The organism is Arthrobacter sp. PvP023 (genome assembly GCF_017832975.1).
Lineage (GTDB): Bacteria > Actinomycetota > Actinomycetes > Actinomycetales > Micrococcaceae > Arthrobacter.
Genome location: NZ_JAFIBI010000001.1, coordinates 3,830,639 through 3,887,685, shown reverse-complemented (window position 1 = coordinate 3,887,685; position 57,047 = coordinate 3,830,639). Strand labels below are relative to the sequence as shown.

At 65.9% G+C, this 57,047-nt stretch carries 50 protein-coding genes and 3 rRNA genes (2 of these 53 running past the window's edge); 26 read left to right on the top strand and 27 right to left on the bottom strand.

The window, feature by feature from the left end:
• The 5 genes from JOE31_RS17665 to pdxA all read right to left on the bottom strand — a co-directional run.
• Positions 1-571, bottom strand: partial view of a DUF4194 domain-containing protein gene (locus JOE31_RS17665; RefSeq protein ID WP_209746818.1) — the 5' portion only. It extends 98 nt beyond the left edge of the window; the window shows 571 of its 669 coding nt (coding positions 1-571); the start codon lies at positions 569-571; its stop codon lies off the left edge, out of view.
• On the bottom strand, positions 568-2,010 hold the full coding sequence (locus JOE31_RS17660) for a DUF3375 domain-containing protein (RefSeq protein ID WP_209746816.1): 1,443 nt from the start codon (positions 2,008-2,010) through the stop codon (positions 568-570). The genes JOE31_RS17665 and JOE31_RS17660 overlap by 4 nt, the downstream gene beginning before the upstream one ends.
• Positions 2,011-2,118: 108 nt before the next feature.
• On the bottom strand, positions 2,119-2,343 hold the full coding sequence (locus JOE31_RS21970; RefSeq protein WP_209746814.1) for a toxin-antitoxin system HicB family antitoxin: 225 nt from the start codon (positions 2,341-2,343) through the stop codon (positions 2,119-2,121).
• 89 nt (positions 2,344-2,432) lie between these two features.
• Positions 2,433-3,212, bottom strand: a complete 780-nt coding sequence (locus JOE31_RS17650; RefSeq protein WP_209746812.1) for a DeoR/GlpR family DNA-binding transcription regulator — start codon at positions 3,210-3,212, stop codon at positions 2,433-2,435.
• A gap of 64 nt (positions 3,213-3,276) precedes the next feature.
• Positions 3,277-5,661: a 4-hydroxythreonine-4-phosphate dehydrogenase PdxA gene (gene pdxA, locus JOE31_RS17645; RefSeq protein WP_209746810.1), complete on the bottom strand. Its 2,385-nt coding sequence runs from the start codon at positions 5,659-5,661 to the stop codon at positions 3,277-3,279.
• A gap of 184 nt (positions 5,662-5,845) precedes the next feature.
• Here pdxA and JOE31_RS17640 point away from each other — a divergent pair, with 184 nt between their 5' ends.
• From JOE31_RS17640 to JOE31_RS17595, 10 genes are all read left to right on the top strand, one after another.
• On the top strand, positions 5,846-7,420 hold the full coding sequence (locus JOE31_RS17640; RefSeq protein ID WP_209746808.1) for an ABC transporter substrate-binding protein: 1,575 nt from the start codon (positions 5,846-5,848) through the stop codon (positions 7,418-7,420).
• 3 nt (positions 7,421-7,423) lie between these two features.
• Positions 7,424-8,359: an ABC transporter permease gene (locus JOE31_RS17635; protein ID WP_209746806.1), complete on the top strand. Its 936-nt coding sequence runs from the start codon at positions 7,424-7,426 to the stop codon at positions 8,357-8,359.
• Entirely contained in the window at positions 8,356-9,282 is a 927-nt protein-coding gene (locus tag JOE31_RS17630; protein ID WP_209746804.1) for an ABC transporter permease, read from the top strand. Before JOE31_RS17635 ends, JOE31_RS17630 begins: the two co-directional genes overlap by 4 nt.
• Position 9,283: 1 nt before the next feature.
• Entirely contained in the window at positions 9,284-10,159 is an 876-nt protein-coding gene (locus JOE31_RS17625; protein WP_209746802.1) for an ABC transporter ATP-binding protein, read from the top strand.
• Positions 10,152-10,985: an ATP-binding cassette domain-containing protein gene (locus JOE31_RS17620; RefSeq protein WP_209746801.1), complete on the top strand. Its 834-nt coding sequence runs from the start codon at positions 10,152-10,154 to the stop codon at positions 10,983-10,985. Before JOE31_RS17625 ends, JOE31_RS17620 begins: the two co-directional genes overlap by 8 nt.
• 44 nt (positions 10,986-11,029) lie before the next feature.
• Positions 11,030-12,019, top strand: coding sequence for an aldo/keto reductase (locus JOE31_RS17615; RefSeq protein ID WP_209746799.1), 990 nt, complete (start codon positions 11,030-11,032; stop codon positions 12,017-12,019).
• Positions 12,020-12,064: 45 nt separating this feature from the next.
• Positions 12,065-12,856 carry an HpcH/HpaI aldolase/citrate lyase family protein gene (locus JOE31_RS17610; protein WP_209746797.1) on the top strand — a complete coding sequence of 264 codons (792 nt, stop codon included), beginning with the start codon at positions 12,065-12,067 and terminating at the stop codon, positions 12,854-12,856.
• Positions 12,857-12,861: 5 nt separating this feature from the next.
• Entirely contained in the window at positions 12,862-14,106 is a 1,245-nt protein-coding gene (locus JOE31_RS17605; protein ID WP_209746795.1) for an exo-alpha-sialidase, read from the top strand.
• Positions 14,103-14,777, top strand: coding sequence for an SDR family NAD(P)-dependent oxidoreductase (locus JOE31_RS17600; RefSeq protein WP_209746793.1), 675 nt, complete (start codon positions 14,103-14,105; stop codon positions 14,775-14,777). Before JOE31_RS17605 ends, JOE31_RS17600 begins: the two co-directional genes overlap by 4 nt.
• Positions 14,778-15,065: 288 nt before the next feature.
• Positions 15,066-15,398, top strand: coding sequence for a hypothetical protein (locus JOE31_RS17595; RefSeq protein WP_209746791.1), 333 nt, complete (start codon positions 15,066-15,068; stop codon positions 15,396-15,398).
• 71 nt (positions 15,399-15,469) lie between these two features.
• Here JOE31_RS17595 and JOE31_RS17590 read toward each other — a convergent pair whose 3' ends face one another.
• Positions 15,470-15,796: a hypothetical protein gene (locus tag JOE31_RS17590; RefSeq protein WP_209746789.1), complete on the bottom strand. Its 327-nt coding sequence runs from the start codon at positions 15,794-15,796 to the stop codon at positions 15,470-15,472.
• A 16-nt stretch (positions 15,797-15,812) separates the two neighbouring features.
• On the opposite strand from JOE31_RS17590, the gene JOE31_RS17585 reads away from it, so the two are divergent.
• From JOE31_RS17585 to JOE31_RS17565, 5 genes are all read left to right on the top strand, one after another.
• Positions 15,813-16,217 (top strand): hypothetical protein, encoded by a 405-nt coding sequence (locus JOE31_RS17585; protein ID WP_209746787.1) that lies wholly within the window; start codon positions 15,813-15,815, stop codon positions 16,215-16,217.
• 128 nt (positions 16,218-16,345) lie between these two features.
• Positions 16,346-17,251 (top strand): alpha/beta fold hydrolase, encoded by a 906-nt coding sequence (locus tag JOE31_RS17580; protein ID WP_245199242.1) that lies wholly within the window; start codon positions 16,346-16,348, stop codon positions 17,249-17,251.
• A gap of 124 nt (positions 17,252-17,375) precedes the next feature.
• Entirely contained in the window at positions 17,376-18,617 is a 1,242-nt protein-coding gene (locus JOE31_RS17575) for a S8 family serine peptidase (RefSeq protein WP_209746785.1), read from the top strand.
• 293 nt (positions 18,618-18,910) lie between these two features.
• Positions 18,911-20,158, top strand: a complete 1,248-nt coding sequence (locus JOE31_RS17570) for an FHA domain-containing protein (protein ID WP_209746783.1) — start codon at positions 18,911-18,913, stop codon at positions 20,156-20,158.
• Positions 20,159-20,321: 163 nt separating this feature from the next.
• A complete protein-coding gene (locus JOE31_RS17565; RefSeq protein ID WP_011690916.1) occupies positions 20,322-20,525 on the top strand; it encodes a cold-shock protein in 204 nt (67 codons plus the stop codon).
• A 108-nt stretch (positions 20,526-20,633) separates the two neighbouring features.
• Here JOE31_RS17565 and JOE31_RS17560 read toward each other — a convergent pair whose 3' ends face one another.
• Positions 20,634-22,439 carry an SARP family transcriptional regulator gene (locus JOE31_RS17560; RefSeq protein ID WP_245199241.1) on the bottom strand — a complete coding sequence of 602 codons (1,806 nt, stop codon included), beginning with the start codon at positions 22,437-22,439 and terminating at the stop codon, positions 20,634-20,636.
• A 117-nt stretch (positions 22,440-22,556) separates the two neighbouring features.
• Between JOE31_RS17560 and JOE31_RS17555 the strand changes: the two genes are divergently transcribed.
• Complete coding sequence (locus JOE31_RS17555; RefSeq protein WP_209746779.1) at positions 22,557-22,718, top strand: hypothetical protein; 162 nt, start codon at positions 22,557-22,559, stop codon at positions 22,716-22,718.
• A 74-nt stretch (positions 22,719-22,792) separates the two neighbouring features.
• Here JOE31_RS17555 and JOE31_RS17550 read toward each other — a convergent pair whose 3' ends face one another.
• Positions 22,793-23,095, bottom strand: coding sequence for a DUF1905 domain-containing protein (locus JOE31_RS17550; RefSeq protein ID WP_209746777.1), 303 nt, complete (start codon positions 23,093-23,095; stop codon positions 22,793-22,795).
• A 91-nt stretch (positions 23,096-23,186) separates the two neighbouring features.
• Between JOE31_RS17550 and JOE31_RS17545 the strand changes: the two genes are divergently transcribed.
• Positions 23,187-24,827, top strand: coding sequence for an alkaline phosphatase (locus JOE31_RS17545; protein ID WP_209746775.1), 1,641 nt, complete (start codon positions 23,187-23,189; stop codon positions 24,825-24,827).
• Between the two features lie 19 nt (positions 24,828-24,846).
• Here JOE31_RS17545 and JOE31_RS17540 read toward each other — a convergent pair whose 3' ends face one another.
• Entirely contained in the window at positions 24,847-25,875 is a 1,029-nt protein-coding gene (locus JOE31_RS17540) for a Gfo/Idh/MocA family oxidoreductase (protein ID WP_209746773.1), read from the bottom strand.
• Positions 25,876-25,997: 122 nt separating this feature from the next.
• Positions 25,998-26,858, bottom strand: coding sequence for a class I SAM-dependent methyltransferase (locus JOE31_RS17535; protein ID WP_209746771.1), 861 nt, complete (start codon positions 26,856-26,858; stop codon positions 25,998-26,000).
• 307 nt (positions 26,859-27,165) lie between these two features.
• Between JOE31_RS17535 and JOE31_RS17530 the strand changes: the two genes are divergently transcribed.
• Positions 27,166-27,660, top strand: a complete 495-nt coding sequence (locus tag JOE31_RS17530; RefSeq protein WP_209746770.1) for a hypothetical protein — start codon at positions 27,166-27,168, stop codon at positions 27,658-27,660.
• 85 nt (positions 27,661-27,745) lie between these two features.
• Here the strand turns inward: JOE31_RS17530 and JOE31_RS17525 are convergent, their stop codons facing one another.
• A complete protein-coding gene (locus JOE31_RS17525; protein WP_209746768.1) occupies positions 27,746-28,126 on the bottom strand; it encodes a VOC family protein in 381 nt (126 codons plus the stop codon).
• Entirely contained in the window at positions 28,111-29,565 is a 1,455-nt protein-coding gene (locus tag JOE31_RS17520; protein ID WP_245199240.1) for an MFS transporter, read from the bottom strand. The genes JOE31_RS17525 and JOE31_RS17520 overlap by 16 nt, the downstream gene beginning before the upstream one ends.
• A gap of 139 nt (positions 29,566-29,704) precedes the next feature.
• On the opposite strand from JOE31_RS17520, the gene JOE31_RS17515 reads away from it, so the two are divergent.
• Positions 29,705-30,574, top strand: a complete 870-nt coding sequence (locus JOE31_RS17515; RefSeq protein ID WP_209746767.1) for a helix-turn-helix transcriptional regulator — start codon at positions 29,705-29,707, stop codon at positions 30,572-30,574.
• A gap of 92 nt (positions 30,575-30,666) precedes the next feature.
• Positions 30,667-30,933 (top strand): hypothetical protein, encoded by a 267-nt coding sequence (locus tag JOE31_RS17510; RefSeq protein ID WP_209746765.1) that lies wholly within the window; start codon positions 30,667-30,669, stop codon positions 30,931-30,933.
• A gap of 90 nt (positions 30,934-31,023) precedes the next feature.
• Here the strand turns inward: JOE31_RS17510 and JOE31_RS17505 are convergent, their stop codons facing one another.
• Complete coding sequence (locus JOE31_RS17505; RefSeq protein ID WP_209746763.1) at positions 31,024-32,268, bottom strand: NAD(P)/FAD-dependent oxidoreductase; 1,245 nt, start codon at positions 32,266-32,268, stop codon at positions 31,024-31,026.
• A gap of 238 nt (positions 32,269-32,506) precedes the next feature.
• Here JOE31_RS17505 and JOE31_RS17500 point away from each other — a divergent pair, with 238 nt between their 5' ends.
• Entirely contained in the window at positions 32,507-33,262 is a 756-nt protein-coding gene (locus JOE31_RS17500; RefSeq protein ID WP_209746761.1) for a ZIP family metal transporter, read from the top strand.
• Between the two features lie 102 nt (positions 33,263-33,364).
• Here JOE31_RS17500 and JOE31_RS17495 read toward each other — a convergent pair whose 3' ends face one another.
• The gene (locus tag JOE31_RS17495; protein ID WP_209746759.1) at positions 33,365-34,258 is read right to left on the bottom strand and encodes an SDR family oxidoreductase; all 894 of its coding nucleotides are present in this window, start codon (positions 34,256-34,258) and stop codon (positions 33,365-33,367) included.
• A 735-nt stretch (positions 34,259-34,993) separates the two neighbouring features.
• Here JOE31_RS17495 and JOE31_RS17490 point away from each other — a divergent pair.
• From JOE31_RS17490 to JOE31_RS17475, 4 genes are all read left to right on the top strand, one after another.
• Positions 34,994-36,517 (top strand): 16S ribosomal RNA (locus JOE31_RS17490).
• 496 nt (positions 36,518-37,013) lie between these two features.
• Positions 37,014-40,151, top strand: a 23S ribosomal RNA gene (locus JOE31_RS17485).
• A gap of 228 nt (positions 40,152-40,379) precedes the next feature.
• A 5S ribosomal RNA gene (gene rrf / locus JOE31_RS17480) occupies positions 40,380-40,496 on the top strand.
• The 16S, 23S and 5S rRNA genes sit together here, the layout of an rRNA operon.
• 539 nt (positions 40,497-41,035) lie before the next feature.
• Positions 41,036-41,875 (top strand): SDR family NAD(P)-dependent oxidoreductase, encoded by an 840-nt coding sequence (locus tag JOE31_RS17475; RefSeq protein WP_209746757.1) that lies wholly within the window; start codon positions 41,036-41,038, stop codon positions 41,873-41,875.
• Between the two features lie 118 nt (positions 41,876-41,993).
• On the opposite strand, the gene JOE31_RS17470 is transcribed toward JOE31_RS17475, so the two are convergent.
• From JOE31_RS17470 to JOE31_RS17440, 7 genes are all read right to left on the bottom strand, one after another.
• On the bottom strand, positions 41,994-44,135 hold the full coding sequence (locus tag JOE31_RS17470) for a bifunctional diguanylate cyclase/phosphodiesterase (protein WP_209746755.1): 2,142 nt from the start codon (positions 44,133-44,135) through the stop codon (positions 41,994-41,996).
• Between the two features lie 92 nt (positions 44,136-44,227).
• A complete protein-coding gene (locus JOE31_RS17465) occupies positions 44,228-45,592 on the bottom strand; it encodes a UDP-glucose/GDP-mannose dehydrogenase family protein (RefSeq protein WP_209746753.1) in 1,365 nt (454 codons plus the stop codon).
• A complete protein-coding gene (locus JOE31_RS17460; RefSeq protein WP_307864442.1) occupies positions 45,589-46,773 on the bottom strand; it encodes a glycosyltransferase family 1 protein in 1,185 nt (394 codons plus the stop codon). Before JOE31_RS17460 ends, JOE31_RS17465 begins: the two co-directional genes overlap by 4 nt.
• Before the next feature lie 225 nt (positions 46,774-46,998).
• Positions 46,999-47,151, bottom strand: a complete 153-nt coding sequence (locus JOE31_RS17455; RefSeq protein ID WP_209746751.1) for a hypothetical protein — start codon at positions 47,149-47,151, stop codon at positions 46,999-47,001.
• Between the two features lie 85 nt (positions 47,152-47,236).
• Entirely contained in the window at positions 47,237-48,190 is a 954-nt protein-coding gene (locus tag JOE31_RS17450) for a hypothetical protein (protein WP_209746749.1), read from the bottom strand.
• A gap of 190 nt (positions 48,191-48,380) precedes the next feature.
• A complete protein-coding gene (locus JOE31_RS17445; RefSeq protein ID WP_209746747.1) occupies positions 48,381-48,629 on the bottom strand; it encodes a hypothetical protein in 249 nt (82 codons plus the stop codon).
• The gene (locus JOE31_RS17440; protein WP_209746745.1) at positions 48,622-50,055 is read right to left on the bottom strand and encodes a flotillin family protein; all 1,434 of its coding nucleotides are present in this window, start codon (positions 50,053-50,055) and stop codon (positions 48,622-48,624) included. Before JOE31_RS17440 ends, JOE31_RS17445 begins: the two co-directional genes overlap by 8 nt.
• Before the next feature lie 251 nt (positions 50,056-50,306).
• Between JOE31_RS17440 and JOE31_RS17435 the strand changes: the two genes are divergently transcribed.
• The gene (locus JOE31_RS17435; RefSeq protein WP_209746743.1) at positions 50,307-51,692 is read left to right on the top strand and encodes a phenylacetate--CoA ligase family protein; all 1,386 of its coding nucleotides are present in this window, start codon (positions 50,307-50,309) and stop codon (positions 51,690-51,692) included.
• A gap of 13 nt (positions 51,693-51,705) precedes the next feature.
• Here the strand turns inward: JOE31_RS17435 and fdxA are convergent, their stop codons facing one another.
• The 6 genes in view from fdxA to JOE31_RS17405 are tightly spaced (at most 38 nt apart) and all read right to left on the bottom strand, a layout consistent with a single transcriptional unit that may run on beyond the window.
• Positions 51,706-52,032, bottom strand: a complete 327-nt coding sequence (fdxA, locus tag JOE31_RS17430; protein ID WP_209746741.1) for a ferredoxin — start codon at positions 52,030-52,032, stop codon at positions 51,706-51,708.
• Between the two features lie 6 nt (positions 52,033-52,038).
• Positions 52,039-53,529: an aldehyde dehydrogenase family protein gene (locus tag JOE31_RS17425; protein ID WP_209746739.1), complete on the bottom strand. Its 1,491-nt coding sequence runs from the start codon at positions 53,527-53,529 to the stop codon at positions 52,039-52,041.
• Between the two features lie 35 nt (positions 53,530-53,564).
• On the bottom strand, positions 53,565-54,353 hold the full coding sequence (locus JOE31_RS17420) for an SDR family oxidoreductase (RefSeq protein WP_209746737.1): 789 nt from the start codon (positions 54,351-54,353) through the stop codon (positions 53,565-53,567).
• Complete coding sequence (locus JOE31_RS17415) at positions 54,353-55,348, bottom strand: dihydrodipicolinate synthase family protein (RefSeq protein ID WP_245199239.1); 996 nt, start codon at positions 55,346-55,348, stop codon at positions 54,353-54,355. The genes JOE31_RS17420 and JOE31_RS17415 overlap by 1 nt, the downstream gene beginning before the upstream one ends.
• A gap of 38 nt (positions 55,349-55,386) precedes the next feature.
• On the bottom strand, positions 55,387-56,208 hold the full coding sequence (locus JOE31_RS17410; RefSeq protein ID WP_307864441.1) for an enoyl-CoA hydratase-related protein: 822 nt from the start codon (positions 56,206-56,208) through the stop codon (positions 55,387-55,389).
• Positions 56,205-57,047, bottom strand: partial view of a CaiB/BaiF CoA-transferase family protein gene (locus tag JOE31_RS17405; RefSeq protein WP_209746735.1) — the 3' portion only. The gene runs 417 nt beyond the window's last position; 843 of the gene's 1,260 nt are visible here — the last part of the coding sequence; the start codon falls outside the window, past its right edge — the gene reads right to left on this strand; it ends in the stop codon at positions 56,205-56,207. The genes JOE31_RS17410 and JOE31_RS17405 overlap by 4 nt, the downstream gene beginning before the upstream one ends.

Sequence of the window (57,047 nt, the reverse complement as noted above, 5' to 3'; positions counted from 1 at the left end):
GCCGCGCGTCGAACTCTTCCAGCCACTGCGCGTCCACATACGCCTTCAGGATCCGTGCCACCTCGTAGGTGTCCGCCTGCCCCTTGAGCTTTCGCAGGAAACCGAGCTCCACGACCTTCTTCATGTCGGCCCCAAGCCGGTCCAGGACGCGGGCCTCGTTGCTGGATTCCGGCAGGAACACCGACACCATGTCCGCGATCTCCTGTCCGGTCATGATGAGCCGGACCTCGCTGCTGTTGATGTCGAACTCCATCATGCGACGGCGGAGCAGTGCCAGCAGCAGGCTGACGTTGAAGGTGAGGGTGCGGCGGGCGATCAGCCGGGGGAGTGTGCCTTCCGGATCATCCTTGGACCGCAGGAACGCGTAACCCTCGGATTCGTCCAGGACCAGCTCCAGGCCCAGCACCGAGACGTAGTCGCGCACGTGCGAGGTCAGTCCGAGCAGCGACTGCCACAGCTTCTCATCGTTCTCCGCGTACAGTACGCCCTTGAAGAGCCGGGTGACGACGGCGGGAAGCTCCTCCGGCGTGCGGGTTTCCGTCTCAGCTGTGGCTGGGGTGGCGGGGTTCATGCCGGCCTTCCGAAGATGATCTGTTCGATGGTGGCTTCGCGGATGGTGCCGTCCGGCAGCTGCCAGGTCAGGTGTTCGGACTGCTCGGGGTTGATAGTGGCCCAGTCCGATTCGGTGGCCAGCTGGTAGTAAGCCACTACCTCCGCCAGGCCCTGGGAGAGCGGGTACGCGTCCGTGACGTCGGCGAGGGTGGCCTGCTCCGCCTCGGCCAGGACGGCGTCGATGTTGGCCCGCAGGCGTTCCTTGTCAACGAAGAACTGGCCGAACAGGGCCGAGGCGTCCACGTCGGCGTCGTCGGCCGTTTCAACGGAGTCGTTCACCAGCACTTTCCGGCTGGGCTCATAGAGGGGCCGCTCAAAGGGCAGCACCACGTCCACGGACGGCGCTTCAATCTCCATGAAAGCGCCCGACGGCGGTGCCTCCCGCGTGCCCAACGCACCGGATTCGATGCTGCGGATCAGCTGCATGATGCGCTTGTTCTCAAGGAACACCTTGTCGTCCAAGAGCCGCCGCATTTGCTGGGAAAGCTGCCGGACGGTGGCCTGGGTCTGTTCGACGGCGGGCAGCCAGTCCTGGTGGAGGTTGGCCACCGCATGCAGGCTGTCGTTTTTGGCCAGGGCCTCGATCCGGGTGGCGCGCTGGAGCAGGTCCTGCAGCTCGGTGCGGAGCTGGGGCGACATCAGATAGTCCCAGAAACCTTGGAAAGTGCGGCCCTGGAGGGAGCTGCTGATGTCCTGCTGGTTGTCGAAAATCGATTCCAGCAGATCACCCTGGGTGCCGTCCCAGGTGGCGATCTGCTCGCGCACCTGCCGGTCGAGCTTGCGGAAGTTCTGCTCCACCTCACGGAAATCGGAGAGTAAGTCCTTGGCCAGTGCTGTGAGCTGCTGGAGGTGGTCCAGCGCTTCCGGCCCGGTCATGACGCGGATGTTGCCGTCCCGGATCCGCTGCATCTCGGCGTCGATCCCGTCCCTCTGGCGCTGCAGCTCGGCGAGCCGCACCTCCGGGTCCGTCTCGGACTGCCGCACCAGTTGCTTCAGCACCGCGAAGATGCTGGTCAGGCGGGACTGAGTGGCCACGAAGTCCCGCCCGCGCAGATTCTCCACCCAGCGGACCACGTCCTCGGCTGCCGCCGTGAGGTCGTAGTGGGGTTCGTCCTCGCCCGGGACGTAGTACTTCCTCAACCACTGGCGTTCGTTGGAGGCCCAGTCATCGAGGTACTCTCCCGCAGGCCGGGGGAACCTGTCCTCGCCCTCGCTGTCCCGGAGACCGAACAGCACATCATCCAGGACATCGATCAGCTCCTGCCGGCCCAGGTTGCGCTGGTTGGGTCCCGTGAACGCGGCCATGAAAAACGTCAGGGCCAGGGGCGCATTCTGGGCGCGGAGGAGTGACCAGCCTGCATGGTTTTCCCGCAGGGAATTGATGGCGTAGAAGTCCATTGGGATCCCGTTTTTGGTGCGTCACGTCGTCGAGATCACTCTAAGTGATGGCTACGACATTCTTTACCAGCGCTGGAAGGACCATGCTTTTCTCCCGGACCATGGCTGCTAGCCCCTCAGAAGTGACCCGCCAAGCGCTCGGTCAGATACCTGTTGAGTGATACGCCCTGTTCCTTTTGCGCAAATGGCGAGATGCCGGTGAGTCTCCGGAGAAACCCGAACTCGAAGGTTTCCGCTGAACTTTTGCTCGGAAAGTGGAACGGGAACTTCCTCGCCGTTTTGGATCACAGATCGATTGCCTTTGTCCACCGCCCAGACGCCCGCGGCGTCCATCTTCTCGAAGGGCTGATCCCTGGAGACTGTGAATCAGACCGGACTGTCCAACTGGGGGAGCATTCGGGCTGCTTGCTCGGCTGAAAGGCTCAACCGACGGGCGAAACCTCAGCCACCTCTACCTGTACCCCAGCCTCCCTAAACTTCGCCACCTGCCCCGGATCAGCGCCGTCGTCCGTCACCAAAGTCCACGGCAGCGCCAAACGCGCCCACGCATGGAACGGCCGCAGGCCAAGTTTGGATGAGTCCGCCAGCACATACACAAGATTCCCGCGCCGGGCCATCAGCTCCTTGAGCCGGGTCTGGGCGTGGTCGGCCTCGCAGATGCCGTCCTCGGCGGTGACGGCGTCGGCGCCCAGGAACACGCGGTCAAAGCTCATCCGTTCCAGCGCCGCCTCGGCCAGGGGGCCTACAAAACTCTGCGAAAGGCTCCGCAGCCGGCCGCCCAGGCAGTCCACCTCGATGCCCTCCGAATCGGCCAGCTCCTGCATGGTGTTGATGCCCGGCGTGGTCACGGACAGCTTTTCGAAGCCCCGCAGCTCATGCGCCAGCGCACCCACGGTGGAGCCGGCGTCCAGCAGGATGTTCTCCCCGGGCCGGATCACGGACGCCGCCCAGCGGGCAATCGCGTGCTTCTGCTCAAACGCCTCGCCCGTGCGCTGCCGCAGCGACGCCTCCGGGTGCGCGCCCAAGGCCATCGCACCGCCGTAGGTCCGCGCCAGCCGGCCCTGCCCGTTCAGCAGCGCCAGGTCCCGACGGATGGTGGAGGCCGTCACCTCGAACCGGGCCGACAGTTCCTCCACGGAGGCCAGGCCGGTGGTGACGGCGAGGTGGTAGATCTCCTCGCGCCTGGCATTTGCGCTCAGCATTCCCGGTCTCCTTCGCGTGGGCGTGGTTACCATGCTAGTTCCGGCCCCCAACAAAACCCTGTTGCTACACGGCCACGCTGGGCCGGGTGGCCATTTCCGCCGCCTGGTGCAGCGCCTCCACCATGCTGCGCGGATCCGCGATCGCCTTGCCGGCAATGTCAAAGGCGGTGCCGTGGTCCACGGACGTGCGGATCACCGGCAGACCCACCGTGATGTTCACGCCGGCCTCGATGCCCAGCACCTTCACCGGCCCGTGCCCCTGGTCGTGGTACATCGCCACCACCAGGTCGTAATCGCCGCGGCCGGCCAGGAAGAACAGCGTGTCCGCGGGCAGCGGGCCCGTGACGTCGATGCCGGCAGCCTGCGCGGCCTTCACACCAGGTTCGATCTTCTCCGCTTCCTCGCCCTGGCCGAACAGCCCGTTCTCGCCGGCGTGCGGGTTGATGGCGCAGACGCCGATCTTCGGGTTCGGGATGCCCGCACGGACCAGGGCATCATGGCCGCGGCGGATAGTGCGCTCCACCAGGTCCGGGTTGATCTTGCGGATGGCGTCCATCAGCCCGATGTGCGTGGTCACGTGGATCACCCGGATCTTGGGGGTGGACAGCATCATGGACACTTCCTCCGTGCCCGTCAGCTGCGCCAGCAGCTCGGTGTGCCCGGGGAAGATGTGCCCGGCGGCGTGCAGCGCCTCCTTGTTCAGCGGCGCCGTGCAGATGGCCTGCACCCTCCCGGCCATGGCCAGTTCGCTGGCCACCCGGATGTACTCGTACGCGGCGTGGCCGGCCACGGGGGAGAGCTTCCCCCACGGCAGGTCCTCCGGCAGCAGCGCCAGGTCGATCACGTTCACCCGGCCCGGCGTGAACACCGCGTCCTCCACGTTCTCGATCACCTGGATGTCCGCCTCGATGCCCAGGACATCCGCGGCCTGGCGCAGGCGCAGCGCGTCGCCGATCACCACCGGCCGGCACTCGGCGTTGCTCTGCGGATCCAGCACGGCGGCCACCACCACCTCCGGCCCCACCCCGGCGCCGTCGCCCATGGTGACGGCCACGATGGGAAGGGCGTTCTGCTCGGTCTTGCTCGTTGCGGCGGTTGTCATTTCTGCTCCAGATCGTTCGGAAGTCTTGCTGGGAAGGGTGTTGGCGGGAGCCTGCGCGGGCTGGCCGCGGCGCTCCCGGATTTTGTCGTAAAGCTGCAGGAGGGCCAGGTCATCGCCGAAGCTGCCGGGCTTGGTGCCCACCAGCGTTCCGTCATCGGCGCGGCTGAGCACCGCCCCGTGCTGCACGGCCGCGAGCGGCACCAGCCGGTGGAGGCCGACGGCGTCCAGGACTTCCCGGGCCGTCTCACCGCCGGTGAGGATCAGGTCAGCGTCCGCTTCTTTGGCTGCCTGGGCCGCGAAGGCAGACAGCGCCTGCACGATGCCGGCGGCTTTTGCCGGGTTCACTTTGCCGGCGGCCAGGGTGACGGCCACATTGGTGCCGGCCGCCAGCGCCTGCCGGACTTCGGCCAGCTCCGGTTGGTACGCGCCGGTTGCGCCCGTGTACAGCGGGTGCAGCCGGACCACCGTGAAGCCCTGCGCTTCCAGCTGCGCCAGTTGCGCCTGCGCGGTCCCGGACGCGGAGCCGACGACGGCGAGCACCGGCCTGGTGCTTCCCTGCGGTTCCGCGGTGGCTGCTTCAGCCCGCGCCCCGGATTGCGCATTTCGCGCAAACTGAGCGGCCAATCGCTGCGCGAGGACATCGGCAGTTCCGCCGGTACCAATCAGCACCACACGCCGGCCGCCGGCAGTGAAGCCGAGCTCCAGCAGGGAGTCCACCACGTGTTCCAGGTCCTGGACGGTCTCGCCGTCAGCCACCACCAGCGCCGGCTGCCCGGATTCCAGCAGCCCGGCGAGCTTCTCGCGGGCCGATCCGAACCGAACCTCGGCCAGGTCCAGACTCCGCACCGAGGCCGGGTCCTCCGGGCGGAGGAGGGAAGGAATATCGGCAGGCGGCGCGGACAGTTCGGCCTGCCACAGCTCGGTCTCCGCCAAGGGAGTCCCGGCAACAACCGGCTTCCCGTCCCGCACCGAGCGCTGCAGCTGGGGAAGTGCCCCGGCAACAACCGCGTGGAATCCCAGGCCTGTCAGGGCGGCCACTTCGGCGTGGATGTTGCCGCGCCACAGCGAGTCGATCTTCTTGAACGCCACGTCTGCGCCGGAGGCGGAAGGGCTGGAGAAAGCCCCCGCCACCAGCGCTTCAGCGGCGGCTTCAGGAAGTCCGCGCGAATGGGTATCCGTCACCACAACATCGGTGACGTGCCCGGCGGAGGGGGCGCCGCCGTCGTGCGTTCCCGGAAGAACGGCCGATCCCAGCAGGACCTGCGCGGACAGCCCATGCTCCACAAAGCAGTAGCCAACCTCGGCGGCGCCGGAGAAATCGTCGGCCTGCACATATACGGAAGCCACATTGCTCCTCTCACGCAGTAGTCGGCTGGACCCCCGCCAGGTGCGGGGATGCATTCATTCTGACACGATTGCGCGAATCGCGCTAGAGGGGTTGCGCAATTTGCGCAGGAGTGGCAAAGTGATGGAGACAACATTCGGCGCAGCCAAACCGGCAGGCCGTCCCCGTTCTACCGAGAGGTCAACGATGACCGTTCTTCCTCAAGGAAGTGAGATTTCCCGCCGCAGGCTGCTGCAGTTCGGCGCCGCGGCCGGGTTTCTGCTGGGCACAGGAAGCCTCGCCGGCTGCGCCGGCCCCACCGGCCTGCCGGGACCCAGCACCCTGACCCTGGCCCTCAACCGGTCGCTGGTCAGCCTGGACAACAAGCTCAACCAGTTCGACGCCGCCGTCACCGTGCAGCGCTCCGTCCGCCAGGGCCTCACCGCCATCGGCCCCGAAACCAAGCCCATCCTGGTCCTCGCGGACCGCTTCGAGATGACCGGGCCCACCGAGTGGACCGTCCGGCTCCGCGAAGGCATCCGCTACTCGGACGGCAGCCCCGTCAAGATCGAGGACGTGGCCACCGCCCTGAAGATGTACCAGCAGGTGCAGGGCTCCTTCGTGGCCGGCTTCTTCCCCGAATTCCCGGTCGTGGTGCCGGTGGATGACCGCACCTTCCAGATGGTCTCCAAGAAGCCCGTCCCCATCCTGGACTCGCTCATGAGCATGATCCTGATTACCCCCGCCGCGCAGAACAAACCGGAGGAACTGCAGGAAGGCGTGGGCACCGGCCCGTACGTGGTCACCAAGTTCAACCGCGGCGCCGGCACCTACAGCCTGCAGCGCAACCCGAACTACTGGGGTCCCGCACCGCAGGTGGAGAACGTGGAAGTCCGCTTCCTCCCAGAGGAATCCAGCCGCGTCATCGCGCTGCGCAGCGGCGAGGTGGACATCATCGACTCCATCACGCCGGACTCGCGCGAACAGCTGGCCGGACTTCCCGGCGTCGAACTCAAAGAGGCCTCCAGCCTCCGGCTGAACCAGATCTTCTACAACTTCCGCAAGCCCGCCGGCCACCCGCTGGCCGACGTCCGCGTCCGCGAGGCCCTCAGCTGGGCCATCGACGGCGAAGCGCTGGTCAAGGACGTGCTGGTGGACTCCGTCAGCGCGGCCGAAGGCGTCACACCGTCCAGCCTCACCGGCTACCACAAGACCGGAACGTATACCTACGACCCGGCGAAGGCAAAGGCCAGGCTCGCGGAGCTGGGCGTCAAGGACCTCACCCTGAAGATCATCTGGGAAACCGGCGAGTTCGCCTCCGACACCTCGGTGATGGAGGCCCTGGTGGAGATGTTCGGCGCCATCGGCGTGAAGACGGAGCTCCAGCAGTTCGAACCCGGCGGCAACATCCTGGCCTGGCGCCAGGGCAAGCAGGGCGACTGGGACCTGCTGGGCAACGGCTTCAGCAGCCCCACCGGCCTGGCCATCACCATGATGCAGGGCATGTACGCCGGCACCCCGGAAAAGGAAAAGACCCGCGACACCTACCAGGGTTACGTTGTCCCGGAGGTGCAGGCCAAGATCCAGGCCGCCTCCTCCGAGGTGGACCCGGCCCGCCGGCAGGAACTGCTGGCCACGGCACAGCAGGCCATCTGGGACACCTGGCCCTGTGCCTGGGCGTTCGTGCCCAAATCCGTCCTCGCCCAAAGGAAGCGGGTGTCCGGCGTCAGCCTGGCCCCCACCAACTCCTACCCCCTCGTTGATGTCCGGCTGGAGGCCTAAGCCATGACGAACTACATCCTGAAGCGCCTGGGACAGGGCCTGCTGACCGTGTTCCTCACGGTATCCACCGTCTTCGTCCTGATCCGCCTGGCCCCGGGCGATCCCGCCGTCTCCTACGCCGGACCGCTGGCCACCACCGAACAGCTCGACGCCGTCCGGGAACAGTTCGGCCTTAACAAGCCGGTGCTGGAGCAGTACTGGATCTTCCTGCAGCAGCTGTTCACCGGCAACCTGGGCCAGTCCTACTCCTTCCAGGCCCCCGCCATGCAGGTGGTGGCCGAGCGGATGCCCTACACGCTGACCCTGGCCACCGCGTCCATCCTGCTCACCGCCGTGGTGGCCATCCCGCTGGGCGTGTGGATGTCCCGCCGCCCGGATACCGGCAAGGAACTCGGCGTGAACGTGCTGACCATCGCCGGGCAGTCCATGCCCGACTTCTGGACCGGCATCATGCTCCTCACCGGCTTCGCCGTGCTGATTCCGATCTTCCCGGCCTCCGGCTTCGCCACCTGGGGCGGCCTGGTGCTCCCCACCATCACCATCGCCATCCTGCAGATCGCCCTGATCTCCCGGATGGTCCGGCGGGAAATGACCGCCAACTTCGCCGCCCCGTACCTCACCGTGGCCCGGTCCCGCGGCGTCAAGAACTCAGTGCTCACGTGGCGCTACGCCATGGGCAACTCCGCCATCCCGGTGTTCACGGCTCTGGGCACCCGGTTCGCCGCCATGCTCAACGGCGTGGTGGTGGTGGAAGTGGTGTTCGCCTGGCCCGGCGTCGGCTCCCTGATCGTCCGTGCACTCGAAACCCGCGACTACCCCCTCATCCAGGCAACGGTCCTCCTCACCGCGCTGCTGGCCGTGGGCGTCCAGCTGCTCATCGACCTCGCCTACCCGCTCCTTGATCCCCGCGTTCGTCTTGGAAAGGCGGCAACAGCATGAGCCTCGACACCGCAACCCCCACAGCGGCCGGGCAACCGGCCCGGCAGCCCAGCCCCAGCGCCGTCACCAAGGCGGACATCGCCAAAGCCGGTGCCACCCGCCGTCGGAATGCCGCCAAATGGAAGCTCATCGTCGGCACCGTCTGCACCCTGCTGGTGATCATCCCCATCATCCTGGCCCAGGTGCTGCCGCTGCCGGACGCCAACTTCCAGGACCTCGCCGCCCGGCGCCTGCCGCCCCTCACCGACGGGCACCTGTTCGGCACCGACCAGCTGGGCCGCGACCTCCTCTCCCGGGTGCTGCACGGCGGCCAGGTCTCGCTGACCATCGGCGTGCTGGCAGTGCTGGTCTCCGGCGCCATCGGCATCATCCTCGGCTCGGCTGCCGGCTACTTCGGCGGCTGGGTGGACACCATCGTCTCCCGCCTCCTGGAGGCCCAGATGTCCCTGCCGCTGCTCATGATGCTGCTGCTGGTGGTGGCCCTGTTCGGCCCCTCCATCCCGGTGATCACCTTCGTGATCGCCATCGCCCAATGGCCCGAAGTGGCCCGCCTCACCCGCTCCATGGTGCTGGTGGAACGCGAAAAGCCCTACGTCTCCGCCGCCCGGATCCTGGGCCTGCACCGGATCCAGATCCTGGTCCAGCACATCATCCCCAACGTGATCAAGCAGGCCACCCTGGTGGTTCTCCTCCTGCTGGCCCAGGCCGTGCTGCTCGAATCCGCGCTCAGCTTCCTGGGTGCCGGCCCGCAGCGCCCCTTCGCCACCTGGGGCCGCATCATCTCCGACGGCCAGGACTACATCACCACCTCCTGGTGGATGGTCACCCTGCCCGGCCTGGTGATCGTGCTCATGGTGGTGGGCGTCAACCTGCTGGGCGACGGCCTCCGCGACCGTCCCCGCCGCAAGAAGAAGGGTGCCTGACATGACCGCACAACCTACTTTCACGGAGCAGCCGCTGCTGGAGGTCCGCGACTTCCAGGTGGAACTGATCACCGACGCCGGCATCATCCGGGCCGTTGACTCCGTCAGCTTCAGCATCCACCGGGGCGAGACGGTCACCATCATCGGTGAGTCCGGTTCCGGTAAATCGACGACGGCGATGGGCATCCTCCGCCTGCTGCCCGAGGACCTGGCGGTGCTGTCCGGCACGGTGCTGATCGACGGCGTGGACGTCACCGCCGACCCCAAAGCCATCGAGAAGGTGCGCGGCAAGACCCTGGCGCTGATCCCGCAGGACCCCATGACGGCGCTGAGCCCGGTCCTCTCCATCGGCAGCCAGCTCTTCGAAGCCATCCGGATTGCCGGCGCAGCGTCCGCCAAGGACAAAGGCGCCGTGAAGGCACGGGCCATCCGGCTCCTCGAGCAGGTGCACATCCCCACCCCGGAGAAGCAGCTGAAGAAGTACCCGCACCAGCTCTCCGGCGGCATGCTGCAGCGTGTGCTGATCGCCATCGCGCTGGCCAGCGAACCGCAACTGCTGGTGGCGGACGAGCCGACGTCGGCCCTGGACGTCACCGTGCAGGGCGGCATCCTGGACCTGCTCCTGGAACTGCAGGAACAGCGCGGCATCGGCATCCTGATGATCACACACGACCTTGGCGTGGCCCGGCTGATCTCGGACCGCATCCACGTGATGAAGGACGGCCGGTTCGTCGAATCCGGGGACGTCCAGCAGATCGTGGACCACCCCGCCACCGAGTACACCCGGGCGCTGCTGGCAGCCGTTCCCGTCCTGGGGCCCTGGGACGAAACGCCCAACGCCACCACCCTGACCACAACTGGAGCAAGCCATGACTAAGCCGTTCCTCGCCGTCGAAAACCTCGTGGTGGACTACCACGTGCCGGGCGGCACCTTCCGGGCCGTTGACGATGTGTCCTTCTCCGTGGACAAAGGCAAGACGATCGCCGTGGTGGGTGAATCCGGCTGCGGAAAGTCCACCATCGCCAAAGCGCTGATGCGGCTGGTCACCCCCACCAGCGGGCGCATCGAGCTGGACGGAACGGACATCGCGGCCATGAGCGAGGCGAAGCTGCGGCCGCTGCGCTCCAAGTTCCAGATGGTGTTCCAGGACCCCTACGGTTCCCTGGACCCGCACATGACGGCGCAGGAAATTGTGGCCGAGCCGCTGAAGCTGCAGGGCGTCCGGTCCAAGGCGGAGCGGCACAAGGCGGCCGCCAAGCTGATCGACCAGGTGGGCCTGCCCGTCGCGTCCCTGGACAAGCACCCCTCCGAGTTTTCCGGCGGCCAGCGCCAGCGGATCGGAATTGCCCGGGCCCTGGCGTCCAAGCCCGAACTGCTGGTCTGCGACGAAGCCACCAGCGCGCTGGACGTCTCCGTGCAGGCCCAGGTGCTGCGGCTGCTCAGATCCATCCAGGACGAAACGGGAATCACCTACGTATTCATCTCGCACAACCTTGGCGTGGTGCAGGAAATCAGCGATAGCGTCATGGTGATGCAGCGCGGCAAGCTGGTTGAATACGGCTCCACCGCGTCCGTCCTGACCGCCCCCAAGGAGGACTACACCCGCAAACTCCGCCGCGCCGCGCTGGACCCCTCCACCATGACGGGCCTGAAGCCGCGGCACCTGGTCCGCTCCCTGGCGCTCGCCAACCAGGCAAGCTAGCCCTTCTGTACTTTCTGACCAACGCAACCGCAAGGAATCAACGCATGAGCAAGCAGCCCGAAGGCGCCCAGGTGGACGGCCTGAAACTTCCCATCTCCCGGCTGGTTCTGGGAACCATGACGTTCGGCGACACGGTCGACGAAGTCACCGCGGGACGGATGGTGGAGGAAGCGCTCGACGCCGGCATCACCACCATCGACACCGCCAACGCCTACGTCGGGGGAACCACCGAGGAAATGCTTTCCCGGCTCCTCAAGGGGCGGCGCGGCGAGATTGTTTTGGCGTCCAAGGCGGGTATGCCGCACCCGGACCACGGCGAGCACTCGCCGCTGTCCCCGGCCGGACTGCGCAACAGCGTGGAAGGCAGCCTCCGCCGGCTCGGCGTGGACAGCATCGACCTGTTCTACCTGCACCAGCCGGACCGCCTCACACCCCTGCAGGACACACTGGCCACGGTGGCCGAGCTGTTTGCCGAAGGGAAGATCGGCGCGCTGGGCGTCTCCAACTTCGCCGCCTGGCAGATTGCCGACGTCATCCACACGGCGCGTGAAGTGGGGGCGCCGCGGCCCGTCGTCGCGCAGCAGCTGTACAACCTGGTGGCGCGACGGGTGGAGGAGGAATACCTCGAATTCGCGGCCACCCACAACGTGCACACCATGGTCTACAACCCGCTGGGCGGCGGCCTGCTCACCGGAAAGCACAGCTTCGACGCCAAACCCACCGAGGGCCGCTACGGCGATTCCAAGCTGGCGGCCATGTACACCCAGCGCTACTGGGACCGGCAGCTCTTCGACGCCATCGAGGAACTCGCGCGCATCGCTGAGGGCGCCGGCATCACGCTGGCCGAGCTCTCCCTGCGCTGGCTCGCCTACCGGGACGGCGTGGGCTCCATGCTGCTGGGCGGTTCCAAGGTGGAACAGCTCCGCGCCAACATCGCCGCCGTGGCCAACGGGCCGCTGCCGGCCGACGTCGTGGACGCCTGCGACGCCGTGGGCACCGGACTCCGCGGCCCCATGCCCGCCTACAACCGCTGACGCTTACTTGCTTCCTGAACCGATCACCGAAACTGAAGGACTCTGATGACATCCGAACTGGCCCTCGAATTCGCCCGCAAGATCCGCGCCCGGGAACAGGCGGTGGGCTACTGGGCCGTGCTGGACGCGCCCGTGGCCACCGAACGCATCGGCCGGCTGGGCTACGACTACGTGGCCCTGGACGCCCAGCACGGACTGCTCGGCTACTCGGGAGTGCTGAAAGGGCTGATGGCCATCGACGCCGGGCACACCGCCGTCGGCATGGTCCGGGTGGAGGACAACAACCTGACCGCCATCGGCAAGGCGCTGGACGCCGGCGCCGTGGGCGTCATCGTTCCGCTGGTCAACACCGCGGCGGACGCCGCCGCCGCGGTGGCCGCCGCCAAGTACCCGCCCATGGGCGGCCGTTCCTATGGTCCGATGCGCTCGGCGCTGCGGATCGGGCCGAAGCCGGCGGACTCCAACGCCGCCACCCTGGTGTTCGCCATGATCGAGACGCCGGACGGCCTGGCCAACGTCAAGGAAATCTGCGCCACGCCCGGCCTGGACGGCATCTACGTGGGACCGTCGGACCTGGCCATCGCCGTGGGCGGCGCCTTCCCGGGGGACCCGGCCATCGAGACCGAATTCAACGCCGCGCTGGAGGCCATCGCCGAGGCCGCCGCCTCCGCGGGCATCGCCGCCGGCATCCACACAGCTGCGGGGGAGGTGGCGGCACTCCGGCTGCGCCAGGGCTACACCTTCACCACCGTCGCCTCGGACCTGACGCACCTGGAACAGATCGCCAAGGCCCACCTCGACGCCGCCCGCTCCGATGCCGGAACCAAGGAAAGCTGAACCCGATGCAGAACACCACCACGGACGACTACAGCACCATCACCCCGGACGGGGCCGTAAAGCGGGCCGACGGCGCGGACTTCGCCTACCTCCCGGCGCCCACCGTGCAGAGCCACGCCGCCAACCTCCTCACCCTGCCGGACGGCCGGCTGGGCTGTGTCTGGTTCGGCGGCACCCAGGAAGGCGTGCCGGACATCTCCATCTGGTTCTCCACGCTGGAGCCCGGCAGCAGCCAGTGGTCCGCACCGCAGCAGCTCTCCGACGATTCCACCCGCTCCGAGCAGAACCCCATCCTGTTCACCGCGCCAAACGGCGCGCTGTGGCTGCTGTACACCGCGCAAAAGGCGGGCAACCAGGACACCGCCGAGGTCCGCCGTCGTACGTCCACGGATGGCGGCCGCACCTGGGGCGAGGTGGAGACGCTGTTCCCCGCGAACGAGACCGGCGGCGTGTTTGTCCGCCAGCTCCCCGTCGTGCTGCCGTCCGGCCGCCTGATCGTCCCGATCTTCCGGTGCATCACCACGCCGGGGGAGAAGTGGGTGGGCAACAGCGACGACAGCGCCGTGATGATCTCCGACGACGCCGGCGCCACGTGGACCGAGCACGTGCTGCCGGGGAGCCTGGGCTGCGTCCACATGAACATCCAGCCGGTGGCCGACGGAACCCTGCTGGCCCTGTTCCGCAGCCGCTGGGCGGACTCGATCTACGAATCCCGCTCTACCGACGACGGCTCCACCTGGAGCGAGCCGGTCCCCACCGAGCTGCCCAACAACAACTCCTCCATCCAGTTCACCGCGCTCGCCGACGGCCGCCTGGCGCTCGTGTACAACCACAGCCGGGCGGAGGAAAACACCGAGCGCCGGCTGTCCCTCTACGACGAGATCGACGACGACGGCCTGGCCGAGGAGCAGGGCCAGCTCGCCGAGCCGGATGCTGCAGCTTTCTCCGAGGACGACGGCGTGAAGCGCGCCTTCTGGGGCACGCCGCGCTCGCCGATGACGCTGGCAATCTCCGAGGACTCGGGCCGTTCGTGGCCGATCCGACGGAACCTGGACGTGGGGGACGGGTACTGCCTGTCCAACAACTCCCGCGACGGGCTCAACCGCGAGTACTCCTACCCGTCCATCCACCAGGGCCCGGACGGTGCCCTGAACATCGCCTACACGTACTTCCGGCAGGCCATCAAGTTCGTCCGGGTTGACCCGCAGTGGGCGTACGAAGGCACCACCACTCCCGGCGGGGACGAATGACACAGCACGCCGTTGTCACCGGCACCAGCTCGGGAATCGGCAAAGCGATAGCTCAGCGACTGCTTGCCGACGGGTGGCGGGTGACCGGCCTGAGCCGCAGCGAGTCTTCGTTGGGGAAGGGGTTTCGGTGGCTGCGGGCTGATCTCTCCGAACCGGAATCCCTGCCCGGTGCGCTGGCCGGGCTGCGGCCGGCGGATGCGCTGGTGCACGCCGCCGGGTTCCAGCGGACCGCGCCCTTGGGCGAGCTGGACCCGTCTGCGCTGGCCGGAATGTTCACTGTCCACGTGGCGGCGGCCAGCGTGCTGGCCAACGCTTTGGTGCCCTCCATGCCCGACGGCGGGCGGGTGCTGCTGCTGGGCAGCCGCACCTCCACCGGGATGCCGGGCAAGAGTCATTACGCTGCGACGAAGGCTGCGCTGATGGGGCTGGGACGGACGTGGGCGCAGGAACTCGCGCCGCGGGGGATTACCGTGAACGTGCTCTCCCCGGGCCCGACCGACACTCCGATGCTGAACGATCCCGGCCGGGCAGCCACCCCGGTGCGGATGCCGGCCCTCGGTGCCCTGGTGGACCCGGAGGACGTGGCCGCGCTGGCCGCGTTCCTGCTGGGCCCGCACGGGAAGTCCATCACCGGCCAGAACTACGTGATCTGCGGCGGCGCCTCGCTCTAGCCCCCTCCAACGCTCTCTCAGTTCTTTCCCCTTTTCGACGGACGCTCTCTCACTTTTGGCACCCGTTACCCCGGACGCTCTCTCACTTTTGGCACCCTTTCCCCCGGACGCTCTCTCACTTTTGGCACCCTTTCCTCCGGACGCTCTCTCACTCCCGGGGCCGAAACGGGAAACCCTCTCTCACGCGGTGCCGCGGAATCAGCGGGTATCGGGGACCATCGGCTCTACGTTCATGAAGTCCGAACGAGGAGACTCATGGCAGGAAGAGTGGCGGGGAGGTGATTGGCGGTGGCGCAATGGGACCTGGGAATTGCAGGTTTGGCACTGCTTGCGGTCATGGCGCTGGCCTTCGGCGTTGTGGCGCACCTGATCGTCGGGCGAGGCATCACGCGCTGGCTGTGGCTCTACTCGGCCGCTGCCTATTTCCTTGCGGGGATACTAGTTAGCGAAGTCTGGTTCGGCTGGGCGACGGAAGAAGAATTGCAGCCGAACATTGACGGGCTGTCCTTTGACGAAGTGCAACTGGTGACTCTCGCCGGCCTTCTTGCAGCCCTCACCGCGAGGTATGTACTCCGGAGGAAGGGGCGGCCCGGGGGACCATCGCGGAAGCCGGCAAGCTGAGTGATAGGCGCTTCCGGCCTGCCCGGAGCCGCCATCGACGCCGGACTTAAGCCCCTGTTCCGGAGGAACCTTCAGGCGTAGGTTGAAGCAGGGCTCCGAAAATGCTGGGCCCGCACCAAAGGGGGCATCATGACCAGGCCCAGGCTTACGGCATTCAGCGTTCTCGGGGTCTGTGCCCTGTTCGGGCTCTCGGGCTGCTTCGGCCCGCCGGCTCCGGCGCCCACGAGCACGTCCGCCGCCGCGACTACGACGTCGTCGCCCGCGAGTAGCTCCGCCGCGCCGACCACGACCGCAAGCCCGTCCGCGACCACCCCGTCGGTCACCCCGACCCCTACAGCGACTACCCCGCCGTCGTCCGCTCCTGCGAGCCCGACGGCGACGGCGGAACCTACCTCCACCGGGCTCCCGGAGCAGGTGGCCCCGCTGACCATCTACTACGTCGCCGTCGGCGACGCCGGTGTTTCCGGGCCGTTGATCGGCTGCGGTGACAGCCTCGTCGCTACCACCACGGCTCCGGTCCGCTTCACGGACCAGGTGGGCCCCAGCGTCGGGACGCTGCTCGCGAACAAGAGCCGCGACGTCGGACTGTCAGGGCTCGTGAACGTCCTGTACCAGTCGAACCTCAGCTACGTTGGCGGGGAGTTGGACGGCAGCACGATCACGATCTACCTCACCGGGCAGTTCATGCTGGGTGGTGTGTGCGACATCCCCCGGGCGAAGGCACAGCTGGAGTACACGGCCATGGCAGCGGCCGGGGCCACGAGCGCCCGGGTGTTCGTCAACGGCCGCCCGATCGACGAGGTGCTCAGCCTCAAGTAGTGCCCGGAACGGCGCCCGGCCATCGAGCAGCGGACGCTGCACATCGTCGTCGTACGTGCCCTCAAGAAACAGCACTAGTTCGACGTGGAGCCCTTGGGTGCCCGGTACAGACGGAGTATTTTGAGTGCATGGAAGGGCCAGGCGGCGTCGTTGCCGGAATTGCCATGCCGCACCTTGCGGGCGTGACCCACCGATGGATAGATGTGCGTGGGTTACGGATGCACGTAGCGGAGGCGGGGCGGGGGCAGCCGCTTCTCCTGCTCCATGGATTCCCGCAGAACTGGTGGGAGTGGCATGGCGTCATCCCGCACCTGGCCGAGCACTACCGGGTAGTCGCCGTGGACCAGCGGGGCTTCGGCTGGACCGACGCCCCCACGAAAGGCTACGAGGCCCGCACCCTTGTCGATGACATCGTCCAGCTCATGGCCACACTGGATATCACGCGGGCGCGGTTCCTGACCCACGACTGGGGCGCCATCATTGGCCAGCAACTGGCCATGGACCGGCCCGACCTGGTGGAGGCTCTCGTTGTCACGGGCGCCCCTGATGTGCACATTAGGCCAAACGCCCGGCTGCTGGGACTCTTCCCCAAGCTGTGGCACGCCTTCGCGATCGCGGCTCCGGGGATCGGTCCGCGCGTGCAGCAGAACGAAAAAGTTGTGCGGCACCTCTTCACGGCCTTCGAGCCTGCTGGCGGAGTCAAGGAGGAGGACATCCAGCTCTACTACGCGGCAATGGCCCAGCGCGAGAGGGCCCTCGCAGGCTCGGCCCTATATCGTGCCACGATCCTCCCGGCGTTCATGGCTATTATCTTCGGCGCCTACGCCAGACGCGATTTTGCCGTGCGGACCCTCGTCCTTACCGGAGCCATGGAACCATCCGGGACCCTGCAGGGGATGGGCCATCGCCCCGGACGCGGCGGTAATGTGACCACGGAGATTTTGCCCGGTGAGGGGCATTTCCTTGCTGACCACCGGCCTGAACTCGTGGCCGACAGGGCTCTGCGGTTCTTCGCTCAGGAGCCGGACCATTGAACCACCAGGTCTCAGCAGGCTCAACCACCGGCTCAGGCGTGGAGCCGTCGTCGAACGGAAGACCCATGTGTTGTCTCGCCCTCTGCCTCTATCCAGCTGCTGAAGTTTGCCGCAAGATAACTGAATGAAAAGGATCCTTGTAGCCGGTTTCGCAGCGCTAGTCATGGGCCTCGGCGGAATTGCCGCAGCAGTTCCGAGTAGCGCGGCGGCCCAGTCGTCACCCGTCACGGGCCAGATCATGGTCAAATTCCGCGACCCCGGTGCGGCGGCCGGCGTGCTGCGCGGGCACGGCCTCAGCGAAGGCCCGGGCATCGGCAGCACCGGCGCCCAGCTCATCAAAGTACCGGCCGGCAAAGAACTTCAACTCATTGACGCCTTGGGCCGGAACCCGGCTGTGGAGTACGCCGAGCCGGACGAGTTGGTCACCGCCGCTACGTCGGACGAGTATTTCCCCCGCCAGTACGCCCTGCAAAACAGCGGTCAGTCATTCACCAACACCGCCGGCACCCTGTCCGTCGCCGGAGGGAAAGCGGACGCCGACGTCGACGCCGTGGAAGCCTGGAACGTCACCACCGGTAGCGGCATAAAGGTTGCCGTTCTCGATTCAGGCGTCGCAAGCGACAACCCGGACATCAACCCGAAAGTTGTTGCACGCGCCAACTACAGCGGTGCGGCCACCAACGAAGACAATTACGGCCACGGCACCCACGTCGCCGGTACCGTTGCCGCCACTGCCAACAACACGATGGGTGTAGCCGGGGTGTGCCCGGGTTGCACGATCCTGGCCGGCAAAGTGCTCAACGACAGCGGCGTCGGATCCAGCTCAGGCCTCGCGAACGGCATCAACTGGGCTGTCAGCAACGGTGCGAAGGTCATCAACATGAGCATCGGAGTACGGGCGTCGCGGACCCTCGAAGCTGCCGTCAATAACGCCTGGAATCAGGGCGTGGTGCTGGTTGCCGCAGCAGGCAACGGCGGCAACCAGACCAAGATCTACCCGGGCGCATACCCCAACGTTATTGCCGTCGCCGCTACCGACAACACCGACGCCAAGGCATCCTTCTCCACCTACGGAGCCAGCTGGGTGGACGTCGCAGCGCCCGGAGTCAATGTGTATTCGACGTTCCCGAACCACACCTTCGTCCTCGGGACGCAGAACAACCGCTCCTTCGGGTACGACGTCGGCAACGGCACCTCAATGTCCTCACCCATCGTCGCTGCCACAGCCGCGCTTGCCTGGAGCTCGCATCCCGGCGCCACGCAACAATCCGTCCGCGCAAATGTGGAGTCCACCGCCGACAAGATTTCCGGCACGGGCACGTACTGGGCGTATGGCCGCGTGAACGCGGACAGGGCCGTCCGGTAGGTTGCGCTGACGCAAGCGTTGCCTACCCGGCCGCCAGGGAGCAGGGTCGATGGTCCCGACATTAGGAAACAGCCCCGGAAGCGCCGGAGCCACCTGACCGGCTACCACCTGCACGAACGTCCGCACCCCGCCGAAGCCCGCGCAAGCCCGCGCAAAAGTCCCGGGCGGCCCTTTTTCGCGTTCCTTGTCAGCCCCACCCGCCACGAGGAGACTTACAGTAAGCCGTCCGCCAGAGCCGGCGGCGGTGTTTCTCCTTTCGGGGGCCGGCGCCCTCCTGGCTGGTCGGGGAAGTCGTGGATGCATCGGGGTTGCGGAGCGCGTTCGTCGTCGTCAACGGGGAGGCGGCGGGGACCCGGATTGTGATCCCGCACGGCAAAACGACCGTTGGCAGCGACGAGGGTTCACGGCTGCGCCTGCCCGCTTCCGGTGTGAGCCGCCGGCACGCCCTGCTGACCTCGGTTGACGGCCGGACCATCCTCGACGACCAAAACTCGCGCAACGGCACCTGGGTCAACGGCCGCGCCATCACCTCTCCCACCGAACTCACCGACGGCGATGAGGTCCGGTTCGGGCAGGTCAGGCTCCGCTTTGTTGAAGGGACGTACGACGGCGGCAGCGCACCGCCGCCCGCAGCCGGCGGGTGGGAGGGGCCCCAGACCGCCCCGGCGGCTGCAAGGAAAAAGGGGCTAGGCTCGGCGCTGCTCTTCGCCGCCGCGATCAATGTGGTGGGGCTGATCGGCAACAGTCTGACCGCTTTCCTGACCGAGCTCACGCCCACCTGGACGTGGTTCGTCACACCGGCGATGGGCCTGGCCGTTGCCCTGGGCGGGGAGGCGCTGGATTACCTCAAAGACAAGGCGCAGCCCGCACCTAAACGGCCTAAACCGCAGTACCGGCCGTCCAGCCTCGGCCAGCCGACACGGCCCGCGCGCCCGGTGAGGCCGGGCCGCCCGGATAGCCGTGGAGGATCCTATGGCGCCGGGACCGCGCATCCTTCCGGGCCGGCTGAGGGCATACCGCGTGCTGCGCCACGGTCACGTCCGGTCATCGCCACAGTGCTGGTGACGCTGCTCCTGCTCGGCGGCGGCGGGTGGCTGCTGGCCGCCGGGGCGAGTTACGCCGTCGGCTATTTTTCCGGGAACGAGGAAGGCACCCAACGGCTGGCCCGTCAGGTGGTGACGGAAACACAGGGCGTCACGGTGACCGTCCTCAGCATCCAGAGCACCGCACATTTCACGCGGGTGGAGATCCATGTGCGGAACGGCACCGGCAGCTCCATGTCACTGCCGCTGTTTCACAACGCCGTCCTCACCGGCCCGGACGGCACGACGTTCGACGCTGATTCCTTCCGCAGCACCTGGCAGCCCGACATACCGCCCGGGGGCCAGCGCAAGGGGACCATCAACTTCGAGAACCAGCTGCCCGAATCCGGCGGCACGGTGTCGCTCAGCTTCGTCACGGTGTTCATGCAGGGGTTCGATGGGCCGCGGTCCATCACCGTCCCGGACATCCCGCTGATGCCCGTGGTAAATCCGCTCTGAAAACCCGTGTACAGTAGAGATCGTTGTTGTGTTTGTATTTGGTAGTTCAGGCAGTACGCGGGGTCGAAAGTCCTCGTTCTTCTGAAGTAGCGGTTTTGAACACCCCACACCGGAGGACCCGAAAGTCGGGACAGTTCCTCCACCTTCACGAAGGACATAAATAATGGCTACTGGTACCGTCAAATGGTTTAACGCTGAAAAGGGCTTCGGCTTCATTTCCCCCGATGACTCCTCACAGGACGTTTTCGCACACTACTCTGCGATCAACTCCTCCGGCTTCCGCTCCCTCGAAGAGAACCAGAAGGTCTCCTTCGAAACCGAGCAGGGCCCCAAGGGTCCCCAGGCCACCAACATCCAGGCTATCTAATTTCTTAGATACCCGGGACCGTTAGGTTTCCTATAAAAACAGGGTCTGCCGTTTGGCAGGCCCTGTTTTTTGTTTAACCCGGGTGTGCTTCGATCTCGACAAGCTCCATCACCGGACGCCGTGCCGCTGCGCCAGGAACGCATCCAGCGCAGGATTCCCAATCTCCTTCGCCAGCCACGGCACAGCCTGCGCCGCCGCTTCGTCACCGAGCACCGCCCTATGTGACTGCGCGCGCACCGTGAACTCCCGCATTCCGCTCCGGCCGGCCAGCTCGGCCAGCCGCTCCACGAACTCCGAGGCACGCCGAGACCGGCTGGCTAGGGCAACCTCCGCCGCCGTGTCCAGCAGCCGGGCCGAGTACCAGAGGTACCACGGCTTGGGCTCGAGCCCGCGGCCAATCCAGTGTTCGGCCGCCGCGAGATCGCCGTGGGCGAGGAACAGCCGCGCCTCGGCGCCCGCCGCCAATGCCATGTAGCAATGGTCTCCTGCCAGCTCCGCCATCACCCAGGACCGGTCAATCAGGGCCGCGGCTTCCTCCAGTTGCCCGGCGGCAAGGTAGGTCTCGCCCCGGACTCCGTCAACAAAGGGCTCGAACGCCGTCCAGTGTTCCTCCGCTATCCACGCCAGCGCCCGGTCCAGGCAGGCAGCTGCCTGCTCCAGTTCCCCGCGAAGCAGGTAAACCCGCCCAAGCAACGCCTCGCTGAACGCCTGCTGCCTGCGGTTCCCGATAGCCTTGGCCAGCCTTCCGGACTCGGTCAGCGAGGCCACCGCATCGTCATACCGTGCTGTGTCCGAGGCAAGCATCCCCTGGATCGCCAGGATCCTGGCCTGCTCGTCCGGGAATCCCTCGGCGGCCCGCATCGCCCGGTCCAGCCACCCGGCCGCGCGGTCCGGCACACCGCGCTGGACGGACAGGTACCCCAGTTCGCGGTACGCGGCAGCGGCAGTCCGGGAGGCGCCGTCGGGCCCTTCCGCCTGCAGCGCCTGGTGCAGGAAGTCCGCCACTTCCGCCCCGCGGCCGCCGGCCTGGTGGATCAGCGCGCCGGACAGCGTCACGAGGGACTCGGCGATCAAATGGCCGTCGCCGTTGCGCTGGGCCAGGACCACCGCGAGCCGCAGCTGATCCAGCCCCCGGTCCACGGCCCCCGCCGAGAGTGACGCTCCGCCGGCGTCGAGATAGGACCGCACTGTCGCCACGGTGGCCGGCATCCCCGGGTCTGCCTCCGGTGCAGCGTTGGACAGGGCCCGGCGGATCTCCGCAGGCAGCGGGAGGCCAAGCTCCTCGCGGTAGAGGTTCCCGCACTTGGTGACATGCTCACGGGCCCGGCGGTGCTCGCCGAGAGCCACAAGCGCCTTGACCAGGACGACGTTGCAGTCCGCATGGAACGGATCGCGGTGCAACGCCAGCGTCGCCAGCTCCGCCGCCTCGGCGGGAGCGCCGGAAGCCAAAGCGGCCAGCGCGGCCTCGTACAGCAGGGACTGGGCGCAGTTGTCGAGCCGGTAGCGCTGGTCCGCGAGCCACGAATCAAAGACTGGCGAGTCTGCGAAGGACAGGCCCTCCAGCAGCTCGCCGCCGAAGCGTCGCGGATCAACGCCAGGGCGGGCGGCCGAGTCCACCACTTCCAGCGCATCGCAGCGCCACGGCGGCTGCAGGGTCAGCCGCAGCGGATCGCCGGCCACCGTGACGCCGTCAAGCGTCCGCCGCAGCTCGGACAGGTTCCAGCGCAGGGCACCGAGCGGGTCCGCGGCATCCGGAAACAGCAGCGACGCCGTCCGGGACCGGCCGGTGCCGTCCGCCTGCAGCGCGAGGTAGGCCAGCACCGCCCAGGCCTTGCGGCCCCTGGGCTGCAGGGGAGTGGTACCGGGGGACTCGATCGCTGGCGGACCGAGGAGCCGAATCCAATTCTCGGCCATACGGCTCATGGTACGCCGAGGGCCGGCCGGCGTCTGCTGGGCTCACACGTTTGCTCACACGCAGGCCGCACACACTGAAATCACCCAATCCGCACACACTCACAAGAGGTGCACATCATGGAATATCTCGGCATCCTGCTCCTTGGACTCTGGGTTCTCAGCGTCACCGTCCGCGCTCTCCTGACTGACGGCCGCGGCCACACGCCTGACATCCGCTCCACCGCGCCGTGGACGGCAGGCAACCTGCCCAGCGGGCCGTACGCTTCAATGGGCTTCTAGCCCGGTTCGGCAGGCTCAACCAGCGAGAAAAGTACGACGGCGGGAGGCCGGCAATCGCTACCGGCCTCCCCCCGTTAGCCCTCGAGCTGCAGCACGAGTTCCACGTCAACGTCATCGCCGTCGTGGATGGCGGCTGCGGCCCGGATGTCCTTCTTGACCGGCAGCAGGTACGAGCCGCTCTTGCTGTCCGGGAAGATCGACGTGGACCAGCTGTTTCCCGCGATCGAGGCCGTGACCTTCACCGAACCGAATCCCTTATGGAAGGGAGCGGCTTCGTCGCTAATCTCGTCCGCCAGGTCCTGCGGCAGCGTGATGAAATGCCACCCGGCTTCCTCCGGATAGTGCCACAGCCCGCCGCGGAACGAGTAAGTCGTCACGCTTTGAGTATGGCACCAGCGGCATCCCGACAGGCTCGATCAACGGGCCATTCACACCCCCGCCACCAACGGTTCACCCGCCGCGGCAACGATGGGCAGCATGACTGCTTTCACCCGCCGTAATGTCCTCAAAGGTGCGCTGGCCGCCGCCGGTGCTGCCGCCGTCGTGCCCGCCGCAGCCTCAGCCGCGCACGCAACCAGCCCGGCAGGCGTCGCGCTGGTCCGCAACCGCCTGACCCTCCCGTCCGGCATCGCCACCGGCGATGTCACCGCCGATTCCGGCGTGCTGTGGTCCCTCGCGTCGGGCCCGGGCCGGCTGGTGGCCGGCCTGCTCGCCGTGGACGACGACGGTGCCCCGCTCCGCGGCGGCCGCGCTTTCCAGCGCGTCCTGCGGGGGAGCGCCGCCAGCGAAGCCACCGACTTCACCTCCCGGATCAACGCCGAGCACCTCCCCGCCGGCACCCGCTTCGCGCTCAGCCTGCACTTCGAGGACGCCGACGGCAACGCCGGCGAAACCGCGCAGGGCTCCTTCAGCACCGCCCCCGGAACCGGGCTCATCAGCAGCGGCCGCGCAGCCCGCAAACAGAGTTTCGTCTGGACCGGCGACACAGCAGGCCAGGGCTGGGGCATCAACGAGGAGATCGGCGGCATGCGCGGCTATGCGGCCATGCACGCCACCAGGCCGGACTTCTTCATCCACTCCGGCGACACCATCTACGCCGACGGCCCCATCACCGCCCAGGTCACCGAGCCGGACGGTCAGATCTGGCGCAACCTCGTCACCGAAGAAGTGTCCAAAGTGGCCGAGACCCTCAACGAGTTCCGCGGCCGGCACCGCTACAACCTCATGGACCGGAACGTCCGCGCGATGTACGCCGAGGTGCCGGTGATCTCCCAGTGGGACGACCACGAAACCCACAACAACTGGTACCCCGGCGAGATCATCTCCGACTCCCGCTACACCGAACGCCGCGTGGACGTGCTCGCCGCCCGCGGCCGCCAGGCCTGGCAGGAATACCAGCCCGTCTCCGGCCTCAACACGCGGATCGGCGACGGCAGCACCGGCTTCGAACCCGCCCGCATCTACCGCAAAATCTCCCGCGGACCCCAGTTGGACGTCTTCTGCCTGGACATGCGCACCTTCAAGGACCCCAACACCGACGGCAAGGAAACGAACCTCACCCACATCCTGGGCAAGGAACAGGCCGAGTGGCTCGTCCGCGAAGTCAGCAAGTCCAAGGCCACCTGGAAGGTCATCTCCGCCGACCTCCCGCTCGGCCTGATCGTCCCTGACGGCCCGGTCAACCAGGAATCCCTGGCCAACCGCGACGCCGGCGCCCCCTTGGGCAAGGAACTCGAGATCGCCGGGGTGCTGTCCGCGTTCAAGCGCAACCGGGTTAAAAACGTGGTGTGGCTCACGGCCGACGTCCACTACTGCGCCGCCCACCACTACTCGCCCGAGCGCGCCGGCTTCACCGACTTCGACCCCTTCTGGGAATTCGTGGCCGGCCCCATCAACGCCGGCAGTTTCGGCCCCGGCGAACTGGACGGCACCTTCGGTCCCGAGAGGGTGTTCTACAAGACCGGCGCCTACGCCAATCAGTCCCCGCGCACCGGCGAAAACCAGTTCTTCGGCCACGTGGACCTGACCGAGGACGACGTCTTCACCGTCAGCCTCCGCAACGCCAACGGCACCGTCCTCTGGAGCAAGGCCCTGCAGCCGGTGCGGTAGCAGTGTGCGACGACGGCGGTCAGCCCTCGATGTCCACGGAGCGCCGCTCGGCGTCGCTGAGCCGGGCGGCGTCCAGGACCTCGAGGGTGTGCACGCCCTCGGTGCCCGGGACCGGATCGGGTCCCTTGCCGGCAACGGCCAGGGCGAACTGCTCGTAGTAGGCCTGGTACGCGCCCTGCTCGGACGGTACGCGGAACTGGCCGGCCGCCGTCGTGAGCGTTCCCCAGCGGGACTCGTCCTCATAGCCCCACGCGGCAGGATCGTCCGCCGGGCGCCGGCCCGCGATGGTCGCAACCGCCTGAACGTCGCTCTGCTGCGAGACGTAACTGCCGTCGGAGCCGAGCAGTCGTATCTCCCGTGCGACCAGCCGGTTGCTCTTGGTGGCCGACACGTGGGACGTCACGCCGCTCCGGTGCACGATGGTCACGAAGAAGCCCGAGTCGGTGCGGCCGGCGTCCAGGTCCACCCAGTCGAGCGTGGCGAAGACGGTGGCGGCCGGGCCGAAAAGCCACAGCGCCTGGTCCACCAGGTGGCTGCCGAGGTCGCGCAGCAGCCCGCCTGCCGGGCCGGCCTCGAGGGTGTCCGGCTGGTCGAGGTCGAAGCGGGACTCGAACCGTGCCACCTGCCCCACGGCGCCGGTGTCCAGCACCGAGCGGAGCGTCCGGATGTCCGTGTCCCAGCGGCGGTTGTGGAACACATTGAGGATCACGCCGGCGTCCGCGGCCGCCTTGACCAGTTCGCGGCCCACCGCGGCGTTCGGGGCGAAGGGCTTGTCCGCCACCACATGGACGCCGGCCGCAACCGCCTCGAGCACCAGCTCTCGGCGCGTTTCCGGCGGCGTAGTGATCACCACCGCATCAACGCCGGCGGCCAGCAGCTCAGTCAGGGAATCGTAGAGCGGCACCTCCGGGTACTCAGCCGCGGCCTCCGCGCGGCGGCCGGGAGAGCGGGTCACAATGCCGGCCAGTTCCACCCCGTCCGCGGCCGTGATGAACGGAGCGTGGAAGAACCGGCCGCCGAATCCGAATCCAACGAGTCCAAGTTTCACAGGATCTCCTTTATCCCCCGGCAGCGTTGCCTTGGGGGCTAGTTTGTCCTTATGTTAGAACAAACTTGGGAGAAATGGCACGTGTGAAGGCGGGGTTTCGACAGGCTCAATCACCGGACCGTTCAACCACCAGGTGCGATGCGCGCCTTCTTGGCGGTGACCAGCAAGTATTCCCAGTCCATTTTCGCCGTCGAATTTCCCTGCGACTCGAGGTACGTGCCGGCCAGCTCCGTGAGTGCCTTGTCCAGGTCCTTCGCCCTGTTTTCATCCTCGCCCAGGAACTTGTATACGGAAATGGTGGGGCCGTAGTGGGACTTGAAGTAGTGCACGAAGTCCTCCGGATGATGGAAGCTGGTGATGGCCACTGTCTTCTTTGCCGTCTGGACATCCGTGATCCTGTCGCCAAAAAGCTCGCGGACGTGGTCCTCGGTGCCCCAGAGCGGCGGCGGCTGTGCGCCGGGCGGAGGCGGGGGAGCGAACGGCTTCATGGCTGCGAACATCTTCCCGATGAACCCTTCCGGCGTCCAGCCCATCAGGCCGATGGTGCCGTCGGGTTTGCAGACCCTCACCAGCTCGTCTGCGGCCGCCTGGTGGTGCGGGGCGAACATCACGCCCAGGCAGGACATCACCACATCGAACTCATTGTCGCCGAACGGGAGTGCCTCGGCGTCCGCTTCCTTCCATTCGAGCTCGGCGCCGCGATCGGCAGCCTGCCGGCGTCCGGCGTCGAACATTTCCGGGGTGAGGTCGCTCGCTATCACCTCCGCTGCCATCATGGCGGCCGGAATGGCCGCGTTGCCCGCGCCGGCGGCAACGTCCAGGACGCGCTGGTGGGGCTTGATGTGGCAGGCTTCGACGAGGATCGCTCCGAGGTCCGAAATCAGTTCGCTGGCGAGGGCCGGGTAGTCGCCCTGCGCCCACATGGCACGGTGCTTCTGTTTCAGCTCCCGGTCAGCCGCGATTGCATCGGTCTTGTCATTCATGGTGGCACCCCTCTGCTGTTGGCAGGTTCTGAGTGACAGCGCGCTGTGAGCCCAGTGGAGGCTGTGGTGTGAGTTATTTTGGCCGCGGACCGGCGGGATGTAAAGATGCCCGCGCAAGCTGGCCGGCGAGGGTGCGTTTCCGTACCGGTCAGTAGATTCCGTGCTAGCACGGAAGTGCCGGAGGGGTGCCCGGAGCCACCATGGATACATCGGAACGCGCGGGAAATCCCGGCGGATCCGAAGACCCGGAATCGCCGGGCAGCACGCTTCATCCACACCGCATCTTTCCCCCCTCAGGAGCACCACCATGTCCAACGCCCCAGCCACCACGAAGTCCCACACCGTCCGCCGCAAAGTGGCCTTGCTGACCGCCATCGGACTCGGGGCGGTGGCGGCACCGTTCGCGCTGGCCGCGCCGGCCCAGGCCGCCGGCACCAACTACGCCTGCTCGGTCACCCCGCTGCGTCCGGTGTTCGCCGGCCACAATTCTTCCGGGGTGAAGCTGGTGGACTACCAGATCCAGGTCCGCTGCAACACGGACCGCTACGTCAACATCACCCAGGAGCGCTGGGAGGAAGACGACTGGCCCAACGGCGACGACCACCTGGGCACCTCCACGTTCAGCCGACACCTGAACCAGTACAGCGGAACCGTGACCATCCACAACGTCCGCACCCTGGTGGACGGCGAGATCGGCAACGAAGAGGTGTACCAGAAGGTCAGCTTCCAGGAAGGCAGCAACGGCGTCTGGTCCCCGTACACCGGCTGGTACTACAGCGGCGTCACTTCAATGTCGAACTGACGCCCGTCACCGGGGGCCGCTGAGCCCGGCTCCCCGCAACGCCCAAGGCCCGGTTCCCCCAACCGGGTCTTGGGTTGTTTAAGCCTCAACCGTCGGCGCGGGCTTCCTGCACGGTGCGGGAGAGCAGGCAGAACTCGTTGCCTTCGGGATCACTGAGGACCACCCACGTTACGTCCGGCCCCTGGCCCACGTCCGTGCGTCGCGCTCCCAGGGCCAGGAGCCTTTCCAGCTCGTCGGCCGTTGACATGCCGTCGGCGCGAAGGTCCAGATGCAGCCGGTTCTTCACTGACTTGGTCTCCGGCACCGGCACCACGTCGATGGTGGGCCATGAGCCGTCCGACGGGCCGATGCTGATGACACCTTCGTCCTCGTCCACCACGTGCCATCCGAGGATGTTGCACCAGAAATCGGCGACTACGCGCGGACGTACGGCATCGATTGCGATTGAAGCTATGCGGCTGGGCATGGCACCATCCTATGCAGGAAAAATCCGACCAATACAGCCGTCGCGAGGCAGAGCCCGGCGTTGACCCCGATGGCCGGCAGAACTGCGTACAGCATCTGGTGCGGGGCGCCGCCGTCGCCATGGTGAACGAGAGATGCGGCAATGATCGTGCTCATAACGGGGATTCCCATGGTGATGCCGATTTGCTGGCTCATGGTGCTGAGCCCGGTGGCGAGGCCCTGTTCGGCGTCGGGCAGTCCGGTGGTGGCGGCCACCATGAACCCGACGATGGCGGCGAGGTTCGCGACGCCGCCGATGAACGTGGCCACCAGTACGAGGATCAGCGAACCCTGGCCGGTGTTGATGAAAAGCAGGCATCCGGTGGCGGCTGCCTGGACGGCGAGGCCGGCGATGATCGTGTTTTTGTTACCGAGCCGGCCAATGAGCTTCGGTGCAATGATCCCGCCGACCACGGTGCCGATACCGAGGACGGCGAAGGCCAGTCCGGCACCGAGCGGGGTGTAGCCGAGGACCTGCTGCAGGTAAAGCGTTAGAACGAACACCAGGGAGGTTTCGGTGGCGAACGCCAGGATTCCGGCGATGTTGCCCCACGCGATGTTGTTCCGCCGCAGAATCGTCACCGGGACGAGGGCATGGGCCGTGTTCATTTCGATGACGAAAAATACGATGAACAGCACCCCGCCGGCTGTTAGCGGTCCCCAGGTTAGCGGGCTGGCCCAACCCTCTTCGCCGGCAGAGGTCAGTCCGTAGACGACCAGCAGCAGGGCAGAGGTGACGGTAACCGCACCCGGAACATCGAGCCTCGTTCGGTTTCCAAGGGCTGACTCGGTGAGGAGTTTCGGGCCGAGGATGAGGACGAAGACAGCGACGGGGATGTTGATGAAGAACGCCCACCGCCAGGAGAGCAGATCGGTCAGCAGCCCGCCGAGGACCGCGCCGGCAGTGAACCCCGCGGCCATCAGCGACCCGTTCAAACCCAAGGCTTTGTCACGCAAGGATCCCTCCGGGAAGGACGTGGTGAGCAGCGACAGTGCGGCGGGGGTAACGGCAGCGGTGGCGAGGCCCTGGGCGACTCGGGCGGCGAGCAGCAACCCCGGGTCCGTGGCGAGGCCGCCAGCGAGCGAGCCTATCCCGAGCAGCGCCATGCCGGCGATGAAGAGGCGCTTGCGTCCGAACAGGTCGGCGACCCGGCCGAAAAACAAGGTGAACCCCGCAGCGCACAGCGCAAAGGACGTGGCGATCCACTGCAGATGCTCCAAGAAGAATCCGACGTCGGCCCCGATCCGGGGCAGCGCGACGTTCAGGATGGAGAAGTCCACTGCGAGGGTGAAACTGGCAGTCAGCAGCAGGACCATGATCAGCCGCTGCCGCCCTGTCATCCGGACGGGAGCCGGCGGCGCTGTGAGCGGGGGCAGTGGCGTGGTGTCATGTGTTGTCATGGCAGGTAACTCCGATCGGAAGGGTTGGGGCTGTTTTCCCCTCTACCTTCCGGGTGCCGGGCCGGATCAGCCACGCCGTGTTGTGGGTAGCACTGGCAGTGCTACCCACCTTCGGGAATGTTCGTGAATACTCACAGATATGAACCAACCAGTTGCCATGGGCGATTTCCTCCGCAAGCGACGGGCCTCGCTGCGCCCCGCGGACGTCGGGCTGATGGACTACGGCACCCGCCGGGTTCCCGGGCTGCGGCGCGAGGAAGTGGCCATGCTGGCCGGCATGAGCGTGACCTACTACGCCAGGCTGGAACAAGGGCAGCACGTCAACGCATCCGACGCGGTCATCAACTCACTCGCCCACGCATTGGCACTGACAGAGGTCGAAAGAAAACACCTCTCCGACCTCTCCGGCATCAAACGCCGCCGGAAGGTTTCCCGGAACCGTCCGGATCATGTGCGGCCCGGGACAAAGCGCCTCGTCGATTCGATGGGGGCGGTTCCGGCAGTGGTACTGGGGAGACGCACCGAAGTCCTTGCCTGGAACCGGGCAGGACACCGCCTGGTCGCCTCCCATCTGGACTTCGACGCGCCGGCTACGCCGTCCGGGCGGCCGAACATGACCCGGATGCTCTTCCTTGATGAGGCCACACGCGCCCTTTACCCGCACTGGCGCTCCGAGGCCGGCCGTGCCGTCGCGTCCCTGCGACTGCTGTCCGGACGATTCGCCGATGACGCCGAACTCGCCGCGCTCGTGGGGGAACTGACCCTCAAAAGCTCCGAGTTTGCCGCCATGTGGGCAGAGCACCCCGTCGAGAACTGCATGTCCGGGCACAAAAAGCTGAGCCACCCCCAGCTCGGCTCCCTGGAACTTGGCTTCGAGGTCCTGACCATGCCGGACGAATCCGGCCACCGCATCCTCACCTACACCGCAGAGCCGGAAAGTGCGGCTGCGGCGGCCCTCACCCGGCTGCAGCGCCCGCCACTGACCGTGGCCCGGGAAGGGACGGCCTGACCCCGCCGGGCCTTGCGGTCCCGTCTCCGCCCCACCGTGCCCGAAAGTGCGGGACACTGGAAGTCACACCACCCACGGAAGCGGACCACACTTTGATTAATCTCCAGCAGGATGCCGACGGCTACATTCGGATGAACCGGCACTTCCCGGAAAGAGTCCGCATCGCCGTCACCTTTGCCGACGGCACCACGGAGGAGCTCTCCGGCGGCACGCTCAACAAGGCCTACGACGCCGCCCTGGCCGAATACCGCGCGCAGAACCACCTGGACGCGAGGGGATACTCCCGCTCGCCCAAGAAGAAGACCAGCTCCGGAAACAAGATCGAGTTCGTCCCCGTCCACCCCGGCATGGGGGACTGACTTTGAGGGAGTGGTTCAACTCGGCCGGGCTGGCCGCACCGGTGGACTTTGACGGGCTCTGCTCCGGATAACCCGCGTCCGCGTCGGCTTTCAGCGGGCCGCGATGTGCTCTGCAATGTATTTGGCGTCGCGACCCACACCCGCGACGATCGACGAACCGTGCCCGGTCAGCCACGGCAGCCCCACGGCGTACAGGCCCGGGTGCTCGGTGACCCCTCGCTGATGCCGCGGGTAGTTCCACTCGTCCAGCACCGGGATGTCCAGGATGCCGAAGTCCAGCCGGTAGCCGGTGGCCCAGATGACCGACGTGATGTCCGCAGCGTCGATGTTCAGCCGCGCTGGTTCGGACGGCAGCCACTCGTCCTTGCGTGGCGGGTCCGCATCCGGTGCCGTCATCCCTGCAGCGGCTATGTAGGCATCGAACATCGGCCTCATGCGCTGGTAGAACGTGCGCTCAACAACGCCCAGGCGCTCCGGAAGGTCGTCGCTGAAGGTGAGTTCGCCGTCGTCGGCTGCTTCCAGGTGCCCGTGCAGCCGGACGCCTTTGCGGCCGAGGTCCCGCAGGTGGATGTCGTGGCCGCCGTCGGCGCCGGAAACCAGCGGGTTGCACATGAAGCGCGCCGCGGGGGACGGCAACTGCCCCACGGTGAGGCCGTTCAGCCCGTACTCGGGCCCGTGCTCGGCAAGGTGCATCATCCAGAACAGGAGGTCCTGGCCGCGGTACCGGCGCGGCGCTTCCGGACAGGTGGACACCGCCAGGTGGATTTCCCGACCGACGGCGAGCAGTTCCTCGGCGATCTGCCCGCCCGACTGTCCGGTTCCCACGATCAGGACGGCGCCGTCCGGCAGCTGCTCCGGGTTGCGGTAGCTGTCGGTGTGCAGCTGCAGGATGTGGCCCGGGAAGCGCGCGGACAACGCGGGGATTTTCGGTTTCTGGTAGCCGCCGGTGGCCAGCACCACGTTGCGTGCCCGCCGGACGCCCTCAGTGGTTTCCACGGTGAAGCCGCCGCCCTCCGCCGGCGCGACCCGCGTGACGTCCGCGCCGGTCCGGACCGGCGCTCCGATGCTCGCCGCGTACTGCCGGAAGTACCCGATCAGCTCGTCCCGGGGCATAAAGGCGTCCGGTTCGGGACCGTCATAGGGCCTGCCCGGCAATGCCAGCGAGAAGTTCGGCGTGTTCAGGCAGAACGCATCCCAGCGGTCCTGCCAGGCACCGCCCAAGGCGGAACGCCGCTCCAGCAACCGATGTTCGACGCCGGCCCTGCTCAGCCAGTAGCTCGTGGCCAGGCCCGCTTGCCCGGCGCCAACGATGAGGGTGTCCAGAATCGGTCCCATGCAAGAAACCATACGCCGGGCCGGGCAGCATTCAAGGGGTGTTTGGCGCCGCGGGACCGGCACCGCGGCCGGCAGCGCCAGCCGGCCACCCGGCGTCGTGCGTCATTTTTCCGTTTGCACAGCGCCGCTGGCCTTAATTGCCGCCGGAGTCTGCAAGAATGCTGGAGGTGTCGGGCGGCTCAGCGCTCGGCACTGTCTGTTTTTGAGCCAGGCTTCGCGGCCGTGGAAGGTGGTACGGATGCCGATGTGGGCGCAGGCCATGTTCTGGGGAACCCTGGCAGGCGGCGCGCTGGTGCTGGGTTCCTGGCTGTCGTGGAAGTGGACCATCCCCGCGAAGCTGGTCTCCTCCATCATGGCCTTTGGCGCAGGCGTCCTCATCTCGGCGCTAGCCTTCGAGCTGGTGGACGAGGCGGTGGACGGCGGCGGTCTGTGGCCTACGGTGGCCGGATTCCTTGCCGGTGCCGTGGTGTACGTCAGCGCCAACGCCCTGCTGGCACGCTCCGGGGCCAAACACCGCAAGCGTTCCAAGGGCCAGCAGCCCTCCGAGAAGGACAGCCCGGGCAGCGGCACGGCCATCGCCGTCGGCGCCCTGCTGGACGGCATTCCGGAATCGGTGGTCCTGGGCCTCGGACTTATCAGTGCCGGCGCCGTCAGTCCCGCGATGCTCGCCGCCGTGTTTATCTCCAACGTCCCCGAAGGGCTCTCCAGCACGGCGGGCATGAAGAAAGCCGGGCGCAGCGCAGGGTATGTCTTCGGCGTCTGGGGAGGTATCGCGGTCCTGTGCGGGCTGTCCTCCCTGCTTGGCTACACGGCGCTGGAGAACGCGCCCGACGAAGCCGTAGCGTTCATCACCGCCGTGGCTGCCGGCGGCATCCTGGCCATGCTGGCGGACACCATGATCCCGGAGGCCTTCGAAGAGCACCACAACCTCACCGGACTCGTCGCGTCCGTGGGATTCCTCTCCGCCTTCACCATTCACCACGTGGGCGGCTAGGGCTGTAGGGGCTTGCCGGCGACGGCGGCCGCGGCGTGTCCCGGCACGTGCCGGTGATTGGCCGCGGCCACCGCCGTTACGGCGCGTAGGCGTCTCGCCCGCCTACGGCGTGGGGCTGCCGCCGTTGACGTTCAGCGTTTCGCCCACCACGTAGCTGGACTCTGCCGCCGCCAGGAACACATAGGCCGGCGCGAGTTCCGCAGGCTGCCCGGCGCGGCCCAGGGGAGTGTCCTTGCCGAACTCGGGCAGGGCTTCCTTCGGCTGGCCGCTGCTGACCTGGAGCGGGGTCCAGATCGGACCGGGTGCCACCGCATTGACGCGGATCCCCTTCGGCGCGAGCTGCTGGGCCAGGCCCTTGGTGAAGTTGTTGATGCTCGCCTTCGTGGTGGCGTAATCCACCAGCGTGGGCGACGGGTTGTAGGCCTGGATGGACGTGGTGTTGATGATGGTGGATCCGGCGGGCAGGTGCGGCACTGCTGCCTTGGTCAGCCAGAACATCGCATAGACGTTGGTCTTCAGCGTGTGGTCGAACTGTTCATCGCTGATCTCCCCGATGTCCTCCTGCGCCACCTGCTTGCCGGCGTTGTTCACCAGGATGTCCAGGCCGCCGAGTTCGCGCACCGCGGTGTCCACCAGTTCGCGGCACACGGCCGCGTCCTTCAGGTCGCCGGGAGCCTTGACCGCTTTGCGGCCTTCCTTCTCAATCAGGTTCGCGATCCGCGCGGCGTCTTCTTCTTCCTCGGGCAGGTAGGAAAGCACGACGTCGGCACCCTCCCGTGCAAAGGCGATCGCCGTGGCGGCGCCGATCCCCGAATCCGCGCCGGTGACAAGCGCCTTGCGCCCCTCCAGCCGTCCGGTGCCGCGGTAAGTGTCTTCGCCCAGGTCCGCCTTCGGTGTCAGCTTCGCGTCCAGGCCGGGCTCGGGCTGGTGCTGTTTGGGCGGCTCAATGTGCTCGTAGGCCGTCACGGGGTTCTTGAACGTGTACTGGTCGGTCATGGTGCTCCTCCGGAAGGGTTGCTCTCAACACGGACAGTCAGTCGTTGCCGGGTGGTCGGCTCGGACGCATGCTAAGCATGCTTACCAATTCACCCTAACGAGGGTATGCGGGAGCCGCAACGGGGCGGGCCGGCGGGTCGCGCGCCCGGGCCGGGAGGTTCCGGTCGGCCGCGACCCCCTGGTGTGACGGGCTCCACAAAAACGTCCGACGACGGAATGCCGGCTTCCGGGCGGCTGGGGCCCTCGTAGTCCGCGGGATTCCGGGGATTTTCGGTCTTGTCTGTGTGTTTGGGGGTGGATTTGTGTGGGGTGCGGTGGGCGTGTAAAGTAATTCGAGTCGCCGCCGCTGATGCGGAAAGATTGCGACCGACCCCCTTCTGAATGGCCTGGAAAACGGCGCTGTTATGGCGTGCGGTAACCGGGCGGGGACCCTTCCTGTGGTGCTTGTGGCTGGCGGAACGCCGGTTTGCATAGTGTGGCGGGATCGGGTAAGTTTGGGAAGTTGCTCCGGAGCGATCCTTGACCGTGTGGTTGTGGTGGTGCCGGGTGTGTCTGTTGTTTGAGAACTCAATAGTGTGCCAAGTTTGTTGATACCAATTTATTTTATGGATTGGTTGAATTGACTGGATCCGCCACCCCGTGGTGTGGTCTGGTTTTTACAGCTGGTTTCAAATTTTGTGCAGTCTGGTTCCGCGTTTTCCCGTGGTTCCTGGTTGTGTCTGTTTTTGTTTTACTTCAACGGAGAGTTTGATCCTGGCTCAGGATGAACGCTGGCGGCGTGCTTAACACATGCAAGTCGAACGATGAACCTCACTTGTGGGGGGATTAGTGGCGAACGGGTGAGTAACACGTGAGTAACCTGCCCTTAACTCTGGGATAAGCCTGGGAAACTGGGTCTAATACCGGATATGACTCCTCATCGCATGGTGGGGGGTGGAAAGCTTTTTGTGGTTTTGGATGGACTCGCGGCCTATCAGCTTGTTGGTGAGGTAATGGCTCACCAAGGCGACGACGGGTAGCCGGCCTGAGAGGGTGACCGGCCACACTGGGACTGAGACACGGCCCAGACTCCTACGGGAGGCAGCAGTGGGGAATATTGCACAATGGGCGAAAGCCTGATGCAGCGACGCCGCGTGAGGGATGACGGCCTTCGGGTTGTAAACCTCTTTCAGTAGGGAAGAAGCGAAAGTGACGGTACCTGCAGAAGAAGCGCCGGCTAACTACGTGCCAGCAGCCGCGGTAATACGTAGGGCGCAAGCGTTATCCGGAATTATTGGGCGTAAAGAGCTCGTAGGCGGTTTGTCGCGTCTGCCGTGAAAGTCCGGGGCTCAACTCCGGATCTGCGGTGGGTACGGGCAGACTAGAGTGATGTAGGGGAGACTGGAATTCCTGGTGTAGCGGTGAAATGCGCAGATATCAGGAGGAACACCGATGGCGAAGGCAGGTCTCTGGGCATTAACTGACGCTGAGGAGCGAAAGCATGGGGAGCGAACAGGATTAGATACCCTGGTAGTCCATGCCGTAAACGTTGGGCACTAGGTGTGGGGGACATTCCACGTTTTCCGCGCCGTAGCTAACGCATTAAGTGCCCCGCCTGGGGAGTACGGCCGCAAGGCTAAAACTCAAAGGAATTGACGGGGGCCCGCACAAGCGGCGGAGCATGCGGATTAATTCGATGCAACGCGAAGAACCTTACCAAGGCTTGACATGGGCCGGACCGGGCTGGAAACAGTCCTTCCCCTTTGGGGCCGGTTCACAGGTGGTGCATGGTTGTCGTCAGCTCGTGTCGTGAGATGTTGGGTTAAGTCCCGCAACGAGCGCAACCCTCGTTCCATGTTGCCAGCGCGTAATGGCGGGGACTCATGGGAGACTGCCGGGGTCAACTCGGAGGAAGGTGGGGACGACGTCAAATCATCATGCCCCTTATGTCTTGGGCTTCACGCATGCTACAATGGCCGGTACAAAGGGTTGCGATACTGTGAGGTGGAGCTAATCCCAAAAAGCCGGTCTCAGTTCGGATTGGGGTCTGCAACTCGACCCCATGAAGTCGGAGTCGCTAGTAATCGCAGATCAGCAACGCTGCGGTGAATACGTTCCCGGGCCTTGTACACACCGCCCGTCAAGTCACGAAAGTTGGTAACACCCGAAGCCGGTGGCCTAACCCCTTGTGGGAGGGAGCTGTCGAAGGTGGGACTGGCGATTGGGACTAAGTCGTAACAAGGTAGCCGTACCGGAAGGTGCGGCTGGATCACCTCCTTTCTAAGGAGCACCTACAGCAACCCTGCCCCGTGTATGCGGGTGTGGTGGTGTTGTCAGGAGTACGCCCGTTGCGCAGACGATAGTTCTGCGGCGGGTGCTCACGGGTGGAATATCAGCAAATAGCGGCCGCATGGTTTTGTCCTTGCCCAGTACGGATGCTCTTGAGTGTCCTGGAACGGCGGGGGCGGGGCGCAGGCGGTTTAGTGTTTGGCACACTGTTGGGTCCTGAGGCAACAGGACCGGGAGGGTTTCTTCCCGGGTTTTGTTTGTTTCTGGTTTCCTGGCTGCACCGATCACACGGTTGTTGTCCCTTTGCGGGGGTGCGTGTGTGGGGTGTGTGGTACGGGGTTGTTGTTTGAGAACTACATAGTGGACGCGAGCATCTTTTATAAGAAGCAATTTCCAAGAATATGAACCTGGATCTGGTTCTTCGCCTTTCGGGGTGGGGGATTGGTTTCTGTGGTTCTCTCGAAAATTAGCGTTTTTGATCTTTTGTGGTCAAGTTTTTAAGAGCACACGGTGGATGCCTTGGCATTAGGAGCCGAAGAAGGACGTAGGAATCTGCGATAAGCCTGGGGGAGTCGATAACCGGACTGTGATCCCAGGGTGTCCGAATGGGGAAACCCCGCCAGGGACGCGAGTTGCCTGGTGACCCGCATCTGAACACATAGGGTGCGTGGAGGGAACGCGGGGAAGTGAAACATCTCAGTACCCGCAGGAAGAGAAAACAATAGTGATTCCGTTAGTAGTGGCGAGCGAACGCGGATCAGGCTAAACCGTTCCATGTGTGATAGCCGGCGGGCGTTGCATGGTCGGGGTTGCGGGACTTTCCGTGCTGTCTCTGCCGGGACAGCGAGGTGTGATGTGCAGGCATAGGTGAACGGTCTTGAAAGGCCGGCCAGAGAGGGTGTGAGCCCCGTAACCGTAATGTTGTGTACCGCCTGGGAAGTATCCCAAGTAGCACGGGGCCCGAGAAATCCCGTGCGAATCTGTCAGGACCACCTGATAAGCCTAAATACTCCCTAATGACCGATAGCGGACCAGTACCGTGAGGGAAAGGTGAAAAGTACCCCGGGAGGGGAGTGAAACAGTACCTGAAACCGTGTGCTTACAATCCGTCGGAGCCAGTCTGATTCTGGTGACGGCGTGCCTTTTGAAGAATGAGCCTGCGAGTTAGTGTTACGTCGCGAGGTTAACCCGTGTGGGGCAGCCGTAGCGAAAGCGAGTCTGAATAGGGCGTTGCAGTGGCGTGATCTAGACCCGAAGCGAAGTGATCTACCCATGGCCAGGTTGAAGCGACGGTAAGACGTCGTGGAGGACCGAACCCACTTCAGTTGAAAATGGAGGGGATGAGCTGTGGGTAGGGGTGAAAGGCCAATCAAACTTCGTGATAGCTGGTTCTCCCCGAAATGCATTTAGGTGCAGCGTTGCGTGTTTCTTACCGGAGGTAGAGCTACTGGATGGCTAATGGGCCCTACAAGGTTACTGACGTCAGCCAAACTCCGAATGCCGGTAAGTGAGAGCGCAGCAGTGAGACTGTGGGGGATAAGCTTCATAGTCGAGAGGGAAACAGCCCAGACCACCAACTAAGGCCCCTAAGCGTGTGCTAAGTGGGAAAGGATGTGGAGTTGCGAAGACAACCAGGAGGTTGGCTTAGAAGCAGCCATCCTTAAAAGAGTGCGTAATAGCTCACTGGTCAAGTGATTCCGCGCCGACAATGTAGCGGGGCTCAAGTACACCGCCGAAGTTGTGGCATTCACATTTTATCCAAGCCGCCTCCTTTGTGGGGTTGGTTCAGGAGTGTGGATGGGTAGGGGAGCGTCGTGTGGGCAGTGAAGTCGCGGTGTAAACCAGCGGTGGAGCCTACACGAGTGAGAATGCAGGCATGAGTAGCGAAAGACGGGTGAGAAACCCGTCCGCCGAATGATCAAGGGTTCCAGGGTCAAGCTAATCTGCCCTGGGTAAGTCGGGACCTAAGGCGAGGCCGACAGGCGTAGTCGATGGACAACGGGTTGATATTCCCGTACCGGCGAAAAACCGCCCATGCTGAACAGGGGATACTAACCGCCCGAGACCTGCCCGATCACCCTTGTGGTGTGAGGGTTTTGGTGGAGCGCGGGACCTGATCCTGGGAGGTAAGCGTATTAACAGGTGTGACGCAGGAAGGTAGCCGAGCCGGGCGATGGTTGTCCCGGTCCAAGGATGTAGGGCGAACGGTAGGCAAATCCGCCGTTCATGATGCCTGAGACCTGACGGGACCCCTTTAGGGGGGGATTCGGTGATCCTATGCTGCCTAGAAAAGCATCGACGCGAGGTTTTAGCCGCCCGTACCCCAAACCGACACAGGTGATCAGGTAGAGAATACTAAGGCGATCGAGAGAATTATGGTTAAGGAACTCGGCAAAATGCCCCCGTAACTTCGGGAGAAGGGGGGCCCCAACCTTGATGGACACACGCTGTCCGGAGGGGATCGGGGCCGCAGAGACCAGGGGGAAGCGACTGTTTACTAAAAACACAGGTCCGTGCGAAGTCGCAAGACGATGTATACGGACTGACTCCTGCCCGGTGCTGGAAGGTTAAGAGGACCGGTTAGCCGCAAGGCGAAGCTGAGAATTTAAGCCCCAGTAAACGGCGGTGGTAACTATAACCATCCTAAGGTAGCGAAATTCCTTGTCGGGTAAGTTCCGACCTGCACGAATGGAGTAACGACTTCCCCGCTGTCTCAACCATAAACTCGGCGAAATTGCAGTACGAGTAAAGATGCTCGTTACGCGCAGCAGGACGGAAAGACCCCGAGACCTTTACTATAGTTTGGTATTGGTGTTCGGAGTGGCTTGTGTAGGATAGGTGGGAGACGTTGAAGCCCGGACGCCAGTTCGGGTGGAGTCATCGTTGAAATACCACTCTGGTCACTTTGGACATCTAACTTCGGCCCGTAATCCGGGTCAGGGACAGTGCCTGATGGGTAGTTTAACTGGGGCGGTTGCCTCCTAAAAAGTAACGGAGGCGCCCAAAGGTTCCCTCAGCCTGGTTGGCAATCAGGTGTCGAGTGTAAGTGCACAAGGGAGCTTGACTGTGAGAGAGACATCTCGAGCAGGGACGAAAGTCGGGACTAGTGATCCGGCGGTACATTGTGGAATGGCCGTCGCTCAACGGATAAAAGGTACCTCGGGGATAACAGGCTGATCTTGCCCAAGAGTCCATATCGACGGCATGGTTTGGCACCTCGATGTCGGCTCGTCGCATCCTGGGGCTGGAGTAGGTCCCAAGGGTTGGGCTGTTCGCCCATTAAAGCGGTACGCGAGCTGGGTTTAGAACGTCGTGAGACAGTTCGGTCCCTATCCGCTGCGCGCGCAGGAAATTTGAGAAGGGCTGTCCTTAGTACGAGAGGACCGGGACGGACGAACCTCTGGTGTGTCAGTTGTACTGCCAAGTGCACCGCTGATTAGCTACGTTCGGATGGGATAACCGCTGAAAGCATCTAAGCGGGAAGCTCGCTTCGAGATGAGATTTCCATACACCTTGTGTGTGAGAGGCCCCCAGCCAGACCACTGGGTTGATAGGCCGGATGTGGAAGCGAGGACTAACGACTCGTGAAGCTGACCGGTACTAATAGGCCGATAACTTACACCACACACCCCTTTCGTGAACGGATTCAAAAGACGTTCACACCATGAAAGGGGTAAAAGAAAACAAGACTGCTTGCGTCCACTATGTGGTTCCCAACCAACAAACCCGTTGCGTTGCAGGAACAAAACCACAACAAAATAACAACACCACACCTGCCCTAACACGGCAGGAGCATGTTGTAACCACTGATTTCCCAACCCTCAGCGCATGCCGGGGGTCCGGGTAGAAGGGTTACGGCGGTCATAGCGTGGGGGAAACGCCCGGTCCCATTCCGAACCCGGAAGCTAAGACCCACAGCGCCGATGGTACTGCACCCGGGAGGGTGTGGGAGAGTAGGTCACCGCCGGAACATCATTCAGGTCGAGAGCCCCAACCAGGCAACTGGTTGGGGCTCTCCCACGTTAACCACCAAAACCCCCACACCCACACCCAGACCCGGCCCACCCCCTCCCGACACACCCTCTCTCACATCCTGCACCCCCTTTTGCCGGACCCTCTCTCACATCCGGCACCCCTCCCGACACACCCTCTCTCACATCCGGCACCCCCTTTTACCGGACCCTCTCTCACATCCGGCACCCCTTCTACCGAACCCTCCCCCGCACATCCGGCGGCCGCCCGCCCGGGCACCCCGGTCGAACCCCGCCACAACTGAGAGAGCGTCCGGAAACAACCCGCCACAACCGAGAGAGCGTCCGGAAACAACCCGCCACAACCGAGAGAGCGTCCGGAAACAACCCGCCACAACCGAGAGAGCGTCCGGAAACAACCCGCCACAACTGAGAGAGCGTCGCCCGGGGCGGAACACCAGCTGTGCCGCCGTCGTTGTACTCACTGGGTTTGGGACGCCGGGTATCGGCAAGTCCATCATCGATTGGGAGTTACTTCATGGCTGCACGAACCATCGTCATCACCGGAGCTAGCGACGGCATCGGAGCCTCCGCCGCGCGGACGCTGGCCAAGGCAGGGGAGCGGGTGGTCGTCGTCGGGCGTTCTGCGGAAAAGACCCGAGCCGTGGCGGAGGAGGCCGGCGCTGACTACTTCGTCAGCGATTTCGCTGACCTGTCCCAGGTGCGTGCGCTGGCGGCCCAGCTGAGGGAAAAGTACCCGCGGATTGACGTCCTGGCCAACAACGCCGGCGGGATCATGGGCAAGCGCGAGCTGACGGTGGACGGTCACGAGAAGACTTTCCAGGTGAACCACCTGGCGCCCTTCCTGCTCACCACGGAGCTGATGGACGTCCTGACGGCAAGCAATGCGACGGTGATCAATACGTCGAGCGCGGCAAACGCGTTCGGATACGTGGACATTAATGACCTCGACGCCGCCGGGAAGTACTCCATCAACAAGGCCTACGGCACTTCCAAGCTCGAGAACATTCTCTTCACCACAGAGCTGCACCACCGGTACAACGCCTCCGGCATTTCCACGGCCGCATTCCACCCTGGAGGCGTGGCCACCAACTTCGCGGCAGAATCCAGCAGCTGGTTCCGGTTCGCCTACAAGACCTTCATCAAGCGGTTCATGCTCACCCCGGAGCAGGGCGCAGACACCCTCGTATGGCTTGCGACCACCAAGCCGGGGCAAGACTGGGTGTCCGGCGCTTACTATGCCAAGCGGGCGCTGGCCAAAGCCAACAAGCAGGCCTACGACGCCGAGCTAGCCCGGCAACTCTGGGACCGCAGCGAAGCCCTGGTCAGCACGGACAAGCTCAACCAGCGAAGCTGACCCGGGACTGCTCTCCCTGCGGGGTACATCGCGGCCCTGCGTCGCCCCTGCTACGACCTGAGTGGGATCCGTGCGGCCGAGGGAATCGACGGGTAAGGCAACCTTTAACCGGACCCTGTCAGCCTTCGAGACGCAGTCCCTGCATCTCGTCGATCGCATCTGCCGAGCGGAGCAGTGCCAGGTCCAGCCCGGACTCAGGCTCGGGGTGGGAAAAGAGGTAGCCCTGCAGGGAATCGCAATCCAGGTTGGTCAGGTAACCGGCCTGGGCTGCGGTCTCGATTCCTTCCGCTGTCACCGTCAGGCCCAGGCTGTGGGCCATGTTGATCATCGAGTTCAGGATGGGCAGTTTCTCCGCGCCGGTACGCACCATGGAGACAAAAGAACGGTCAATCTTGACCGCGTCCACCGGGAGTTCCTGCAGCCGTCCCAGCGAGGAGTACCCGGTACCGAAATCGTCCAGCGCCACCCGCACTCCGGCATCGCGGAGCAGGTCCAGCTGCCGGATCACATGTGCGTCCGGATCAAAGAAGACGCTCTCCGTCACCTCAAGCACCAGCTGCCGGGGATCCGCGCCGCAGGATGCTGCCAGCTGCAGGACGCCGTCGGCGAACTTGCAGTCTTTCAACTGCACACCCGAGATGTTGACCGCCACCGAGCGGGTGGCATCCCCGGCGAGCCATGGCCGCAGCTCCGTGAAGCTGTGCCGCATGACCTGCATGCCAATGGCCGAAATCAGGCCGCTACGTTCTGCGGTCGGAATGAACTGCCCGGGCGGAACCAGCTCACCGTCCCGTTTCCATCGGGCCAACGCTTCAAACTGCACCACTTCACCAAGCTTTGGCGAAATCACCGGCTGGTAGTGGACCATGATCTGCCCGGAGTCCACGGCAAGCCGGAGGCCGGCCTCCATGTCCGTCCGCTGGACCAGCGCCGTCATCATTTCCGGCTCAAACCTCATGTACCGGTTCTTGCCCGCGGCCTTCGCAGCGTACATGGCCACGTCAGCCTGGCGGAGCAGCTCGGAGGCCGCCACGTCCGGTCCCGCCGAGGCCAATCCGAGACTCAGGCTTGGACGGAGCATTGTCCCGTCGATCCACATGGGCACATTCAAGGAGTCGACGATGCGCTCCGCAATGGCATCAGGTTCCGGCGAACCTGTCAGCAGCACCACGAACTCGTCCCCGCCCAGGCGGGCAACGGTGTCGTCGGGACGGACACACGACCGGAGCCTGCGCGCCACTTCAGTCAGCATCTCGTCACCGGCATGATGGCCCAGGATGTCATTGACTTCCTTGAAGTCGTCCAGGTCCAGCAGAAGGACGTCAACGGTCCCGGCTCCGGTGCCACGGAGCGATGCAGCCAGCTGGTCATGGAACAGCTTCCGGTTGGCCAGGCCGGTCAGAGGGTCCTGGAACGCCAGCGCTTTGAGCTGTTCTGCCTGCTCGGCGAGGTCGGCCAGGGCCTGTTTCGCCTGGTCCTGGGCAGCCAGCCGCGGGGTGACGTCGCGGAAGCTCCACACCCGGCCCACCACTTTGTCAGCCACTTTCTGCGGACGCGAATACCGTTCGAAGGTCCGGCCGTCGGTAAATTCCAGGATGTCGTTGCTCTCCGCCAGCGGGTGCTCGTAGAGATCACGGACTTTATCGAGGAAACTTTGGGGCCGTTTCAGCAGCCCGAGCACGTAGCTGATCACTGCATCGTCATCATGGGTGGCCAGCAGTTCACGCGGAATGCCCCACATGGACACGAACTGCTCGTTCACACCGGCGATCTGGCCATCCGTACCCACAACGAGAATGCCGTCAGCCGTGGATTCGAGGGTGGCGCTCAGCAGGGACATCGCCTCGCGCAACCCGTCATCGGGTTCTTCGCGATGCGTCATGTCCCGCACCGACACGGACATGCAAAGGCCGGCGGCTATCTCCAGGAGACCGCACGCTATCTCGCCCTTGAACTCCGTGCCGTCCTTCCGGAGCCCGTACGCCTCGAACGGTGAACCGTAGCCGGAAGGCGGACCCGAACGGAAGGCCTTAAAGAGCCGCTGGAAGCCCAGGCGGTAGCCCTCGGCAAGAACGATCCGATGATCATGGCCTACGAGTTCGTGCCGTGAGTAACCAAACACGCGCTCAGCGGCAGGATTCATGAGCATCACGGTGCCGTCCTGGGCCAGCACCAGCAGGGCGTCGGGCAGCGAATCAATGATGGCCTGGTAATCCCGGCCCGAAACGGACCCCGGTTCCTTACTTCCCTGCGCCGCCATCAGAGCGCCTTAAACACAAAATGAGACCGCAACTGCTTCATTGAATGTCCTCCCCTCCGCACATCATAGAGCGCAAAGGCAAGAACCGCTTGTCACGTGATCGGCTGTGGAACCAGCCCCGCTCCCGTCCCCAGCCCGCGAACCGTCCAGCCCTCCGCCTGCCATGCTGCGGCGTCCAGGACGTTGCGCGCGTCCAGCACCGTGCGGCGTCGCACCAGCGCCCCCGCAACCACCGGCGACAACGAACGGTATTCGTCCCACTCCGTCAGCAGCAGCACCAACTCGGCGCCGTCGAGCGCCCGGTCGGTGCACGCCTCGAACCGCAGCTGCGGGTACCGCATCGCCGCATGGGTGACAGCCTTCGGATCGGTCACGGTCACGTGCGCTCCGGCCGCGGCCAGCTGCAGGGCGACGTCCAGGGCAGGGGAATCCCGGATGTCGTCAGTGTCCGGTTTGAACGCTGCACCCAGCACCGCCACCGCCCGGCCGGACAGAGTGCCGCCACACAGCCCGCTGGCGATCTCCACTGTCCGCGATCGCTGGCCCAGGTTGATGGCATCCACCACACCCATCCACTCGTCCACCGACCCCACACCGAGGGCGGCCGCCTGGGCCCGGAAACTGCGGATGTCCTTGGGCAGGCAGCCGCCGCCGAACCCCAGCCCGGCATGAAGGTACCGGCTGCCGATCCGCGGATCCAGGCCCATCGCTTCACTCAGCTCGGTGACGTCCGCCCCGGACGCGTCACACAGTTCGGCCATCGCGTTGATGAAACTGACCTTCGTGGCCAGGTACGCGTTCGCCGCCGACTTGATGAGTTCCGCCGTGGCAAAGTTGCACACCAGCCGCGGAATCCCGGCGCTCAGCAGCGGCCCGTACACGGCATCCAGGGCTGCGGTCACACCGCGCGCGGCACCGCTCGCCCGATCAAAAGCGGCGGCCTTTCCTCCCGGAACGCCGTAAACCAGGCGGTCCGGCACCAGCGAATCCTTCACCGCGGTGCCCTGCCGCAGGAACTCCGGATTCCAGCCGAGCAGCACATCAGGCCGGCCTGACAGCATTCCCGCCAGCACGTCGACGGTCCCCACCGGCACCGTTGATTTACCCACGACGGCGGAGCCCCGGCCCAGGTGCGGCAGGAGACTTTCGGTGGCGGCCAGCAGGTAGCTGAGGTCGGCGCCGTCGGACGTCTTGGACTGCGGGGTGCCCACGCAGAGAAAGTGCACGCGCGCGCCGGCCGCGTCCGCGAAGTCGGTGGAGAACGTCAGCCGTCCGGTGGCCCGGCCGTCCTGCAGGAGCTCGTCCAGGCCCGGTTCGAAAAACGGGGCGAAACCTCGGGCCAACTGCTCCACCTTGGCGGCGTCGACGTCGATGCCCACCACAGTGTGCCCCATCGACGCCAGCGTTGCGGCGTGCACGGCACCAAGATACCCGCAGCCGATCACGGAAATTCTCACAGCGTTGCTCCTCTTTTGGTTTGCACAGGCTCAACCACCGGGAGCCGTCCGACAGGCTCAAGCACCGGTTCACCGGCGATCACTGCCCGGTAATGCCGGACCAGCTCCGCGCTCAACGCCGGCCACGTCCGCCCCTGCACCGAGGCGTGGGCTGCCGCGGCGAACGCGCGGCGTTTGGCGTCGTCGCCTATCAGGTCCATGACATGTGCCCGCAGTCCGGCGAGGTCGCCCGGCTTGTACAGCCAGCCGGTGCGGGAATTCTCCACCAGGTCCAGCGGACCGCCCCGGCCCGTGGCCACCACCGGCACGCCCGACGCCATGGCCTCCTGGATGGTCTGGCAGAAGGTCTCAAACTCACCCGGATGCACGAACAGGTCGAAGGACGCCACCGCCCTGGCCAGCTGCTCACCGCCCAGGAACCCCGTAAACACGGCGTCCGGCAGGGCTTCCTGCAACGCCTCGCGCTGCGGGCCGTCGCCCACGATCACCAGCCGCGTGCCAGGCACATCGGCCAGCACGGCCAGGTCCTCCACCTGCTTTTCAACGGCCAGCCGGCCCACATAGCCGATGATCCGCTCGCCGCCCGGGGCCACGGATGCCCGCCACCCGTCGTCGCGCTTTCCCGGCGCAAACCGCGCGGTATCCACACCGCGCCGCCACATGTCCACCCGCAGAACTCCGCGGCCGCGCAACTGGTTCAGCGCGAAAGTCGATGGCACCAGCGTCCGGGAAGCCAGCAGATGGATGTTCTCCACCCGGTTCCAAGCCCAGTTCTCCATAAACGGCACACCGTAGCGCGCCGCGTAGCTGGGGACCTCGGTCTGGTAGATCGCCACCGTCGGAATCCCCAGCTGGTGCGCCGCCTGCACCGCCCGCCAGCCGAGCACGAACGGGGACGCAAGGTGAACAACATCAGGCGCGTAATCGGCAAGGATTCTCTTGACCCGGTTCACACCGCCCAGCGCCACCCGCACGTTCGTGTAGCCGGCCAGCGGCACCGACGGAAGCCGGTGCACGAACGCGCCGTGCACCACATCCAGGACCTCCGTGTCCTGGGTGGACGGGGCGATCACCATAACGTCATCGCCCCGCTCCTGCAGGTGCTCAAGCACCCGAAGGATGGAGTGCGTAACCCCGTTCATCAATGGCAGGAATGATTCGGCAACGATTGCGATCCTCACCCCTCCACGGTGCGGGCGGCGCGTTGCGCCGAGGGGGAGCAGGCATGACCGGAAAGGGAAGGTTGGGTTAACAGCCGGACTGGGTTGAAACACGACGACGGCGGTGCTCGCCGCCGGGGGCCGCTGCCGCGGTCACTCGGGGGTGGACCGGCCCTTCACCGGGCCGGGACACTGCCCCCTGCCACCTCCAGGCAGGCAAGGGACAGCATCCGGGCGGTCCCGGCGTCAGCGGCCGGCCACCTCGCTTGCCCGACCCATCGGGTCGGGCCAGTTGCCGATGCGGGCGTTCATGGGGTCGGGCCAGTTGCCGATGCGGGCACGGGCAGGTGCGGAGCGGACGATTGCGGTGGCGCTGAAGTGCTGGGTGTGGATGGACATGACTTTTCTCCTGACTGAGTTTTGATCCTTACGCCGGCGGCGTAGGTGGGCCTGCTCTGCCTGAATGAGCGCAGAGGTGACCTGCTCAGTCGGGGGAAGACCCCGGATCGAAGGACGGGCTCGCGGCCAGGGTCAGCGCCGCGTCGGGCACCAGGCAGTGTCCGGCGTCGTGCAGCGGGTTCCAGAACCCGGCGACGTCGGCCGCTGCCTCGGCGCCGGCGCTGCCGGTGCCTGTCGGCCCCGAACCGGACTGGTTCTGGGGGCTGGCGAAACGCAGTTCCATGTCCTGCCCGGGCGCCGGCGCCGCCGAAACAACGTAGCCAATCGTGGCGGCCAGGGCCCGCATGGCCTGCGTATTCGCCAGGAACTGCAGCGGTGAAACCGCGCCGCGGTCCGGCAGCGGAGCGGCGCTGACTTCCTCGGGGTGCACACGGCCGGCAGGGGAAACCGCCTCAACGCCCCTGACAGGTTCCGCCGCTTGCGAGCGAACGGCCGACGGCGGGGCATCAGTTCCGCCCGAACGCCCGGGGGCGGCCGCCTCCGGCAACTGCAGCGGAACGTGCGGCAGTGGAACCTCAGGCAGCAGAACAGGTCCCGGCAGAGCGGGAACGGGCACGGCCGGAAGCTGCACCGTTGGAACAGCAATGTCCGGCAGTGCGGGTGCGAGGGAATCCACCACCGACACGACCCCGTCGGCTGTGGCGGTCACCGTTTCGCTGACCGTGTCAACGAACGGCGGGTCCGTGAGCGGAATATCCGTGATCAGCGGAGCGGCACTGTCTGCCACCTTTGCCACTACCTCTGGTGTCCCGCTGACCACCGGGTCCACGACGTCGACGACGGCCGCCGCTGTGTCGGAGACCGGAAACGGCACAGCGGCGACCGGAATCGGCACAGCGGCGACCGGAACCGCAACGTCCTGGATTGTTACAGCAGGGGTGCCCAGCGGGTCCGGATCATCGGATGCGGCGTTCGCGGTCCCGGCGAACCAGGCCATCCAGGCGAAGCAGAGAAGGACCCCCAGGAATAATGGGCGCAAGGCAGTCCGGCAACGATCACGGTAAATCCCGCCCACCCAGATCACCCCCAGAGGCAATGGAAAATCAGGATACGCCCGGTGCTGCCTGACCGTCCAGACCCCCGTGCTTGCGGAGTATCAGAGGGCAGACCGGCAAGCGCCGGCCTTCCTTCGCGCGACCCTCGGCGGCAAGGGCAGCCGGAAGCGCGGCTCACTGCCCGCCGTCGTGCCTTAACACCTCCGGAAGTTCATCCACATAGACGGTCTGCGGCGGATCGTAGTAGATGACCAGAACCTCGTCGCCCACGGCAAAAACACTCGTTTTGTCGAACGGGTGGGCGTGAAAGGCCATGGTGCCGCCAAGATACGGCAGCATGACTTCGCCGATGGTGCCCGGGCCGATGCGCCCCGTCACCCGCCCGATCTTGCCCGTTAAGCTGCGGTCCACGTCCTTACGCATCTGGGGCTTTCGCCGGTCGTTTGCCTTCCCTGCTGTTCTTCAGCGCCGAGGAGAGGGCCGGAAGGTAGTCGCCCACCTGGGCCAGGATCCCGCCCAGCATCTTGTTGACGCCTTCCCCGCCGTTGAGGACTGTCATCTGTCCCACGTGCGAGAACGGCTCCGCTGCCGCCGCGATGATGGCCGGCATGTTCTCGGCAAGTTGCTGCGAAATAACGGCGTCCTGGTTGGTCCCCAGCGCCTCGGCGCGGGCCTTGATGCCCTCCGCTTCCGCCAGCGCCTTGGCCTTGATGGCCGAGGCGGCGGCATCGCCGCGGGCCCGGGTTGCTGCAGCTTCTGCCTCGCCGGTGACCTTGGTGGCGCCGGCCGCGGCCGCAGCGGCGGTGGCATTTGCCTGGGCCTGCAGTTCCGTCCGCCGGGCGTTCACCTGGGCTTCGAGTTCGGTGCGGCGGGCCAGCGCCTCGGCGGCGCTGATGTCCGCCGCCTTCTGGCCCTCGGCGTCCGTGCGCTTGGCGTAGGCCTTGGCGTCGGCGGGCTTGCGGATGGTGGTTTGAAGTTTCTGCTCTTCACGGTCCGCCTCGAGCTTGGCTACCTCCGTTTCCTGGACCACCACCTGCTGCCGCGCCGTCGCATCCGCCAGCGGCCCGGCCTGGGCCGCGTTGGCCTTCGCCCGTTCGGCATTGGCCTGCGCCACCGACTGCCTTATGGCCGAAACGCTCTGCGCATCAGCAATGAGTGCGGCGGCCTCCGCTTCCTTCTCCGCCGCCTCGCGGTTCCTGGTGGCCTCGGCGATGCGGGCTTCCATCTTCACCTGGGCAATGTGCGGCTTGGCGATGTTCTGGATGTAGCCCGTGGGGTCCTGCAGGTCCTTGATCTGGAGCGAATCCACCACCAGGCCCAGCTTCTCCATTTCCACACCGCTGGCGCTGCGGACCTGTGAACCGAGCTTGTCCCGCTCGCGGATGATCTCTTCCATGGTCATGCTGCCAATGATCGACCTCAGGTGTCCTTCAAAGACGTTATAGACCTGGCTTTCCATTTTGGGCTGTTGGCCCAGAAAGCGCCTGGCCGCATTTGCAATGAACGGCGGGGCGTCGCCAATTTTGTAAATAACAACACCCTCCACAATTACCTGGATGCCCTGCGAGGTAACACAGGAAACTTTGAGCTCAGTTTCGTTCAGGGTGAGTGAGAGGGTTCGTACTGTCTGAAGACCGGGAAATACCAGCGCACCCTTGCCGGTGACAATCTTAAAGTCCATTCCGGCCCGTGTTTCCAGGGTTCCGCGGGTCAAGCCGGAGATGATCAGGGCCTCGTTAGGTTCAGCCACCTTCCACATCAGCTTTATTGCCACCCAGATAAAGCCGACGACGAGAACCACCCCGATGATGGCAGCAATTAGCGGGAAGAATGCTGACAAGTCCGGCATGGCCAGGTCCTTTCGAGGGTGTGGATCAGGCATTTCGGTAAAGCCCCAATATTCCAGCTGTTCGTTCCTGAAAGGCCGGAATGCGGGTAATTCCGAACGGCCGGGCCAGCTGTTGTAGACAGTCTGATCGGCGTCCGCCGGGAAGTCCAGCAATTCGGCGGGACAGGGGGAAGAAGGCCCCTGTTATGGTGCCTGCAGCTGTGGAAAGCTGGGACATGGGTCCGAGGACTGATCCGGAGAGGACATCTGCCATGCGTGGAATTCCCGGATGGGCCCTCCGGGTCGCGTGGGACACCTGGTGCGCCGAGCGCGGGGGCCTCGAAGCGATCAACCGCCTGCAGCAGGCCCGGCTTGCTGAACTCGTGGAGTTCGCCCGGTCCGCGTCGCCATACTATCGCCGCCTTTACCGGGACCTCCCGGACACGGTCGCCGAGCCGAGCCAGCTTCCGCCGGTGGGCAAACGCGACCTGATGGCGAACTTCGACGACTGGGTGACGGACCCGCACATCTCGTTGGCGAAGCTAAAGTCGGAACTGCTCTCCGACCTCTCACAGCTGGGCAGCCTCTACCGCGGGCACTACCTGGTGGTGACCACGTCCGGGACGTCGGGTGAGCCGGCCGTCCTGATCCATGACCGGTTCTCCTGGGTGATGGTGAACGTGGTGGTCCGGGTCCGGGAACGCCATACCCTGGTGAGGGCCTCGGAAGTGCGGGACTTCCTGCTCCGCGGAGTGCGGGCGGCGGCCCTCGTGGCGGCTGGCGGCCACTACGCCGGTGTCGTGTTGACCGAAAACGCCCGACGGCGTGCCCCCGCCATTGCCCGGCGCCTCCGGGTCTTCTCGGTACTCCGGCCCCTCCCGGAGCTGGTGGCGGAACTCAACACCTTCAAACCGACCCTGCTCTTCGGCTATCCGAGCGCGGTGATCCAGCTCGCCGCGGAGCAGAAAGCCGGGCGGCTCAGGATACGGCCTGTCCTGGCCATTTGTTCCGGCGAGAACCTGTCCGCCACCGGACAGGCATCCATCGAAGCGGCGTTCGGCTGCCGGGTCACCCAGCGCTATCTTTCCTCGGAGGTCCCGGCGCTGACCAGCCAGTGCCGGCACGGCGCCTTCCACGTCAACACGGACTGGTACATCCTCGAACCCGTGGACGCGAACTACGCGGCGGTCCCGGCCGGAAACACCTCCCACACAGTACTCGTCACCAACCTTGCCAACCGGGTGCAGCCACTGCTCCGCTACGACCTCGGCGACCGGGTCACGGTTGCGACGGAACCGTGCCGGTGCGGCAGCCCGTTTCCGTCCGTCAGTATCGACGGCCGGACGGGGGACCTTGTCTCCTTTGCGGCACCGGACGGGAGCACCGTAACAGTCCTCCCGCTGGCACTCGGCACGGTGATCGAGGACACACCAGGCGTGCGCAGGTTCCAGGCCATCCGCACGGGACCGGGGAACCTGAGGGTGCGGCTCGAGGCGTTGCCGGGTGCCGCCTTGGCCGGCGTGCGCACAGCGGTGACGGAGCGGCTGGACGGGTACTTCGCTGCCGTTGGCGCCGGACCGGTTGCGATAGAGCATGCGGATGAGTTGCCCCGGCCCGACCCCAGTGGAAAGTTCCGGCAGGTCTGGTCCGCGGGGTGAGCAGACACTGGGGTTAGTGGGCGGGTTCTGCCACCGGCTGGGCCGCCACCACCGGGTGGTCCCGGCCCAGGTTGCCCAGGCCCGAGGCGCCCTGCGGTGACCCCAGTTCCTCGAAGAACTCCACGTTGGCCCGCACGTAGTCGGCCCACTCGTCCGGGACGTCGTCCGAGTAATAGATGGCCTCGACCGGGCATACGGGATCGCACGCGCCGCAGTCCACGCACTCGGACGGGTGGATGTAGAGCGAGCGTTCGCCCTCGTAAATGCAGTCCACCGGACACTCGTCGATGCAGGCCTTGTCCTTGACATCCACGCACGGCTGCGCGATCACGTAGGTCATGGCGCGCTACACACCGGTGTAGACGGTTTTGCCCCAGGTGAAGAAGTCCAGTGCGGACCTCCCCTGTTCGCGGAACGTGTTGGTGGAGGAGTCCTTCACGCCGCCGAACGGCACGTTCAGGTCCAGGCCCGCCGTCGGCCGGTTGACCTTGACCACGCCGGCCTGCGCCCGGGCGGCGAAGTCGGTGGCGAGCTTCAGCGAATCCGTGCAGATGCCGGCGGTGAGGCCGTAGCGGGAGTCGTTGATCGCGGCGAGACCGGCTTCGTAGTCGGCCACTTCGAGGACAGCTACCACCGGCCCGAAGATCTCCTCGGTGACGGCGGCGTCGTCGAACGGCAGACCGGTGAGCACGGCGGGCGGAAAGAACAGCGGGCGGTCCGCGTCGCCGTCGTGCGTTCCGTCCAGGATCCCGGAACCGGCCAGCAGCGTGGCTCCCCGTTCGACGGCGGAACGCACCGCCGCGGTGTTCTGCTCGAACTGCTGGCTGCTCACCACGGCGCCCATGGCTGCGTCCATGCCGTCGCCGGGGGTATAGGCGGCGGCTTCCTCGGTAAGCGCGTCAAGGAACGCGGCGCGGATGCCCGGCATGACGTAGACGCGGGACGTGGCGGTGCAGGCCTGGCCGGTCAGCGCGAAGGCGCCGCCGGCCACCACCTTGGCGGCCTTGCGGGCGTCGGCGTCGTCCAGTACCAGGACACCGTTCTTGCCGCCCATTTCCAGCTGCACGCGGGCGCGGCGTGCGTTGAGGATTTCCTGCAGGCCCAGTCCCACGTTGGTGGAACCGGTGAAGGACAGCCCGGCGATGCGCCGGTCGCGGGCCAGGGCGTCGCCCACCACGCGGCCCTTGCCGTGCACCACGTTGAACACCCCGGCGGGCAGCCCCGCGTCCTGCAGGGCCCGGGCGAGGTGGGTGGCGGAGAGCGGCGTCAGCTCGGCGGGCTTGATGACCACGGCGTTGCCGCTGATCAGTGCGGGGGCGGATTTCCACGCCGGGATGGCGATGGGGAAGTTCCAGGGGGTGATGAGTCCGACGACGCCGAGCGGCTCGCGGCGGGTGGTGATGGTGGTGTCCGGCAGGCCGCTGGGCAGCACCTCACCGGTGGCTGCCCAGCCGAGGGAACCGAAGAAGCGCAGCACGTCGGAGGCACGTTTGACCTCGCCCTTGGCTTCGGCGAGGGTCTTGCCTTCCTCCCGGACCAGGTCCTCGGCGATGGCGGCCTGGCGCTCGATCAGCAGGTTTCCGGCCGTGATGAGGATTGCGCCGCGGGACGGTGCGGGCAGTGCTGCCCATCCCGGCTGCGCTGCCGCGGCGGCCGTGATGGCGGCGTCCACGTCAGCGGCGGTGCCGCTGGGGGAGAGGGCGGCGAGTTCGCCCGGGCGGGCCGGGTTCACCCGCTCGGTGTCCGCCTCGCCCAGCCATTCGCCGTTGATCAGGTGCCGGGCGGTGATGAGTTCGCGGTCGGTGGATGAAGAGACGTCGGTCGCTGTGGAAGTCATGGTGTTCCTTTGGAAGATCGTGAATGGGGGGAGGCCTACAGGCTGCGGATCAGGCCGCCGTCGCACCGGAGCGCGACGCCGGTGATGTACGACGCCGGGGCGCTGCAGAGGAAGGCGGCGGCGGCGCCGAACTCCCCGGGTTCGCCGTAGCGGCGGGCGGGGATGGTCTTGCGGGACTCGAGCTGGATTTCCTCGACCGTCGTGCCGCGCCGCTTGGCGGCGGCCTGGTCGAGTTCGGCCACGCGGTCCGTGGCGATCCGCCCCGGAAGGAGCATGTTCACCGTGACGGCGTCCAGGGCCACCTCGGCGGCGAGGGTTTTCAGGTAGCCGGCCAATGCCGCCCGCCCTGTGTTGGAAACGGCCAGGTTGGGCAGCGGCGCCGCCACTCCGCTGGAGCCGACGGCGAGGATGCGGCCCCAGCGCCGTTCCCGCATGCCCGGAAGCACGCGGGAGATCAGGGCGTGGTGCGGCTTGACCAGCAGTTCGAAGGCCGCGGCAATGTCCTCGGAGCTGAGTGTTGCGGCAGCCCCTGGCCTGGGCCCGGGGCCGTTGAGCACCAGGATGTCGACGGGGCCGAGGTCCGCCACGGTCTGTTCGACGGCGGAGTCGATGCCTTCCGGCGTGGTGAGGTCCGCCTCGATGGCGATGGCACCTGTTCCGTACGCGGTGTGCAGGTCCGCGGCGATCTCCTTGGCCCGGTCTCGCCTGCGGCCTGTGACTGCGACGCGCACGCCTTCGGCGGACAATGCGCGGGCCACGGCCAAGCCAAGACCGCCGGTCGAGGCCGCCACAAGGGCTGTTTTTCCGGCGATTCCGAGGTCCATCAGAAGCTCCCTACAGAGGTGTGGCTGGTGGCAATATGCGGTGCGGCGTTGGCTTGAGCCGGGCCAGCCGGGGATTCCAGCGCGGCAGCTGCCTCCCGCAGATGGGTGAGCATGCTGTAGCGCAGCTTCTCCGGGAATGCCGCGGCCGGAGCCCGGACGCCGGAATCCGTGATGAGGCCGCGCTTCCGCAGGCACTCTTTGCGGACGGCCAGCGCGATTTTGGCCTGCTGCTCGAAATTGATCAGCGGCAGGTACGGCAGCAGCTGGTCGCGTGCGGCTTCATAGCCGTCGCGCTGCCACGCCCGGACGCAGGCGATCAGTGCCTCGGGATAGGAGAATCCGGTCATGGCTCCCGCCGCGCCGGCCATGAGTTCGTCCAGCAGGCCCTGCCCGCCCAGTCCGCCGAACACGGACACTCCGACGGCGGCCGTAAGGTCCGCGATGGCAACGCTGGTGGGCGGTGCTTCCGCCTTCACCGCGACCACGAAGCTGCACCACGTCACCACTGACACGAGGGCCGTGGTGCTGATGCTGACGCCGCTGGCCAGCGGGTAGTCCTGCAGCACCACCTTGGCGCCGGTGGCCCGGTGGATGGCGTCCAGGTGGGCGATCACCACCTCCGGCCGGGGCGAGTTGGCCTGTACCATCACGGCCGCAAGGCGCTCGCCGGCCACAGCCTGGGCAGCCGTGATTTCGTCGATGGCGGGCCTGGTTGCCAGTGCGGTGATGCCCACAACCAGTGGCAGGTCCGTGCATTCGACGGCGATCTCGAGCACCTGGCGCCGCTCCTCAGCGGTCAGTGCGGCCGCTTCGCCGAACACACCCAGGACGGTCAGCCCCGTGGCGCCGATGGCTTCGTAGTGTTCCACCAGCCCGGAGAGGCTGTCCAGGTCAACATCCAGGGTGCTGCCCTGGAAGGGTGTGGCAACAACGCCCCAGACGCCCGGTGACAGCGACTCGCGTGCCGAGCTGTCCATTGAGGGTGCGTCCTGCATCGGGTTCTCCTTTTGTTCGTTCTGCATCTCGTTCTGCATCAGCGGCCGGGCCAGACCGGCGGCCGCTTTTCCTGGAAGGCGCGCACACCTTCGGCCGAGTCCTCGCTGTCCAGCGCGGCCATGAGGGCCGGCAGCCGGAGCCCGCGGGCCTCCGTGGCGGTGAGGTGCCCGGTTTGCGTGACCATCTGCTTCACGGCCCGGACGGAGGTGGGGGCGCAGGCGAGGATCTGGTCCACCCAGCGCTGCACTGCGGCGTCGAGCTCGTCTGCCGGGACCACCTCGTTGACCAGTCCCATGGACTGCATTTCCGCGGCGTCCGCCTTCCGTCCGGTGAGCAGCATTCCCATCGCCTGCGTGTAGGGGATGCGGCGCACCAGCTGGTGGATGCCGCCGTCGAGCGCCAAACGCCCCACGCGCGGTTCCGTCAGGCCGAATCTGGCGTTCTCCGACGCCACCACGATGTCGGCGCCGAGCACGATCTCCATGCCGCCGCCCAGCGCGTAGCCGTTGACCCGGGCGATCACCGGGATGTCCAGCGACGTGCGCAGGCTGAGGCCGCCGAAGCCGTTGGGGTCCAGGCCGGCCCAATACTCCAGGCCGGTCTTGTCCACGGCGGAGGCGGACATGTCCGCCCCGACGCAGAATGCCCGGGTGCCTGCGCCGGTGACCACCACGGCGCGGACGTCGGAGTCGGCCTCGAGCTGGTCCCAGATTTCGTTGAGCCGGGCCTGGGCAGTGCCGTCGACGGCGTTGAGCACGTGCTGCCGGTCGATCACCACGGTGGCGACGTGGTTCTCGATGGTCAGGGTGACCTGGTCCACTGTGTTCGGGACTGCGGTGGCCTCTGCGACAGCCGTCACCGCAGGACCCCCAGCTGCTGCAGGCGTTCGATGGTTTCCGCATCGAAGCCGTTCTCCAGCAGGACCTCCACGTTGTGCTCGCCGAGCCGCGGCGCCACGCGGCGGACGGTGGGCGGGGTGGCGGAGAGCCGGATCGGCGCGTTGAGCATGCGCACCGTGCCGACGCCGGGGTGTTCGGCCTCCACGATCATGCCGTTGGCCTCCGTCTGGGCATCGGCCAGGGCCTGCTCCAGGGTGTGGACCGGGGCGTTGAGCAGCCCCTGGTCTTCCAGCCTGCCGGTCCAATACTCAGTGGTGTTGGTGGCGATGCGCTCGCGGAAGATGGCCTGCAGCGCCGGCTTGTGCTGGAACTGCTGCTCCAGGTTGGCGAACTCGGGCCGCCGGGTGAGGTCCTCGTCCAGCCCCAGCGCTTCGGAGATGCGGGCCAGCGGGTCCGGGGTGAAGCCGCCCACCATGCACACGGCGCCGTCGGTGGTTTCGAACACGCCGCTGAGCGGCATGGCGCCCCAGTTGACCTCGTAGCCGCGGTTCAGCTGCATGCACGCCTCCTGCATCTGCAGGTGCAGCATGGAGTCGTACATGGTCACCTCCACCTTCTGGCCCGCGCCGGACGTTTCCCGGGTGCGCAGCGCCAGCAGGATGCCCTGCATCAGGTGCATGCCGGTGATGTAGTCGCAGAGCGTGGTGGGGTAGATGGACGGCTTCTGGTCGTCCGATTCCCGCCGCCACATCACACCCGAATAGGCTTGCGCGATCGCGTCCTGGCCGCCCTTGTGCGAGTACGGGCCCACGGGGCCGAAGCCGGTGCCCGACGCCCAGATGATGCCCGGATTCTCGGC

Bases quoted from the DNA above. Each gene is read 5' to 3' on its own strand.
- JOE31_RS17660 (WP_209746816.1), bottom strand. From the start codon at position 2,010: ATGGACTTCTACGCCATCAATTCCCTGCGGGAAAACCATGCAGGCTGG.
- JOE31_RS21970 (WP_209746814.1), bottom strand. From the start codon at position 2,343: ATGGACGCCGCGGGCGTCTGGGCGGTGGACAAAGGCAATCGATCTGTG.
- JOE31_RS17650 (WP_209746812.1), bottom strand. From the start codon at position 3,212: ATGCTGAGCGCAAATGCCAGGCGCGAGGAGATCTACCACCTCGCCGTC.
- JOE31_RS17640 (WP_209746808.1), top strand. From the start codon at position 5,846: ATGACCGTTCTTCCTCAAGGAAGTGAGATTTCCCGCCGCAGGCTGCTG.
- JOE31_RS17635 (WP_209746806.1), top strand. From the start codon at position 7,424: ATGACGAACTACATCCTGAAGCGCCTGGGACAGGGCCTGCTGACCGTG.
- JOE31_RS17630 (WP_209746804.1), top strand. From the start codon at position 8,356: ATGAGCCTCGACACCGCAACCCCCACAGCGGCCGGGCAACCGGCCCGG.
- JOE31_RS17625 (WP_209746802.1), top strand. From the start codon at position 9,284: ATGACCGCACAACCTACTTTCACGGAGCAGCCGCTGCTGGAGGTCCGC.
- JOE31_RS17620 (WP_209746801.1), top strand. From the start codon at position 10,152: ATGACTAAGCCGTTCCTCGCCGTCGAAAACCTCGTGGTGGACTACCAC.
- JOE31_RS17615 (WP_209746799.1), top strand. From the start codon at position 11,030: ATGAGCAAGCAGCCCGAAGGCGCCCAGGTGGACGGCCTGAAACTTCCC.
- JOE31_RS17610 (WP_209746797.1), top strand. From the start codon at position 12,065: ATGACATCCGAACTGGCCCTCGAATTCGCCCGCAAGATCCGCGCCCGG.
- JOE31_RS17605 (WP_209746795.1), top strand. From the start codon at position 12,862: ATGCAGAACACCACCACGGACGACTACAGCACCATCACCCCGGACGGG.
- JOE31_RS17600 (WP_209746793.1), top strand. From the start codon at position 14,103: ATGACACAGCACGCCGTTGTCACCGGCACCAGCTCGGGAATCGGCAAA.
- JOE31_RS17580 (WP_245199242.1), top strand. From the start codon at position 16,346: ATGGAAGGGCCAGGCGGCGTCGTTGCCGGAATTGCCATGCCGCACCTT.
- JOE31_RS17575 (WP_209746785.1), top strand. From the start codon at position 17,376: ATGAAAAGGATCCTTGTAGCCGGTTTCGCAGCGCTAGTCATGGGCCTC.
- JOE31_RS17565 (WP_011690916.1), top strand. From the start codon at position 20,322: ATGGCTACTGGTACCGTCAAATGGTTTAACGCTGAAAAGGGCTTCGGC.
- JOE31_RS17560 (WP_245199241.1), bottom strand. From the start codon at position 22,439: ATGGCCGAGAATTGGATTCGGCTCCTCGGTCCGCCAGCGATCGAGTCC.
- JOE31_RS17555 (WP_209746779.1), top strand. From the start codon at position 22,557: ATGGAATATCTCGGCATCCTGCTCCTTGGACTCTGGGTTCTCAGCGTC.
- JOE31_RS17545 (WP_209746775.1), top strand. From the start codon at position 23,187: ATGGGCAGCATGACTGCTTTCACCCGCCGTAATGTCCTCAAAGGTGCG.
- JOE31_RS17535 (WP_209746771.1), bottom strand. From the start codon at position 26,858: ATGAATGACAAGACCGATGCAATCGCGGCTGACCGGGAGCTGAAACAG.
- JOE31_RS17530 (WP_209746770.1), top strand. From the start codon at position 27,166: ATGTCCAACGCCCCAGCCACCACGAAGTCCCACACCGTCCGCCGCAAA.
- JOE31_RS17525 (WP_209746768.1), bottom strand. From the start codon at position 28,126: ATGCCCAGCCGCATAGCTTCAATCGCAATCGATGCCGTACGTCCGCGC.
- JOE31_RS17520 (WP_245199240.1), bottom strand. From the start codon at position 29,565: ATGACAACACATGACACCACGCCACTGCCCCCGCTCACAGCGCCGCCG.
- JOE31_RS17515 (WP_209746767.1), top strand. From the start codon at position 29,705: ATGAACCAACCAGTTGCCATGGGCGATTTCCTCCGCAAGCGACGGGCC.
- JOE31_RS17505 (WP_209746763.1), bottom strand. From the start codon at position 32,268: ATGGGACCGATTCTGGACACCCTCATCGTTGGCGCCGGGCAAGCGGGC.
- JOE31_RS17500 (WP_209746761.1), top strand. From the start codon at position 32,507: ATGCCGATGTGGGCGCAGGCCATGTTCTGGGGAACCCTGGCAGGCGGC.
- JOE31_RS17495 (WP_209746759.1), bottom strand. From the start codon at position 34,258: ATGACCGACCAGTACACGTTCAAGAACCCCGTGACGGCCTACGAGCAC.
- JOE31_RS17475 (WP_209746757.1), top strand. From the start codon at position 41,036: ATGGCTGCACGAACCATCGTCATCACCGGAGCTAGCGACGGCATCGGA.
- JOE31_RS17470 (WP_209746755.1), bottom strand. From the start codon at position 44,135: ATGGCGGCGCAGGGAAGTAAGGAACCGGGGTCCGTTTCGGGCCGGGAT.
- JOE31_RS17455 (WP_209746751.1), bottom strand. From the start codon at position 47,151: ATGTCCATCCACACCCAGCACTTCAGCGCCACCGCAATCGTCCGCTCC.
- JOE31_RS17445 (WP_209746747.1), bottom strand. From the start codon at position 48,629: ATGCGTAAGGACGTGGACCGCAGCTTAACGGGCAAGATCGGGCGGGTG.
- JOE31_RS17440 (WP_209746745.1), bottom strand. From the start codon at position 50,055: ATGCCGGACTTGTCAGCATTCTTCCCGCTAATTGCTGCCATCATCGGG.
- JOE31_RS17435 (WP_209746743.1), top strand. From the start codon at position 50,307: ATGCGTGGAATTCCCGGATGGGCCCTCCGGGTCGCGTGGGACACCTGG.
- fdxA (WP_209746741.1), bottom strand. From the start codon at position 52,032: ATGACCTACGTGATCGCGCAGCCGTGCGTGGATGTCAAGGACAAGGCC.
- JOE31_RS17425 (WP_209746739.1), bottom strand. From the start codon at position 53,529: ATGACTTCCACAGCGACCGACGTCTCTTCATCCACCGACCGCGAACTC.
- JOE31_RS17420 (WP_209746737.1), bottom strand. From the start codon at position 54,353: ATGGACCTCGGAATCGCCGGAAAAACAGCCCTTGTGGCGGCCTCGACC.
- JOE31_RS17415 (WP_245199239.1), bottom strand. From the start codon at position 55,348: ATGCAGGACGCACCCTCAATGGACAGCTCGGCACGCGAGTCGCTGTCA.